This window comes from Myxococcus sp. RHSTA-1-4, from assembly GCF_020037125.1.
Taxonomy (GTDB): Bacteria; Myxococcota; Myxococcia; order Myxococcales; family Myxococcaceae; genus Myxococcus.
Window position 1 is genome coordinate 113,332 of record NZ_JAIQDG010000010.1, and the last position, 57,671, is coordinate 171,002.

A 57,671-nucleotide genomic window follows, 5' to 3' on the forward strand; every position below is an offset into this window, starting at 1 on the left:
CTGGAGCAGCCGGCGGCGGGCCTCACCGGAGCGCGCAAGACGCTCGCGGAAGGTGGCCCCGTCCGCGTACGCGAGCAGCCGGGCAATGGCGGCGGCGCGGGTGTAGCGCGAGAGGTGGAAGAAGATACGCTCGATTTCCTCGGGAGGCCGGCTGCCCTGTGACAGCTCCTCCTCCAGCAACGCGGCCTTGGCGCTCGCGGATGTCTCGAGCGCGCGCATGTTCGGGGCGTTCATCATTCACCTCCATCGAGCAGGGGCGGCATCTTCAATCGGTCCGGAACTCGGCCCCGTAGTCTTCGATGTTCTGGAAGATCATCCCGTCGCACCCAGCGCGCAGGATGTCCTTGCCGAGGTCTTCGCGGACGATGAAGAGGTTGCTCTTCTCCTTGAGCCGGAAGAGCCTGGCGTCGGGAGGAATCTTCGATTCGTCCAATACCAGATTGTGGAAGTGGAAGACCTGATCGGGGCGGATCTCCGAGCACCAGAACCTGGACTTCTCCCGAGCCACGCACTCCAGCGTGCCGACAGGGTTGACGATGAAATAGGGCTCTTGGACGAAACGGCCTCGCTGGTTGCGGATGCGTACAGGCAGGAATTCAATGGCCGCACCGGATTTCTCTTCCAGCACACCCTTGAGCTTTTCGGAAACGATGAGGAGATGCAGTGTGTTGGGAATGGAGTCTGTCAGCTTGATGCCGCGCGAGTCATCGAGCTGGAATACGGTGTCCGTCGGGAACCATGACTTCACCGATACACCTTCGTGCAGTAGATAGGATTCCATGCAGTGCATCAGGAAGTCCGAATCCTTCGTGATCCATGCGAATGAATCGTCCTCATCGTCGTTGACCCAGGGGTAGAATTTCACGCGCATTCCTCCTTGACGTTGAATTGCAGTTGAGGTGCGGCAGTTCAGAGGCTGAGTTTTCCTTTGGGGGGCTTGATTTTGATGAGTGCGTTGATGCTCGCTCCGGCATCCAGCGGTCGGCTCTCGCCGAACCTCACGACATACCCCCAATACACGTCCTGAAGCTTGAATAGCGTGCGAGGAATGGACTCCGGAGGCTTCCAGCCTTCGCATATCTTGCCGAGTTGGCCGCGCACCAGTCGCTTCACGTCCGCGCAGTCCGTCTTCACCTGAGCGGTGTAGTCCTGGTGGAAGTCGTAGTGGCAGGGCAGTCGGTGCACGTTGCAGTAGCGCAGGGCTTGATTCTGCCACGCCTCCTTGTGCTGCCGTCGTGCGTCCTCGCCCAGCCCCTTCCACACCTCGAAGCCGGACCTGTTGCCACGCTTGAGCAGGTACACCGCCACCACATGCGAGAAACCCGGCAGGAAGATGATGTTCTTGCCGTTGTTCACGTCGTAGAGCACGCGCTTGAGGATTTCCAACTCTTCGTCGGTGAACACCTCGCCTGGGATGAACACCTCGCACGGCAGCAGGTGGTGGCCGATGTTGGAGTAGGGCCTCAGCCCGTTGATGAAGTAGTCGAAGTGGTAGAGGGCTGCGTGCGCAGGGGAGTGCTTGGGCACGCCCTTGTCGCGTGGGGCCACGTCGTAGAACTTCAAGTATTCGAGAATCTTCGCGTCGTTGTCGTAGACGCGCTGGCGCCGCCCGGCGTTGGCCTTCAGCTCGGCCCGGCCGTTGTCCAGGTACGTGTTCGGGTTGCGCCCCAGCACCGCGATGACGGGCATGCTGTTGAGGATGTGGGAGTCGTCTGCCATGACATGAGCCTCCGGCACTTCACGCGTTGCCCAGGCGGATGGCGGCCGCCCGGCCCGATTCGGAAAGGGAGAGGACGAGCGCCTGTCCCTCGGGGTTGTGGCCCCAGACGAAGGCCCCCACCGCCACGCCCAGGGCCAGGGGAGCGCTCGCCGCGCCCGTCTCGCCCAGACACTCCGCGGGCAACGTGGCGCGGCAGCGCTCGAAGTCCACGTGCTCGCGCGTGAGGAACATCTGCGCGTGGCCCCACGCCTGGGCTCGCCATGCCTCGCCGTTGAGATCCAGGAGCACGTCCCCCACGAAGGGCCGCTGCTCCGGGAGCACACGACGGACGACCTCGGCCAGGGCGCGACCGAGCTCCTCGGGTGTTGATGGCGCCCCTTGCTCCCGCGACTCCGACAAGGCCACGGCGAGCACCCGGCCGCCTCGCGCCGCGCACCGGCCGCGCGCCACGGTGCCGGCTTCCACCAGCACGGCCGCGCCCGCTTCGCCTGGCATCGTGCCCATGGGGCCGAGCGCGCCCTTCAGCCGTCCCTGACCGCACAGCCACGAGAGGCTTTCCGCGTCCAGGTACGAGTCAGCGGCCAGCACCACCACCCGGTCTACCCGGCGCGCGGCCATATCTTCTCCAGCGCGCTGAACGGCTTCGGCCAGGGCGCAGTGCCCCAGCCCCAGCACCCGCATATGTCCCGGCGCCCACGGAATGCGCAGGGCCTCCACCACCGGCCGGGCGTACAGCCGTTCCCAGGCATCGGGCGCTTCGTCCAGCAACTCCGAGAAGCGCTCCGTGTCGGCGGCGGGGCCCAGCAGCGTCAGGCCCGTGCGGCGCCAGAAGTCCTCGTCCGTGGCGGGCGGCAGCTCCGCGCCGTGCACCAGGTCCGCGAAGGCGCCCAGCGCCAGCCGCACCCAGGCGCCCGGCCCGGTGAAGCCCTCCGCGAAGCCCGTCACGGGGTAGCCCACCACGGCCGCTTCTCCACCCTCGCCGTCCACCACGCGAAAGGTGGGGTGCGTGTGCGGACGGTCCATGTCCGCGCGCAGGGCGGCGAGGGTGCCCACCGCGCCATAACCCACCGCCGTCATCATTCCCAATCCCGTCACCGCGAGCATTCGCGAGTGCCTCCTACGGCTTCTTCCCGCAGCACAGGCACGTCACCTTGTCCGGGGGCACGCCCACGGCCACCAGGGGCGGCTGCACGAGGGGAAAGGGCGGCGTGTTCTTGTTGTTGTGGGTCATCAAGTCGAGGGCCCGCGCCACGCCCTTGCCCTCCACCTTCACGTCGAACGAGTAGGTGGCGAACTCGGCCTTGCCCTTCGTCTTTCCCGAGAAGACGCCTCCCCCTGCCGTGCCCGCCTCGTTTCCCGTGCTGGTGGAGAAGGTGGAGTCCTTCACGCAGAGGGGATTGCCCTCCACCTCCACCGTCTTCGCCGTTCCGGCCGCGTCCGAGGACTTCGCCACGTTCGGGTACGGAACGGGCACGGGCCCGGCGGGGCTCGGTGTCTTGCACACGTCAGGAAAGGCGACGGTGGTGCCACCCGAGTCCTTGTGCACCAGGCTGCGGCCATTGGCTCCAACGCTGTTGCTCATGCGCTGCTCCTTCCGGGGGCTGCCGGTGCTTCAACGATTCATTCAGGAGGCCAGGGCGTGCATCCGCATCCGGGCCTCCCACGCGCGCGCAGCCTGGAGTTGGACGTGCTGCACGGTGGCCCAGGTGCGCGTCTCCACGCCGAGCGCGCCCCCGGTTCGCAGCGTCAGTTCCAGGGCCAGCGGTCCCCGTCGGCGCATGGGGGCCGTTTCCAGCGCATCGAGCAGCCGCGCCGCCGTGTATGGATGGCCCCCGAGGTAGCGCTTGCTCGTATCGAAGTCCTCGCGGTTCTCGGCCCACCAGCGCTCCACTTCGGACGCCACCGGCACGGGCAGGTCGTTGTCGGGGCCCGGCCACTCCGGGGTGCGCTCGTCCGTGGGGAGTGCTTCGTCCTCCTCTCCGTCTTCCCGCTTGCGCACGGTGCGGCCCTCCAGCTTCAGCCCCGTCACGGATGAGAAGGCTTCGGCTGCCAGAGGCCCCAGGCTGGCGTCGTCCAGCCATGGCACGCAGGCCTCGACCGCCGACACTCGACCGGAGAAGCCCAGTGCCCAGAGTGTGTCCGCGCGCAGGGCTGGTTGGGCGAGCAGGGGCACCAGCCGCTCCACGTCGGTCGCCTCGCCTCCAAGCGCCACCAGGAGCCGTGCGGTGCGTCCAGCCACGTCCGGTGCCCTCGTCGCTTCGCGGCATGCGCGCCACATCGTGCGCGGGTTCTGTATGAGTCCCGCCACCAGCGCCGCCGCTCGCTGTTCCGGTGCCGCCGAGTCCAATCCGCGTGAAGCTCCCGCCGCGTTGGCCTCCTGGGGGAAGCGCCGCGCCGCGTGCAACGCCGCCATCCTCAACTCGGGCCTGGGGTGGGCCAGGGCGCGTACCAGGACCTCCGCGCCGGGCGATTCGCCGCGCACCGTCAGCGCGTGAAGCACGGCCGCCGCCACGTCCGGATTCACTTCGCGCCCCATCAGGGGCAGCAGGTGCGCGGCGAGCCCGGGCCGTTCGCTCAGCTCCAGCGCGCGGGCCACCGCCATGCGCTGCGACTCATCCCCGTGCTGAAGGACGTCCAGCACGGCCGCCACGTCGTCGTCCGTGCCCCGGGCCAGCAGCACCCACGCGGCCACCCACGACTTCTCCGCGTCCTCCTCCTCGATACTGGGGCGGGCCATGCGCGCGAGCACCTCGGGTCCGCCCGCTTCCAGCACGCCCAGGTACGCACGGAGCCGCTTCTCCGGCCCGTGCATCACCTCCGCCAGCGTGTAGCGGGGAGAGAAGAGGGCATGCTCCCATTGCGTCATCAGGAAGCAGGCGTCCGAGGATGCATCCTCCAGCACCTCGAGGTGCAGCCGCGCGTCCGGCCGGCACAGCAGCGGATTCAACCCGCGTGAGGTCATGGCTCCTCCGGCCTGGATGGGAGGAGCCCGCGTCCCATGAAGGCGTGACGGAGGAGCAAACGCGCCCGATGGCGGCGTGACCATGGGGCAAGGGGCTTGCCAGGGTGTTCATGGGATAACAGGACCGCGAGTCATGACGGAGCGCGCGTCCATCGTTCCAGCGCGGAGCCCCTGCCGCGCTACATCCAGATGCGCTTGGGAACCAGGGTCGACGGCGACCGGTGCGCCCGGGCAGGCGCCCTGCCTGGAGGGCTCGTCCGCAAGGCTGCTTCCGGGAATGCAACAGGGCGTCGCCCTTGACGGTGCGCGTTGTGGCGGCGTGGAAGGCGGGAGGAGTAGAAGCGGGGCCACCATGGACCTCTTCCTCATGTCGCCCCCGGGGCGCGGCTGGGCCCTGCGTGGTCGGAGCAACTTCCGCAGCCGCGAGGCCCCGCAGGTGGATGCGCGCCAGGCCCGGCGCGAGTGGCTGGCGCTGGCGCGGGAAATCGAAGCGCGCGGTGGCACGGTGGTGGCGCTGCCGTCCCCGTCGGAGCTGCTGACGGGCATGCCCTACGCCGCGGAATGCGGGCAGGTGATACCGCGCGAGGGCGCGCCGCCGCTGTTCCTGCTGCCCCGGATGATGAGCGCGCACCGGCAGGCCGAGCGCGAGTACTGGGCACCCCTGGCCCGGAGCCTGGGCATGGAGGTGGTGGACCCGGGCGTGGGCATATGGGAGGCGCATGGCGACGTGGCCACCTTCGACGGCGCCACGCTGCTGTTCTGGGGCGGGCGCACCACGCTCGACGGCCTGGAGGCCGCGGCGCGGTACTTCCCCGGTGAGGTGGTCCGCGTGCAGGTCCGCGAGCCCGCCTTCCACGGCAACATGGCGGTGCTCCCGCTTCCCGCGGTGGACCGGATGCTGGTGTGCCCGGAGGTCATCGCCCCGGACTCGTACGCGCGCCTGCGCGAGCGGTTCGGCGAGCACCGGCTGCTCGTGGTGACGGAGGACGAAATCAAGCGCTACGCCACCAACGGGCTGCCGGTGGGGCGCGACCTGCTGGCGCCCTCGGTGGTGCCGGAGGCGGTGCGCGCGCGGGTGGAGGCGCTGGGCATGCGCGTGGTGCCGCTCACCATGCGCGAGCTGTGCGAGAAGGGCGGTGGCTCGTCGCGGTGCCTCGTGTCGCGCGCGGAGGTGGGCGCGGGGGCGGTGCGGATTCCGGACGCGTACCGGCTGGCGGCCGTGGCGAAGGACATCGAAGCCGATGCGTGACGGGGGCGCGCTGGCCCGGGGCGCGGAGGACTTCTTCGCGCGGCACCCGGGTATGTCGCTGGTGGCGCTGGGCTCGGGCGCACACGCGGACTCGCTGGACCTGGCGCCGCTGGGGCTGCCGGTGCGGTACCTGCCCGCGGAGCGGAACCTGGACCTGGCGGCGCAGTACCTCGTGTTGAACCAGCTCGCCTTCGGTGGCATCGGCGTGCCGCGCTGGGTGCTGTCGGATTTGTACCTGCTGCCGGGGGCCATCGGCCTCCTGCGGTGCCCGGCGCGCATGGTGAAGCCGGCGGTGCGCGAGCGGCTGGGGCTGGCCGACGAGGACCCGGCCATCGGCGCGGCGTACTACGCGGCGCCCTCGGTGACGCCGGGCCTGTTCATCGGCGTGTCGCTGCTGAGCTTCCTGCCGGGCACCGGGGCCGCGCCGTGGGTGAAGGCGCTCACGCTGGGCATGCTGCGCGCGCGCCGGCTGCGTGGCGTGGCCCAGTGGGACAACCCGAGCGTCCGCGTCCACGCGCGGCTGGGGCCGCTGCGCCTGGTGGGCCGGGTGCCCGGGGGGCACGAGTACGGTGAGCGCTCGTTCGTCTACGAGACGGACCTGTCGGACAGCGCGCGCGTGGCGGAGGCGATGGAGCGGCGGCTGTCCCTGGAGCCCACGCGGCGGGTGCCCGTCACGGACCTGTCCACGCTGAGCGGGCTGCTGGACCGCGCCGAAGCGGGGGAGGTGCTGCACCTCGTCCCGCCCGGGCAGGACGCGGGGCACGTGCTGGTGCGCGAAGGTGCCCTCGACGGCTCACGGTGAAGGCGCGGCGGGGGACTCCATGTCCTCCTCCAGCGCGCGCCGCAGCGCGGAGGCACCATCGTTGATGATGGGCGCGCCGTGCGAGAAGCACACCGTCTGCACCGGCAGGTGGTCCAGGATGCGCTGGATGCTGTGCCGTGTGCGGAGGGGTTCGTCCTGGTACTCGCTGGGGACGAACCGCGGCGTGCCTCGGCCCTCGTGCGTCAGCAGGTCCGAGATGAAGGCCACGGCGCGCGGGTGCTGCTGCATCCACAGCGTGTACATGGCCTCCGTGGGCCCGGGCGTGTGGAAGGAGACGAGCCCCGCCGGCAGCGTGGAGCCCGCCCCGTAGGAGAAGTCCGGCTCCTCCTCCAGCCCCTGTGCGCCCTCGGGCGCCCATACCGGAACGCCGAAGGCCTTGCGGAAGCGCCAGGCCGAGCGCTGGTGGTTGCCGGCCGTCAGGACGATGGCGGAGATGTTCCCCAGCCTGCGCAGCGCCGCCTCGTCCACGGGCAGCGGGTCGATGAGGACGACGGCACCGTCATCGTCCACCACCGCGTAGGCGTCACTGCGTCCGCCGCCGATGCGGTCGTCGGAGAGGGTCCAGTGGTGGATGCCGGGCACCACCTCGACCACCCGCTTTGCCTTCCCCTTGGGCTCGCTCATGCGGTGAAACGTAGGCACCGCGCGCCTGGGGCACGTGGCCCCGCGGGCTGGAAGTCTGGCTCGCTCGCCGGGCCTCTTGCTCCACGAGCGGCCGGCCGGGAGGAGTCCGGGCGGCCATGGCCCGGTGGCGCGCACACCCTTCCTCCATGGTGGAGAGACTCAGGTTCGGGGTGGCGCAACGGCCGCTCGTGCTCTTCGACGGGGACTGTGGCTTCTGCCGCCGGTGGGTGGCGCGCTGGCGGCTGAGCACGGAGGGGCGCGTCCGCTTCGTGCCGGGCCGCTGGTGGCACCGCTGGCTGCTCGGCATCCGCGAGGCGGACATGCGGCGGGCCATGCAGTTGGTGGAGCCTTCCGGGCGTGTGTCGCGGGGCGCGGAGGCGGTCTTCCGGGCGCTCGCCTGGTCGCCCCGGAGGGGCACGCGCATGGCGGCGCGTCTGGGGCTGCTGCCCGGCGTGCTGCACGTGGCCCGGGGCGTCTACGCGGTGATTGCCCACAACCGGCGCGGGGCGTCGCGCGTGGACCGGTGGCTCTTCGGCCGCGCCGTGGTGCCACATGAGTACCGGCTGGTGCGCTGGGCCTTCCTCCGGCTGATGGGCGGCACGTTCCTCGTCGCCTTCACCTCGCTGGGGCGTCAGGTGCTCGGGCTCTACGGGAAGCGCGGCATCCGTCCGGTGCACGAGCGGCTGGAGGCGCACAAGGCGGTGGAGCCGGGCTGGGAGCGCGTCTGGACGACGCCCACGGTGTTCTGGCTGGGCGCGTCCGATGCCGCGCTGGTGCGCGGGTGCCGGGCGGGGCAGCTCCTGTCGCTGGCGCTGCTCTTCAACGTCGCGCCCCGGCTGAGTGTGTCGCTGCTGTGGGGGCTGTACCTCTCCTATGTGTCGGTGGGCCGCGAGTTCCTCTCCTTCCAGTGGGACGTGCTGCTGCTGGAGATGGGGCTGCTGTCGGCGCTCACCGCGCCCGGAGGACCGAGGCCGGGCCTGGGCCGTGACGCGCCCTCCGCGCTGGACGTGTTCCTCTTCCGGCTGCTCGTGTTCCGGCTCTACTTCGGCTCCGGCGTCAGCAAGCTCCAGTCGGGGGACGAGACGTGGCGCGAGCTGAGGGCGATGGACCACTACTACGAGACGGCGCCGCTGCCCACGCGCGGGGGCTGGCACGCGCACCACCTGCCCCCGTGGTTCCAGCGCGCCTCCACCGCGGCGACGCTCGGGCTGGAGGCGGGAGGGGCCTTCCTCACCTTCGCGCCCCGGCGGGTGCGGCAGCTCGCCTTCTGGGCCCTCGCGGGGCTGCAAGGCACCATCGGCGCCACGGGCAACTACGGCTTCTTCAACCTCCAGTCGCTGGTGCTGGGGCTGTGGCTGCTGGACGACGCGGCGTTGCGGCGCGTGCTTCCGCTGGAGGCGGAGCAACCCGCCCGTCCGCGTCCGTGGTGGCGCACGGCGGTGTCCGCGGTGACGGCCGCGCCGCTGGTGGTGCTCGGCGCGTCCGAGGTGCTCCGGCGCTTCGACTGGTGGCCGCGGAAGCCGGAGCGCCTCATGGGCATGCTGGGGTGGCTGGACTCACGCGCGCGCCCGCTGCGCTCGGTGAATCCCTACGGCTTGTTCTCGGTGATGACGGTGGAGCGGCCGGAAATCCTCGTGGAGGGCTCCGACGACGGCGAGCACTGGAAGGAATATTCGTTCCGCTACAAGGTGGGCGACCCGAAGCGCCCCCCGAGGCAGGTGGCGCCGCACCAGCCTCGGCTGGACTGGCAGATGTGGTTCGCCGCGCTCGGCTCGCCGCCGAACTGGTTCATCGTCTTCCTGGCCCGGTTGCTGGAGGGCTCGCCCGAGGTGCTGAAGCTGCTCGAGCGCAATCCGTTCCCGGACAAGCCGCCGCGCATGGTCCGCGCCGTGCTCTACGACTACCGGATGTCGAGCCCGGAGGAGCGGCGGCGCACCGGCGACTGGTGGCGGCGGGAGTGGCTGGGGCTCTACGTGCCGCCGCTGGCCCTGGCGCCCGAGCCCCGGCCGGAGGGGCAGGGCCCCGAGCTGCACTGGGAGTCCCAGCCGTAGCCGGGGGGAGGCGGTTTGGGTTCCCGCCTGTCTGTCTGTCGGACCGGCGGGCAGCGGCGGGGCGCCCAGGGGGGACGGTGCACGGAGCGGCAGGCGTGCGGTCGTGGACGGCTGCGGGCCCTTTTCGCTCCGGGGCGGTCGCGCGGCGTTGGTATGGTTGCCGCTCTCCCCCTGGTCCGCCGTGAAGACGCGCCTTCCTTCCCGTTCCGTCCTTGTCCTCGTCCTCGGGCTGCTGAGTGCCTGCGGGCCTACTCCGACCTCGATGACCATCGAGCCGCTGGAGACGAAGTACCTGCGGACTCCGGGGCAGAACATCAAGCTGCGGTACGAGGTCCTCGATGACGAGGGCAAGCGGATGTCCGAGCCGAAGCTGCGGTGGACGAGCTCCGCGACGGACGTGGCGCTCGTGCAGGACGGCGTGGTGACGGTGCGCAAGTCCGGGAAGACCACCATCGGCGTGACGGGCGGCAAGGTGCGCACGGCGATTCCGCTGGACCTCACCATCCTCAACACGCTCGACGTGAGGGCGCCGGGCGCGGACTTCATGGAGGTGGGCCGCGTCATCAAGCTGCGCGTGGTGGCGCGCAACGAGCAGGGCGAGTCCATTCCCGACGCGGCGCCCGCGTTCCGTACCTCGGACGAGACGGTGGTGCGGGTGGAGGACGGTCAGCTCGTGGCCGGGCATCCCGGTGTGGCCACCGTCACCGCCACCCTGGGGCACCTCAGCCGCGCCATCGCCGTGCAGGTGGTGCCGGCGGACTTCGTGCGCCTGGGACTCAACCTCACGCACCATGTCTTCCAGCGCCCGGGCCAGTCGGTGCAGCTCCAGGCCCGTGCCTTCAACCGCAATGGCGCGGTGCTGGAGAGCGTGCCGCTGGAGTGGTTCACCTCGGACGCCTCCGTGGTGACCGTGTCGCCCGAGGGCCGCGTGACGGCGGTGGGCACCGGCCGCGCCGTGGTGTCCGTCGTCGCCGGGCGGCGGCGCACGGCCGCGGAGTTCGTCGTTCCGTAGCGGAGGCCCTCAATACTCTTTCCGCAGGTGCGGGGCATGGCCGCGCGGCAGAAGGGGCTGAGGAAGGAAGGGCGGGCTGGTGACGGCGGGGGTGAAGCCCGGCCGCGCGATATGCTCGAGCATCGCGCACAACGTATCCGCCAGGGCAAAGCGCTCCGAGGGGTCTTCCGAGAGGCAGCACCCGATGACCATCGCGAACCTGGGGTCGATTCCCGGGACGAGGTCCGAAATCAGCGCCCCCATGCCGACCCCATCATCGAGGCTGATGGCCACGGGGGAGGGCACCCATCCGGTACAAAGTTCGAACAGCAGGAGCCCGAGCGCATAGAGGTCGCTCTGCGCGGTCGCTGGTGCGCCAAGCCGAATCTCAGGGGCCATGTAGCGCGGAGTCCCGACGACGCCAGGCACCGCCAATGGGGGGGCGCGCTCCGGGCCCACGAACGAGGCGAGGCCGAAGTCGAGCAGTTTGACCGTGCCGTCGGGCTCCAGGATGGCGTTGCCCGGCTTGAGGTCGCGGTGGAGCACACCGCACTGATGCGCGGCATGCAGGCCACGAGAGAGCCCCACGGCGATGTCGAGCACGCGCTGCCAGGGGAGCGGAGGCCGCAGCTCCGCGAGGCTCTTCCCGTCGACATACTCGTACACGAGATAGGGCCGCCCATCGACCTCGCCACTCCGGAACATGGTCACCACGTTCGGGTGCTTGATGCGAGCGATGGCGCACGCCTCGATGGCGAAGCTCGCAAGCGTCCCCACATCGGGTTGGAGCGCGACGCAGAGTTTCAGTGCCACCCAGCGGTCCAGCGAGGTGTCGCGCGCGAGGTAGACGGCCCCCATGCCGCCCCGCCCCAACAGCCTCACCAATCTGAACTCGTCCAGCTCCAGGGGCGGCTTCCAGGTGGCGAATGGCCGTGCCGCCGTCCATTCCGAATTCGACGCGCGCCCCGCCTGCATGGTGGCCACTGACGAGGCACGTCCTTGACGCGCATCGCTGCGCACGGCCGCGACCAGGAGTTCACGGCACGCGGAGCACTCGGCGGCATGGCGATGGACGACGGAATTCGCCGCCGTCTCCAACCGGCCCTCGAGCAGCGCGACCACGTCTTCATCGCACAGGCAGCTTGATGGCAATTTCGTGCCCCCCTCGGAACACCCTGAGTGAAGACTCTCACAAAACGCGAGCCATACGGAGAGAACTGGATGCCGCCGCGGCGTGGCCACCACCTTGTGTCAGACCTCTGTGCGATTAAGCTGTAAAAATCGGCTTCTTGGATAATATGGGGTACTCAGAGGGAGGGGGGCTTGGCATTCGCACCGACATTCCTCGCACACACGGGCTGGCACGTCGAAGGGGCCGCGGACCTCGAATGCCTCGAGCGCCTGCTCCTGCGCTTCTGGCGGGAGGGCCGTGACCAATGGCCAGATATCCCCCTCTCGTCCGACGCGTTCGTTTGTCATCTCGCCGCACATTCCCCGAGGCTGGAGCCAGGGGACGACTTCGAGCGCCTCCTTGCCCAGCTCGTCCCGGGAGACCTCTACCTCGCCTGCGCTTGCGCCAGGGGCATTCCCGCCGCGCTCTCCGCCTTCGAGCGGCACCACATCGCGGACGTCCCGGCAACGCTCGCGCACATGAAGCTCCCCGAGGCAGTGGTCGATGACATCCGTCAGCAGGTGCGCGAGCGGCTGCTGGTGCGCACCGACGAGGCGCCGAAGATAGAGGAGTACTCGGGCCGTGGTCCTCTCAGCAACTGGGTGCGGGTCGTGTCGCTGCGCACGGCCCTGAGCCTGCTGCGTACGACGCGCGAGGAGGGCTCGGTGAGCGACGCCATCCTGGACCTGCTGCCCGACCCCGACGGGAATCCCGAAACAGAGGCCATCCAGCGGCGCTACCAGGACGAGTTCCGTCAGGCGATGGAAGATGCCTTCGCGGCGCTGCCCAGCAGGCAGAAGTACCTGCTCCGCCTCCACTTCGTGGATCGCCTGTCGACCACGAGGATTGGCGCCCTCTTCAACGTCAACCAATCCACCGCATCCAGGTGGCTGCGGACCGCGCAGCAGGAAGTTCACGACGCGACCCGGCGCATTCTCAAGGAGCGCCTGGACCTCTCCTCCCGGGAGTTCACGAGCGTCCTCCGCGCCGTCGAGAGCCAGCTCGACCTCAGCATCAGCCGCATCCTCGCCGAGGGTTGACACTGGCGTTCGCCACGAAAGCCTGTCACAGCGTCAGGGAAAGTATTCACTCCTGGTGAATGTTGAAAATCTCTGCATAGCTTGACCGCGCCGAGCGTCTTTAGCCTGCGAGCATCCACCGGGAACCGGCACCTCGAAGTTGCTGTCTCGTGGAAACCCCTGTGTGCGCCCAGGGCCACACTGAATCACCTTGCACACCCCCCTCGACTACAGCCTCGGCGCCGGAGTCCGGCGGCCGCAATGGCACACGCCCACCCATGGGGTGCTCGCACACCCCGAGGGAATCCCTTACCTGCAAGCAAAAGGAACGCATATGCCGACAAGACAGACACGTGATGGCCGCGCCCCGGTGGCGAGGAGCCAGGTCCTGCCGCTGATGGGCATGCTCGCGCTGACCCTGGGCGGCTGTGCGGAGCAGGGCCTCCAGGACACGAGCACGCCTCCGGAAAGGCTGGTCAGCCGCGTCGCGCCGCTGAACAAGGCTCCGGCGGGGCTGAGCGTTCCCGGAGAGTACCTCGTGGTCTTCGAGGCGGAGGTCGGCACGTCGGCAATCGACACCGCGGCGGCCGAAGTCGCCCAGGCCGGCGGGGACAACGCGCTGATGTACCAGTACTCCATCATCCCGGGGTTCGCCGCGACGCTGGATGCGACGGAGCTCGACAAGCTCCTCAACAACCCGAGCGTGGCCTACATCGAGGAGAACGCGGTCGTCGGCCTCGGCACCACCTCTCCCAGTCCGGCTGACGGCATCGACCGCACGGACCAGCGTCTGGGGCGCGACGGGAGCTACGATGACCACGGCCGCAACGGCGCCGGGGTCCACCTCTACGTCCTCGACACCGGCATCAACACCCGGCACTCCGAGTTCACCGGCCGCATCGGCAATGGCTTCACCGCCGTCAACGACGGCCGCGGCGTCGAGGACTGCCATGGCCACGGCACGCACGTGAGCAGCACGGCCGCGGGCACCCTCTACGGCATGGCCAAGCAGGCCCGAATCCATCCCGTGCGGGTGCTGGGCTGTGGTGGCTCGGGAAGCTGGGCCGGCGTCATCGCGGGCCTGGATTTCGCCCGTACCGACTGCCGGAACCAGAACGGGCCCTGCGTGGCCAACCTGAGCCTGAGTGGCGGACAGACTCCAACCGCCAACGCCGCGGTCGCCAATGCCGTGAACGCGGGGGTGACCGTCGTGGTCGCCGCGGGCAATGACAACGTGGACGCCTGCACCCGCTCGCCCGCGAGCGAGCCCTCGGCCATCACCGTGGCCGCCACCGACGACGCCGACCGGCGCGCGTGGTTCTCCAACTGGGGCAACTGCGTGGACATCTTCGCCCCTGGCGTGAGCATCCTCGGCGCCTGGGTTGGCGGCACCACGGCCACCGCCTCCATCGACGGCACGTCCATGGCCAGCCCCCACGTCGCGGGCGCCGCGGCCCAGTACCTGACCGACCATCGCGATGCCCGGCCCAACCAGGTCGAAGCCAACGTCGAGGGCTCCGCGAGCCTCAACTGCGTCTCGGATGTCCGGGGCTCGCCCAACTCCTTCCTCTTCAATGACCTGAACCAGGGCAACTACTACTGCAACAACACAACCGCGAGCTGCAAGGGCCTGTGTGGCGGCCCCGGGTACGGCTGCTTCTGCGAGGAGAGCTGCGTGCTCTACAACGACTGCTGCCCTGACTACGCCGAGGTCTGCAAGTGATGTGAAGCCGTTTCCGCGTCCCCATCCAATTGTCTGAGTAGAGGAGGTGCAACATGATGCGAATGCGCCGTTATCTGGTCGTGGGCAGCGCCATCGCCGGTACCTGTCTGAGCCTGCTGTCTGGCTGCACGTCGAACCCACAGGAGTCGATGCCGGAGTTCCACGGCCGCAACCAGCAGGGGGTTGGAGAGCCGGGCCGCCTGTCCAAGGCCGAGTGGGCCACCTACATCGCTGACCAGCAGTACCTGCACGGCATCGCCAAACCGAACGTCCGCATCCGCCTGAACATGGCGGATGAGGCCCAGTACCGGTTCGCCATGGCGCGGCTCAAGCTCGCGGGCAAGACGCCGGAGAACTCGCCCTACCTGTTCAAGGTCCTGGCGCAGCGGCGCCAGGACCACCTGGCCCAGGGCTACAAGCCGGGGCTCCTGCCCATGGCGGCGAACACCCTCGAGGGCACGGCCGAAATCCAGGAGATGCACGTCATCGAGCAGGCCAGCACCGGTGAGACGACCTCGGCCGCCAATGACGGCCTGGGCACCGCGACCTCCACCTTCCCCGGCGGCGCCGTCTACACCTACGTCGACACCAGCTACACCGACTCGAGTGGCTTCGCGCTGGGAGACCTGGCCTGGAGCGAGGAGTTCGACGGTGGCTACAACGTCACCGTGAATGCCACGGGCAACCTGGCCCTGACGACCCTCAAGCGGTACCGGGTCTCGTCCTACAAGGTCGAGGAGGATCAAGCCGGGAATGTCAATGATTCCTATCTCTTCACCGACGTCGGCCTCGAAAGCGGGCCCGTCGTCAATGAGGCGCCCCGCCTGAGCGCGCTCACGGTCCTCGCCCCGCTCGACGTCGCGTTCAACGACAACCTCATCTCGGTGTGTCTGAACCGGACCTGGACGCAGGACTGCGACTATGACCTGACGGGCAACGCGACCTCTGTCAAGCTGCCGCTGAAGGGCTCCATCGCCGTCACCAGCAGTCACGTCTTCGACGACGCGGCCATCAACCAGCTCAAGACGGACCTGAACCTGGGGCTGGCGCGTCCCGACGCCGGGCACCTCAAGCTGATTCTCACCAACGTGGGCGGAGGCTGTGACGTCACCGACGGCAACACGCTCGTGTCGAAGATGAGCCAGTTCTGGAACCGCGTCACCCTGAGCGCGGACAAGAAGACCTTCTCCTGGGACCTGACCGGCACCAACGCCGCGTTCTTCGACGATGGCTGCCGTCAGGTGCAGGACTCGGCCAAGCTGACCGCGTTCATCACGCTGCCCCTCATCTCGGCCGGCACGAAGTACCGCTCCTCCATCACCCTGAGCAACGACCCGGCGGCCGTCCGGCCGGACTACGTCTTCAAGAAGATCACCATCACCAACAGCTGCCTGGCGGAGGGCACCGAAATCGAGATGGCGGAGGGCAAGGCGACCACCATCGAGTCCGTGAAGGCGGGCGACTCCGTGTCCAATCCCTACAACCCGTCCCTGACGGTCATGGACACGGCCGTGGGCATCGAGACGACGCCGATGGTGCGCATCCGCAACGAGGCTGGCCGCACCCTGCTGATGACCGAGATGCACCCCATCCAGGTCGTGGCGCGCGGCATGGTCCAGGCCCGCGAGCTGAAGAAGGGTGACCTGGTCATGACCAGGGCGGGGCCCAGCAAGCTCACCGAGGTGAGCCGCGAGGCCTTCAGCGGCAAGGTCTACAACCTCAAGGTCGGCTCGGTGGCGGAGAAGTCCACCCTCGGCGAGGACCAGACCGTGGTGTACGCCAACGGCTTCATGGTGGGCGACGGTCAAATCCAGAAGAAGTACGAGTCCATCGCCATGACCCGGAAGAGCGGTGACATGCTGGCCCGGCTGCCGAGCCGGTGGCACCGCGACTACCTGCTGTCGCTCCAGCGCAAGTAACGGGTCTCCTCATCCGCGGGAGCCCGCACCGGCGAGCCTCGTGCCGTGCTTCAGGTTCGCCCCAGGTATCGACCGGCCACCCTTCAGGAAACCGAGGGGTGGCCGCGCCCTTTGTCATCCGCGCCGTATGACTCACCAGCCCAACGCCACGGAGTGAACCTGATGCAGATGCGCACCGTCTTCCTGCTCCCGTTCCTCGTCGCACTCGCAGCCGCGTGTGGGGACGCCGCTACCCAGCCCGCGGCCGCCGCCGCCCCACAGGTCAGGGCGCTCAGTGCGGAGGCCCTGGCCGAGCGCCAGCGCATCGCGAGTCAGCACCTGGCGAAGCCCGCCGCGGCCGTGGCCTCGCTCGCCACGGCGGCGGAGATTGTCACCGCCCTGGACCTTCCTCCCGGCATGGTGACCAGCTCCACCCTCACCGCCGCGAACCCCCAGGCGGCCATGGTGGCCCCCGAGTTCGGCAACATCAAGCCACGCAAGGGCAACTCGCTGCTCATCATGAGCACGGGCAACATCAACGTCGCCAACCTCCCGGAGCCGGGAACGGACTATCCGCCCGCGGGAGAGGATGGGGACTCCGTCGTCTTCCGGGTCTCACTCAACGTGCCCCGCGGCAGCAACCGCCTGTCTTTCGACTTCAGGTTCCTGAGCGCCGAGTCGCCTGAGTTCGTCGGCACTTCCTTCAACGACACGTTCACGGTGCGCGTCATCGACGGCTTCGGGACGCGTGAAGCTGGCATGGCGTCGGTGAACAGCTCCATCTTCTATGACGTGTCATCCACGCGTGCGGCGGGCACCGGGTTCGACACGTTGTTCGCCGATGACCCATGGGGCGTCGACTTCTTCCCGGCTTCCTACCCACCTGAAGTCCTGTTGTTCCCGGACGCGGGAATCACCGACTTCCGGACCGTCAACGTGGAGGTGTCCAGCGGAGGGACGGTTACGCTCGAGTTCGAGATTCGCGACCTGGGGGACGGAGTCCTCGACTCCACGGTGGTCGTCGACAACATCTCCTTCACGGGCATGGAGGTGGTCGACCCGAACCCGAAGCTCATCCACGAGTTCCTGGGCACCGTCGTGACGGACCCCGGACAGCTCAGTGGCACCGAGGGAATTCCACCCGTTCAGTACGTGGCGGCTGACGGTGTCACGCAGGTCCTGGTCCGCGCCAAGGTCCCCGGCCCCGGCCAGATGACGTTCTCCCTGGTGGGCGGCACCAGCCCCACGAGCGGCGGGCTCGGTGCGGTGGGAACCTCCACCCGCGCCAGCACGGTCACCGTGGACACCGTCCTTGCCGGACCCGGAACGCACTACGCCTTCGCGCTGTACACGAGTCCCCCGGACTTCGATATCGGCGGCTTCGCGAACGTCTCGAGCCGCCCCATCAGCATCTCCGGACAGTACACTCCCACCACCGGCACCGGCTTCACGAGCCAGGTGGGGCTCACCATCGTCCGCCCGCCGCTGGTGCTCGTTCACGACATCTGGTCCAGCTGCGCCGCCTGGAGTGGAACCAACGGAATCGCCGCGAGCAGCCTCTTCGAGGTGACCTGCGCCGACTACTCCGCGACGAGCGCGGCCAGTCTCGACTCCGAGTCCAACCGGCTCGCGCTCCCGGACGCCATCAAGGAGGCCCTCCTGGAGATGCGCCTGCGGCAGACCGCTGTCACCCAGGTGGACGTCATCGGCCATGGCATGGGTGGGCTCCTGGCTCGCAAGTACGTGGATTGGCCCAACTATCGCAGCTTCACCAACTTCGACTCGGGCTCCATCAACCGGCTCATCACCATGAATACCCCCCATGTCGGCACACGCATGGCGGACGAAATCGTGAAGATGCGCGAATTCCTCAAGGTGGACCATCCGGAGGTCTGGAACGGGCTCCGCGACCTGCTCGCCGTCAACGGGACTCCCGTCGAAGTCGCCGGGGGGACGGCCCTCGACGAGCTCCTCACGACGCCCGCATCACCCATCAACAACATCAAGCAGACCGCTGTGCCAACGCATGTCATGGTCAGCAATGGCGCACAGACCATCGCTCGCACGCAGACCATGGCGTTGTTCCCGGCCAGGTTCAGGATTCTGTATGACAATATCGAACGGCACCATGAATTGACGTTCGGGGCCACCGCTATGGTCCGGCAGAAGCTCATTCTCGGTGTGGACAGCATGTTGTTCTGTGGAGACCCGCATGACGGCCTGGTGGCCGATGCGGATCAACGGGGCGGTGTGACAGTCGACGCTGTCTCTTCCTTCGCGGTGAGTCAGTCGAATATCGACAGTGATCACTTCGAGCTCACGAACGACCTCCTGCATCGCAACAGGCTCACCGAATTGCTCAACAGCCCTGTTGGCGGCACGTCCTTCGTGCAGGCCCTTCCCAGCCCGTCCACGCTCCCCCGTGTGAACGGCTGCGGCGCCCTCACCGTGGGGGCAGCGGGCTCCGCTGACCTCGCGAAGGTGGAGCCCCGCTACGAGGACGGTGTGGACTGGTCCAGTGGCGTCCCCTCGCTCGCGGGCAACCTGGTCATCACCTCGCCGGCCCCCGGCACCCAGGTCACCCCGGGCGGCACGGTGACGGTGTCGGTCGCTGGCACGGCGGGATTCCAGCCGGCGACGGTGTTCATCCTGGGGGGAGGCAACGCGGTCATCATCGAGGCGGCTCCGTTCTCGGCGCAGTTCCAGGTTCCGCAGCAGGCCATCGGCTCGCTCGAGCTCGCTGCCTTCGGCATCGACGCCCAGGGAATGATTCAGTCCTCTCCGCGCGTCGTCCTGCCCGTGGTTTCGTCGGCCCAGTTGAGCTCCATCCAGGTCCTCAACGGGGATGCCACCCTTGGCGGCCCGGGCTCGAAGCGGAAGCTCGTGGTGAGTGGCAGGTACACCGACGGCGTGACGCGAGACATCACCTCGCCGGCCCTGGGAACCGTGTACTCGACCTCGAACCCCAGCATCGCCACCATCACCCCGGATGGAACCCTGACGGGCATCAGCGCGGGAATCGCCACCATCACCGTGCGCAACGGGGCGGTCTTCACCAGCATCACCGTCACGGTCGGCACCGAGAGCACCGCTCAATGCCTCGAAGTCCGCCTTGGCGAGTACAACCTCTTCGTCCTCGAGGACTACCTGCAAGGGAATGAAGTCCGGGGCAAGGTGGCCGCTGGCCGCAACATCTCCCTGGAGAACTTCTCCGTCGGCGCGATGCTCGCCGAGGGCGACACCTCCAACGTGCTGGTGGCGGGTGGGAACCTCTATCTCCACAACGGCAGCGTCTGGGGTGACACCCGGTACGGAGGGGCGCTCACGACCGGCACGAACGTCACCTATCCTCGCGGCACGGTGGCACGCGGAACCCCCATCAGCTTCGCCTCGCGCGCCAGCTCGCTGCAGACGCTCTCCTCCGAGCTCGCCGTCCTTCCCGCCAATGGCACCACCACGCTGGAGTCGTGGGGAGGCATCACGCTCAAGGGCACCGACCCCAAGGTGAATGTCTTCAACGTGAATGCCAGCGCCTTCACGGGGGCCGTCCTGCTCTCCATCGAGGCCCCCGCGGACTCCCTGGCCGTCATCAACGTCCGAGGCACCTCGGCGCTGTTCACCAACTTTGGCCATGTCTTCAGCGGCGGCATCGATGAGCGCGGCGTCCTCTTCAATTTCCCAGACGCCACCACCCTCACTGCCTATGGGTATGGTTTCTACGGTACGGTTCTTGCTCCCAAGGCCAATGTCACCTTCAATGACGGGAGCTGGGTGGGGGGGATGTACGCGCGCTCACTGAAGGGCAACGCAGTCGGGCACATCGCCCGTCTGCGGGATACAGACATCTGCAAGTGATGGCGGGCCTCGGAATTCCGAGGCTGGATTGCGACAGTGGGGGCCCGGATGCTCAAAAATCTGAGGAGCCGCGTGTCCATCGTGATGGTGACGGTGGCATTTTGCACGGGATGTGCGGTGGAGCCCTCCACTGATGCTTCCCCCGGCCTGGGCGTGCGGGCCGGGGGCCTCGCGGATGTCCCGGGGGACGTGGCCGTCGTCTCCCGGGATGCGGCGCGCAACGTGCCGACGATGGTGTGGGCGGGGCAGGGGCATGGGCGCCCCGCGCTCACGCGGCACACGCCCGAGGCGGCGGCGCGCCTGTATCTGGAGCGGCATGCGGCGCTGTACCGGCTCTCGCCCGTGGCCCTGGAGGCCGCCTATGTGCATCGGGTCCATGACACCGGCGAGGGCGGCATCATCGTGTTCTTCAGGCAGCGCGTGGCCGGCATCGAGGTGGTGCGCAATGAGCTGAAGGTGCTCATGACGCGCGACCTCGAGCTGGTCGCCATGACGGGAAACCTGCACGACGGAGTGGACCAGGCGCTGGCCGAGGTGGAGAGTCAGGGGGACCGGAGCGCCTTCCAGGCCTCCCCCGCCCAGGCGGTCCTGGATGCGCTGGGGGACCTGTACGGGCTCTCGCTGGCCAGTGACGTCGCGGTCCAGGAGGTGGGGATGGCCGGGGCGGACCGCCAGCTCTTCGACCTTGCTCCCACCAGCGCGGGGAAGAGCTCCGGTATCTCGCTGGTGACCCCCGCTCAGGTCATGCCGGTGTACTTCCCCAGGGCCGACCGCCTGGTTCCCGCCTACTCGGTGGAGCTCCTCGCGCAACGCCGTGGACGGGAGTCCCGCCGCGGCTACGAGTATGTGATGGCCGCGGACGATGGCGCCACGCTTCTCCGCCGAGACCGGATCTCCAGCGACGTGTATTCGTATCGAGTCTGGGCGGACCCGGATGGAACCCCTCGTGATGGGCCCCAGGAGGACTACACGCCCCACCCCACGGGAGAGCCAGACGGCTACGAGCCGGCCTTCGTGGCCCCCACGGACGTCTTCGTGGACGGATTGGTGCACCCGGACGGAGGGGTGGATTCCTGGCTTCCCGCGGGCGCGGACCACACCTCGGGCAACAATGTGTTTGCCTATGCGGACCACTACAACCCGGATGGCTACACCGACGGCGGCGTGGACGTACGGGCCTTCGTGATTCCGAATACCCGCAACTTCCATTTCGACTACGAACACTCCCTGGGGCCGATGGAGCGCGAAAGCCAGACGCATGCCGCGATTGCCCGGCTCTTCTATACGACCAATTGGTTGCACGACTATTTCTACGTCTCCGGCTTCAATGAGTCCGCGGGCAACGCCCAGAATGACAACCGGGGGCGCGGAGGGCAGGGCGGTGACGCCCTGCTCGCCGAGGCCCAGAACCTCGGAACCAATCCCCTGATGCGCAACAATGCCTCCATCTACGTGCCGCGTGACGGCCGGGTTCCCCGGATGGAGGCGTACCTCTGGCAGATGCCAGAAGAGCGCCACTTCCGGGGCTCGGGCGTCGAGTACACCACCGGCAGGGCGGCGTTTGGCCCGCAGCGGTTCAACCTCGACTCGCTCCGTCTCGTCCTGGCCAGCAGCGGCACGTCTTCCGCCACTGATGCTTGTCAGCCCCCGAGCAACGACGTCACGGGCGCCATCGTCCTGGCTGACCGCGGCAACTGCATCTATGAGCTCAAGGCGGTGAACGCGGAGCGCGCGGGCGCGGCCGGGTTGATTGTCATGAATCACATTCCGGGGGGGGCGCCACCCGAAATGGCTGACGTGGACCCGACACTCAGCACCCAGCTCCCCACTCTCTCCATCACCTACGAGGCCGGTCAGACACTCAAGGCCCTGCTCGCCGGTGGCTCCGTCAATGGGAGCATGGCGCGCATCCCCAGCGCCGAGCGGGACGGCGCTCTCGACAACACGGTCGTTGCCCACGAATGGGGGCATCTGCTCCACCTCCGCCTCGTCGACTGCACTGAGCCCCAATGCAAGGCGCAGAGCGAGGGGTGGGGCGACTTCATCGCCCTCCACATGATGGTCCGGGAGAATGATGGGTTTGACGGGACGTACGCAATCGGGGGGTATGCGTCATACATCCTCGGCCAGAGCCCCTACTATGGCATCCGCCGGGCGCCCTACTCGCGCAACCCACTGAAGAACGCGCTTCGGTTCCGCCATGTCTCCGATTCGGAGCCGCTCCCCGATGCGCACCCCCTCCGTGACAACGGTGAGGTGAACTCGCAGGTGCACAACGCGGGGGAGGTCTGGGCGTCCATGCTCTTCGACGGCTACCTCGCCCTGGTTGATGAGGCCCTGCGGTCCGGCCCCCGTCACGAGGCCTTTGTCGCGGCCAGGCGGCGAATGGCGGATTATGTCGTCGCGGGCATGGCGCTGGCTCCCGTGGACCCGACCTTCACGGAGCAGCGGGACGCGCTGCTCATGGCCGTCCAGGCCAGGGACTCCCGAGACATGCTGCTCCTGGCCGAGGCCTTCTCCCGGCGTGGCGCCGGCACCTGCGCGGAGTCTCCGCCGCGAAGGTCCCTCGACTTCACCGAGGTCAAGGAGAGCACCGGGGTTCGGGCGGACCTGCGGTTCGAGTTCGTGCGGGTGGACGACGGGGTTCGCGCCTGTGACGCCCGGGCCGACGGCATTCTCGACGCCGACGAGGCAGGAACGCTCCACCTCAAGGTCTCCAATCCGGGCCCCGTGGCCTCCACATCTGGGACTACTGTGACGGTCCAGGCCAACAGGTCGATGGTGTCGTTGCCCCAGGGGGGAATCCCCCTCCCCACGGTGCCCCCCTTTGGCTCCATCTCGCTGGAGGTCCCCATCCAGCTGACAGCGCCCCTGGAGGGGCCGCGAGACGTGGAGTTCACCATCACGCTCATCGCCCCCAACTCCTGTCAGGAGCGCACGGAGCAGAAGCACATCGTCAAGCTCGACCATGACCTGGCCCCTTCGGCGGGCGATGCGTTCGAGGGCAACACGACATCCTGGCTGACCCAGGTCCTGAGGGGCGGCGAGGACCAGCGCTGGCGGCGGATGCTTGCCCCGTCGAGCACCCCTGGCGAGGTCAATCACCTCTGGTTCGCGAAGGATGGATATGACGCCGCGGATACCCTGCTGGTGACTCCTCCGGTGAAGGTGGCGGCCGATGCTCCCTTCCAGATGACCTTCGACCACCGGTATCATTTCGCGTTCACACACGACTCCGAGACGGGCCAGACGTCCTACTGGAATGGAGGGGTCATCGAGGTCACCCAGGATGACGGGGCGACCTGGGAGGACGTGAGCGTCTACGTCCAGCCGGGATACGGAGGGACGCTCGACACCACCGTGAGCAACACCCTGGCCGGTCGACAGGCGTATGTCGCGCAGAACGCGGCGTGGCCCGGGATGAATGTGAACACCACCCTGGATTTCGGCACGAAGCTGAGCGGGAAGACCGTGCGGCTGAGGTTCCGCTTTGGCTCGGCCTGGGTCGTCCAGGCCCATGGGTGGGAGATTGACAATGTCTCCCTGACGGGAGTCACCGAGGGGCCATTCGAGGGCATCTTCGCGGACGCCGGTATCTGCCGTCCTCCTACCGCCAATGCCGGCGCCGACCAGACCGCTCTCTTCGGCGCGGAGGTGACGCTCGATGGCTCGGGGAGCTCAGGCCCGAATCCCGGGGTGTTGCAGTATTCGTGGGAGCAGCTTCAGGGGCCCCCGGTGGAGTTGCAGGCGAGGGACTCCGTCAGGCCGCGCTTCACCGTGCCCACCATCGAGGATGCAGAGCAGCGGACCCTGCGCTTCCAGTTGAGCGTCAGCGACGGCGCCTTCACCGCCACCGACACCGTGACGGTCCAGGCGGAGCCGCCCAAGGTCGTTGACCCGCCGCCGGACCCGCCAGACCCGCCTGAGCCGCCGAAGTTCATCACGGGGGGGGGAGGTGGTTGCACCATCGGCGCGACAGGGCAGGAGCCGCCTTCCTCCTGGCCCTTCTGGCTGCTCGGGACGATGGCGTTGCTGGCCAGGTCGCGGCGCCGGCCATGGGGCGCGATGGGCGCACGGCCCGCCGCGGGGAACGGCGACAGGGCCCTGAGGTGAGGGCTCCTTGGCCCGGGGCAATGCTTCGGGGAGACTTTCTCTCCCTGGAGCGCTCGCCAGGGAGTGCTGGCAGGCCTGAGCGATTGGCGCACAGCCTCCCGTGAGCCGGTGGGCACCGGCCGCGCCGTGGTGTCCGTCGTCGCCGGGCGCGGCGGCGCACCGCCGCGGAGTTCGTGGTTCCGTAGCGCTGCCGCGGATTCCGAGGCTCGTGGGGGAGCAAGCCTCGGAGGGTGAGAGTCATTCGGCGACCGTGCACACGAATCCAAGCTGCTCAGCCGCCTCGGAGCACCGCTGGGCCTGTTGACGTTCGCTGACCTCAATGGACGTTGGGGCCGGCAGCGTCAGACGTTCCGCGATTCGGGCCGCCTCATCAGGTGCGAATCCACCGTGCGAGCTCAGGAAGAGAGCAAGCGCCCCCCTGTCTTCGGCGGGCCGACACCCGGTGACATAGAGCCGCTTTCCACGAGGCTCCGCATAGAGCCCGATGTCGATGCCGCGCTCGGACAAGCTCCTGGCTGCGGTCTCGTTCGGCATTTCAACGACCTCGACCGGCCGCGCAACGATGGAGTCCACCAGCTGCTTGGCCTTTCCGAGTGACAGGTTCAGGTCTCGCCGAAGGAGATGGACGAGGTCCACGGACCGGGGATTCGCCTTCCATCCAGAGAAGAGCAGTCGCATGGCGTTTACTTGACCATCTTCTTCAGTGACCTCGGTGATCTTGTTGGGGCGCGTCTCTTCTGCCTCGGGCTGCTGAGTGCCTGCGGGCCTACTCCGACCTCGATGACCATCGAGCCGCTGGAGACGAAGTGCCTGCGGACTCCGGGGCAGAACATCAAGCTGCGGTGGACGAGCTCCGTGACGGACGTGGCGCTCGTGCAGGACGGCGTGGTGACGGGTGCGCAAGTCCGGGAAGACCACCCTCGGTGTGACGGGCGGCAAGGTGCGCACGGCGATTCCGCTGGACCTCATCATCCTCAACACGCTCGACGTGAGGGCACCGGCCGCGCCGTGGTGTCCGTCGTCGCCGGCCGGCGGCGCACCGCCGCGGAGTACGTGGTTCCGTAGGGGCCGCTCCCTTCAGGCCCCAGGGACCGTCCTCTGGCAAAGAGGGACCGCGGACATCCTGTACAGGTCCACGAAGTCCACGACATCGAGCTCAACGCTTTCGAGGCGCCCCTGCTCAACGCCGCGCCGGTACTCGCCCAGGTACTCCTCACACTCGGCGCGAGATGAGAACAATCCGTTGCAGTTGAGCCTGTGCCCCCACTTCGGGTCGAAGAAATCCGAGCCAAAGATTCCTTCCCTCAAGAGCGACCCTCCGCCGTACAACACGACGTCCAGGCCCATCCAGTCCCCCGGATTCGCGACCGGCACCCATCCCTTTACCTTCGCCAGTTCGTTGGAGTGGATGGCGATTACCTCGTTCGCGGCCGCCATCCCCCCGATGAGCTGGAGGCAGTTCGTGATATCAGACAATTCACCCAGCAGCTCGACTCCGAGCGCGTCCCGGTTGCGCTGGGTGAGTCTGTTCCTGAGGGCAACGACGCTCTCAGCAGGATTCGAGTCGTAGTACAGCTCGTCCAGGTCAAACCACGGCATTCTATCCACCCCGCCGTAGTAGGTGCTTCCGACCCTGTCGGGGCGAGACGGGAAGACGCCTCGCCCGGCCAGGTCGTAGTTCTCGTGCGGCCTCCGGACGACCATGAAGCCGCAGACCCGCGTTGGTTCTACTTCCAAAGGTCCTGCCTCCTCACCTGGTGTCACCGAACACCTTGGGGGCCCCTTGCAGGAGTGCTTTCAGAGCCTCGGCCCGCCGACGGTTTCGGACTGCATCGCCAGGCCACTTCTTCCGTCAGGGGGCTTCAAAGCCATTCTGGGTCCCAAAGGCATGCGCCTCTCCTCCACGGTGAGAGGAGAGGCGCGTCACGGGGCTACTGCTTTGGAGCGGGGGCCTTGGGCTTGCCCAGTGAGGGCAGCTTCGGGAAGCGCTTGGACTTCTTGTTCAGGCCCTCCTCCGGGCACGGCGGGCGGGGCCCGTCGCTCGGCGGCTGGATGGTGAACTCGACGCGGCGGTTGAGCGCCATGCCCTCTTCCGTCTCGTTGTCGGCCAGCGGCTTGCCGCGGCCGAATCCCTGAGAGCACAGCCGCTCCGCCGCCACGCCGCTCTCGATGAGGAAGCGCACCACGCTGGCCGCGCGCCGGCGCGACAGGTCCAGGTTGTACGCGTCGCTCGCGCGCGAGTCGGTGTGGCCCTCCACCAGGACGCGGTCGACCTCCGGGTTCTCGTTCATCACCCGGGCCACCTCCTCCAGGATGGGGAAGGACTCGGAGAGGATGACGTCCTGGTCCGTGGCGAAGTTCAGCTGCTCCAGGATGACAATCTTGTTCCCGGCCCGCCGCGCCAGCGGGCACCCGTCGCGGCCACGGCTGCCGGCCGGCTCGTCCGGGCACTTGTCGAGCCGGTCCACCACGGCGTCGCCGTCGCGGTCCGTGTCCGGGCAGCCCGCGTTGCCCACGGGGCCGGCCACGTCCGGGCACAAATCGCCCTCGCCAATCACCGAGTCCCCATCCGGGTCCACCGGCGGCGGAGGCGGCGGCGCGGGCTCGGGCGGGTCCTTGAAGCGCTCCAGCGCCTCCCACTCGCGCGTCTTCGCCGGAATCCAGATGATGGAGGTGAAGAAGCTCAGCGTCGGTGACGCGAGCGAGCATCCGCAGCCCGCGCCACCGCCAAACGTGAAGGTGAGGCCGGTGGAGCTGTACCAGCGCAGGCCCAGGAGCAGCTCCGCGGGCACCTGCCGGGGCTCGTCGGGCAGCTTCTCCAGTCCCACCGCGCCGTGCACCAGGCCCACGGCGGTGATTCCGCTGCCGCGGAGGATGGGCACCTCGGTGCCCACGCCGAAGGGCATCATGTCGCCCACCGACGCGCCGCTGAAGACGTGGTCCGGCCGCTTCCAGAAGCCGCCGTTGAGCGCCAGGAGGATACCGTTGCCGAAGCGGTAGTCCAGCACGAGGCCCGGCGCCCACGTCATCTCCCCGTCACCGGCGAAGGCCTCCTGCGCGCCGGTGGGGAAGCTCACGTTCAGCGTCAGCGCCGCGCCGAAGCCCTTGCCCTCGGCGGGGCGGCGCAGGCCGGGGATGGCCAGCTTGCCGGTGAGCCGGAGGTCGCCGAGGACGAAGCTCTCCACGCTGCCTTCGGTGCCGATGACCTCCAGGTTCTGACCGCCCTGCGCGAGGATGAGCGGCATGTCCACGCCCACCTCGGCCCAGTCGAAGAGGCCCACGCTGGCCATGGCGTCGAGCTGGAGGCGGTTGCCGACGAGGGAAATCTTCCCCACGTCTCCGCCCTCGGGCACCAGCGTCAGCGGGTTGAGCGAGTAGCTGAAGTACGGGCCACCCGCCACGGACAGGTGAGACAGCGGGCGTGACTGCGTCACGACCACCAGGTCCTGGGGCGTGCCGGACGGGCGGAACAACTGCACGTTGAAGCGCGTGTCCGGCTGGGCGGTGGCGGCGGTGGACAGCCCGAGCGCCAGGAAGAGGAGCGGCAGGTGCGAGGGCTTCATCGGGCGCGGCGCTGGTTGCGAAGGAGCATGAGGCCCGCGGCGAGCAGCACCAGGATGGTGGTGCTTCCGGCAGGGGTGGCATCAGCGGTGGTGCCACAGCAGAAGGCGCCGCCCTGTGGCTCGGTGCCGGGCTTGCGGCGGCCCCGCTCGCAAGCCTGCGTGGCGGCCGAGCAGTGCTGCACGCCGAGGCAGTCCCCGCTGTCGTCACAGGAGGTGGTGCAGGTGTTGGTCGAGGTGTCGCAGGTGCCACCGCAGGGGCAGTGCGCGTCGGCGAAGCACTCGACGCAGGAGACACCGTCGCAGACGAGTCCCTGCTCGCAGGTCACCGCGCACGCTCCGGCGTTCTCACAGGTGCGGGTCTCCGGGTTGCACTGACCGCTGCCGCAGTCTTCGTCGTTGCGGCAGCCGACGCAGGCGCTGCCCCGCACGGAGCCGTCGGAGAGGCAGAAGGGGGTGTCGCCCTCGCAGGCGCCGCAGCGCTCGCCGCAGTGCCGGGCGGTGGTGCAGGAGGAGCACTCGCCGCTGAGGCAGAACTGGCCGTCGCCGCACTCCAGGTCGTTGCGGCACTGGACGCAGACCTCGCCGTCCAGACAGAAGGGGCGGTCGCCGGGGCACTTCGCGCAGCTGGGGCCGCAGGCGTCGGAGGTGTTGCACTCGGGGACTTCGTCCACGCAGCGGCCGTTGAGCGGATCGCACTTCTGGCCGGGGGCGCACTGGCTGTCGGTGGTGCACTCGACGCAGGACGGGGACGCGCCGGGCGTCGGCGCCGCGCACTGGGTGCCGTTGGGGCAGCAGTTGCAGGAGTTGCCCGCGCACGCGTCGTCGGTGGCGCAGGGGGTGCACTGGTTGTCGGCGCAGATTTCTCCGCGCGGGCACTGCGAGTCGTCATTGCACTCGCGGCACTCGTGGATGGAGGTGACGCAGACCTGGTTGTCGGGGCAGTGCTCGTCCTCGGTGCACTGCACGCAGGTGGCGTTGGGCTCGTCGCAGGCGCCGCCGGGGCAGTCGCTGTCGTCGTTGCAGCCGGTGCACTGGTTGGTCGCCGTGTCGCAGCGGCCGTTGTCGGGGCAGTCCGCGTCGTCGTTGCAGCCGCGGCACGTGTTGTCCGTCAGGTCGCAGCGGCCGTTCGGGCACTGGCTGTCTTCGGTGCACTGCACGCACTGGGTGCGGCCGTTGAGGTTGGCGCAGTGGGGCGTGGACTGACCGCACGGGGAGCAGGTCTCGCCACAGAAGAGGGACGAGTCGCAGGGAGCACAGAGCGCGGCAGCGTTGCAGTAGTAGAACGAGCCACAGCCGCCGTTGCCGGGGAGATTGGCGAACTGGCGGTTGCACTGCTCACAGCGGTTGAGGTCGTCCGGGAAGGATGGGCGGCCATTGTCCGAGTGGAAGAAGAGGGTCGGGGGCGCCAGGATGAAGCCTGCGCCGCTCAGCTTGACCACTGGATTGGTGCTGGCACCCCGCTCGAAGTCCGTGAAGGCTCCCACGAAGGTGGAGAGCTCCAGCGCGGCATGCTCACTCACCTGCGCATAGAGGATTTCGACCGGATAGAGGCCAGGGTTGTTGAAGGTGACGGTGTTGGTCGTGCGCCACGTCGGCAGTCCCAGTCGGGGAGGGCGGTTGATGACCTGATACGCCGTCTGGTTCCGGTCGTAGATCGCGAAGGAGACCGCGTCATCCGCGTAGAAGCCGAAGTGGAGCGGCACGTTCACCCACTGCGGGGTGATGTTGATGTAGCCGCGATACCGCGCGCCAAAGCCAGCGAACGTCGGGTGCGGAAACGCACAGCCGCCTGTTCCACAACCCTGCACCGAGTTCACGAAGTCGCCGTAGCTCGGCTGCTGGATGGTCGGGTCGGTCGGGTCACCCAGCGTGATGTTGTTCGACTGGTCGAGCACCGTGCGCAACACGGAGGTAACCCGTCGGGCTCGGGTGTTCTCCATGAAGGCATTCATGCCTCCGACGAAGTTGCTCTCCTCCTGAGGGAACTCCGCACCAGGGTTGTCCGGATCGCTCACGACGCTCGACGCCATACACAGGCCGGTGCCAACTTCGCCCGGGGATGGCGCCACGGGAGGGCCGGAGACGACGACTTCCGGCAACTTGGCCGCCCCCGCGACACCAGCGAGGCACACCGAGAGCACTGTGAGCGCGGTACGCGCGATGCGAAACAAGGGGGGATTCAAGGGGCGAACAGCATGGAACAACCCCCCGACGGACGCAAATGTTGCGACGCTGAGCGTACTGCGTCACCAACCTGACGTGTCAGGTTCTCCGACTCCCGCGTGACGCCTGGGACACACCGCTGCCCCTTCTACCCAGAAAACTGAGAGAAATCGGGCACTCTCACGCCCTCCGGCAGCTCACGTCCCCGTCCTGGGAGCGGATGAACGCGGCGGTGAGTTCCGTGCCCAGGGCCGCGCACAGCACCTCGAAGGTCCTCCGCCGCGCCCCACCCACGACGGAGGGCTGGCTCGCGAGTGTCTCAGGGTGTCTCACGAAGATGTTGTAGCCCACGATGCATCCATCCGCGCGGAGCACCGTGATTCCATCCGTGGCCATCATCCCCCGGAGGAGCTGCGCGGCGGCGCGCACGGCCGTGGAGGAGGCGTCGCTCGGGTCCGCGTGGTAGCGCTCCAGCATCGCCACCACGTCCAGCGGACGCGGCAGGATGACGCCGTCCACGAACAGCATGGAGCCGGCGCGCTCCCGGGGCAGCACCGCCACCAGCGCGCCATGCGAGCCCTGCATCACCTCGAAGAGGACGCGCTTGAAGAAGCCCCGTGCCCGCTCGCGGCTGGTGGTGGCCACGCCGTCGGTGACGGCATCGGCCAGCTCTTCCAGCACCGCCGGAGGCGAGGACGCGTCCACGCGCGCGCCGGACAGGTACACATGCCGGCACAGTCCGCCGCTCCCGCGCAGCTCCAGCACGTTGTCCGCGAGCTGGAGCACGCCCACCACGCCCGCGCCACCACCCTCCGCCCGGCGCAGGCGCTCCAGCGGCGTCTCCGCGAGGGGGAACGGGTCCGTCCGGAAGACGCCGTACGCGAACCCCTCCGGCACCCGCAGCAGGTACAACGCCCACCAGCGGCCCTGTCCCAGGGACGCGCACTGCTTCAGTGCCCGTTGAATCGTCGCCCGCGAGCGCGGGCCGATGCCGATGGCGATGGGGTCGTGCCCGCCGAGCTGCGCCAGCATCTGCCCCAGGTCGTCACACACGAACGCCATGGGGAACAGCGGGGCGCCTTCCTCGCGGTAGCGCGACAGGGTGACGATGAGCTCGCCAATGGCGTCCGCGGTCAGCGCGCACGTCATGCGGGCTTCATCGAGGAACGTGCCGACGGCCTCGGTCAGCAGGTGGCGGAACGACAGGACGGGAGGTGGCGAGCCCGGGGCGCCCGGGTCCGAGCCAATCATGACGCCCCCAGCATGGCGCATTGCCGCCGGACGCGCACGGACGGAGTGCGGCCAGGCGTGCCTGCCTGCCCCTTGCCACCCCGGAAGCTCAGCGAGCCTGCCGCTTGAGCGTCACCAGGAACTTGCGCAGGGCCCGCCACTCCTCCGGGTCGAAGCCCTGGAGGGTGCGGATGAGGCGGCGCAGCTCGGGAGGGTGCTCGGCGTAGGGGGGCGGAGGCTCGGCCACCTGCCAGGGGCCTGGAGGCATGGTGCCGGCGGGCAGGCCCAGCATCCGGTCCGCGGACTCGTGCAGCACGTGGCACAGGCGCCAGAAGGTGGGGATGCTGGGGAAGGCCCGGCCCCGCTCGATGCGGCCGTACACCTCGGTGGCCAGGTCGATGCGCTCGGCGACATCCGCCTGGGTCAGCTCCTGGCGCACGCGCGCCGCCTGCGCGTTCCTGCCCAGCGTCTTCTTCAGTGACGACTTCTCGCGCTCGCCGAGCATTGCCCCTGGCCCATCCTGAAAAGTCCTGGGCGGTTGATACGACTTGATGGATTGGAAGCACAGGACACGCGGAGTGGGGCTGTCCGCCAGACCCGGCAGGTTGCTGTCGCGACCCGATTTCTCCCGTCGGGAGGCCCGCGTCAGGACAGCCCGGTCCGTGCCTCGTCCAGCCGTGCCGCCGTGCGCGTCCAGTCGTCGGCCAGCCCGTCCAGGTGGCCCAGCACGTCGGAGAAGAAGCGCGTCTCCAGTGCACGCGCCAGGGTGGCCCCGTGCGCGTCCGCCCACTTCCGGGTGACGCGGGCTCGTACCTGCGCGCCCAGCAAATCCACGAAGCGCTCCATCAGCGGTGTGGACAGGAGCGTGCCTGCCCACACCACCGCGTCGTGGCCGAAGCCACCCGTGGCCACCGTCACCGCCGCCGCCGCGCCCGACGGCACCGAGTACACCAGCGTCGTCAGCGCCTGGAGCAGCTCCTCGCGCATGCCCCCTTGCAGCTCCGCGGCCACCAGCTCGCGGCAGAAGGAGTACAGCGTGGCCCGGTCCGCCGCGTGCGCGTGCAGCGGCTCGAAGCCCAGCGGCTCCTCCAGCTTCGCCAGCGTCACCGGGCCGAAGGCCTCCGCGAGCCTCGCCCGCGTCTCCGCGTCTCCCCGCCACGCGGCCACCTCGGGAGCGAAGGCGTCCACCAGCTTCCGCACGCCGTCCTTCATCGACTCGTCCACCGCGAGCGTGGGGGTCTCCGCCCCTTGCGGCTCCGGCCCGGTGAAGGACTGGCGCACCTTGCGGCTCACGAAGGTGAGCGCCGTGGCCAGCCCGCGGAAGGGCAGCCGCACCCACTTGTGGAAGTGGCTGCGCGCGTCCAGTTCGTCGCGGAAGGCGTCGATGAGGATGTCCGCCGGCACCGCCTTCAGCGCCGCGTGCGCGCCCACGCCATTCAGCTCGTGACGCAGCCGCTGCCGCAGCCGTTCCGGCTCCTGTGCCGCCCGCGAGGCCGCTCGCGCCACCGCCTCCAATTCCGCGCGCGCGTCCGCCAGCGAGGCCTCCAGCGCCCGGGCCTTCAGCTCCCGTGCGTGCTCGGCCTGTCCCAGCAGCGCGGAGAGCGGGGGCCGTCCGTCCAGTGGCTCCGTGGCCAGCGGCTTCAGCCCCGCTTCCACCTCCGGCTGGTGCGGCGCCAGGTAGCGCGCCATGGGCGGGTGGCCCACGTCGGAGGCCAGCTTGTCCATGTGCCCGCGCGCCACCTCTTCGCGCGTGGCCTCGTTGTAGACGAGGAGGTACGGCCGCCCGTGCCCCACCGCCGAGCGGAGGAAGTCCACCAGCGCGGCGTTCTGGTACGTCTGCCGGCTCACCACGAACACCAGCACGTCCACGGTGACGAGCAGCGCCTCCGCGCGCTCGCGGTTGTCGCGGTACACGCTGTCGAAGTCCGGCGTGTCCATGACGAGCAGCCCGCGTGGCACCGCGTCCGCCAGCACCAGGTAGAGCCGCCCCGCCGGGCCCGGCTGGTCCACCGGCGCCGCGTCGCCGGAGGGCACCGGCACCGTGTCATAGCGCCGCGTGAGGAAGTCCTTCAGCGTCCCCGTCCACGTCTCCGGGTGCGCCGCCGCGAGGCACTGCTTGGTGAGGCCGCCCTCGGGACGCGCGGGGGAGAGCGCCGCCCCCACCAGCGCGTTGAAGAGGGTGGACTTGCCCACGTTGTTGGGGCCGGCGATGGCCACCAGCAGCAGGGGCGCGTCGGTGGAGCCCAGGCGGGGGAGCAGGTCTCTCCGCAGGCGCTCGGCCAGGCGGCGCGCGGCGTCCGCGTCCGGGGCCTCCGGGAAGCGCTCGGGGGCGGGCAGGGCGTCCAGCGCGGACGCGAGGGAGGTGCGCAGGGTGTACGGGTCTCTCATCACCGGATGTCCGCGCGCACCACATCACGCGCGGAGGCCCGTGCCCAGGAGACTTCCACTCCGGTGTCGGTCGAGGACAGAGACGGGCGGGGCGCGGGAAGTTGGACCGCGCGAGATGCGCACGCGAGGTGAGGCGTGGGGGGCAAGGCCGACTCGGGCGCGGTCCCCCTTTTTCCAGCCACGCCTTCTCGCCAGCTCCCGAGCCTGCGCTCCCTCGGCCTTTCCGACTGCTGGAACACTGTCATGGACATCACACTCGCTTCTCTACGTTCCCAGGTATTGCGTGCCACGTGAACAGTACGGCGGTCACACCCCTCGTGCTCTGCTCGAAGCCTGAGCGAAATCCTGCTTGCCGGGAGCTGGACCCGGCGTCTGCCATTGAAACAGGGAATGGCTTGCCTGCCAGGGGGGGCGGATGCCAGGGCACATGGAGAACAGGAGTCGCTTCGCTTCGGAAGACTTCCTGTCATGGGACAAGGAGGGGCGCGAGGTGCTGGTGGTATGCGTGGCGGGGCGCTTCGAGCTGCCTTCCGCCGGGCGCCCCACGACGCAGCCGCTGCGAGTCAGCGAGGCGCAGCGACCGCCGCCTCCGGCCGATGCGTACTGGGGCGAGCCGGAGCATTCGAGCCCGCGCGTGGAGGGCCAGCGCGTGTACACGCGGCCCGGCACGGACGTGTACGTGAGCGGGCACGCGTGGGCGCCCGGGGGAAGGCCGACACGAGAGGCAGCGGTGGGCGTGAGGGTGGGCGCGTGCCGGCAGGTGGCGCGAGTCTGGGGCCCGCGAGTGTGGCAGCGAGGTGTGCTGGGTTTGAAGCCCTCCACGCCGCGAGCCTTCGAGAAGGTGCCGTTGCACTGGGAACTGAGCGCGGGCGGAGCGGGCGCGCCGGACAACCCGGTGGGGTGCGGCGTGTACGCCTCGGTGAGCGCGGCGGTGGACAGGCCCTTGCCGCAACTGGAGGACCCGGAGCGGCCGTTGGAGAGCCCCACGCAACGGGTAACGCCGGTGGGCTTCGGGCCGGTGGCGCGGCACTGGCCGTCTCGACGCGCTCTCGCGGGCACATATGACGAGCGGTGGGTGCGGACGCGGGCGCCGCTGTGGCCCGAGGACTTCGACGAGCGCTTCTTCCAGGCGGCGGCACCGGGGCTGAATGCGGCGGGTGGGCTGCGGGGCGGCGAGGAGGTGGTGCTGGCGGGAATGCACCCGGACGGGAAGGTGGAGTTTCACCTGCCTCGCGTCCACCTCCAGGTGGAGAGCCGCTTCCGGCGGCGGAAGGAGACGCGGGCGCTGGTGCTGGACGGCGTGCACCTCGAGGTGGACGAGGGCGCGGTGACGCTGCTGTGGCGCGCGGCGGTGCCGGTGCGCCGGGACCTGGCGGAGTACGAGGGCAGCGTGGTGCGCGAGGAGGAGGGGCGGCCATGAGCACGGGCACGCGAGAGGTGGCCGTGGTGGCGGTGGGGGCCTGCACGCCGGTGGGGCTGACGGCGGCGGTGACACGGGCGGAGCGGGCGGCGGGGACGCCGGGCTTCACCCGGACGGAGGTGCGGGGCGAGGACGGGGAGTCGGTGCGGGCCGCGCGGCTGAGGTTGCTGGAGGCCTGGCTGTCGCGCACTCAGCGCATGGCGGCGCTGGGGGCGACGGCGCTGGAGGACTGCCTGGCGGCGGTGAAGGGGCGGTGGGCGGACAGCCGGCTGCCGTTGGTGCTGGTGCTGCCGGAGGACGGGCTGGGCGCCCCGTGGGAGGAGACGGCGCTGAGGGAGGCGCTGGAGGCGGAGGCCCGGCCGGCGCGGCTGGAGTGGGAGGAGGGCCCCTGGAGGGCGGGCCGCGCGGGCCTCTTCGCGGCGCTGGCGCATGCGCGGCGGGTGCTGCGCGAGGGCCGGGCGCCGTGGGTGCTGGTGGGCGGAGTGGACTCGCTGGGTGACGGGCTGTCTCTGCGGCGGCTGGTGGAGACGGGCCGGTGCCTCAGCGGTGGGCGCGGGGAGGGGCTGATTCCGGGCGAGGGCGCGGGCTTCCTGCTGCTGGCGCGGGCGGAGGAGGCGCGGCGCGCGAGGCTGGAGGTGGCCGGGTGGGTGCTGGCGGAGGCGCACGGCCAGGAGGCGCGGCACTTCCGGCAGGAGGCGCCCGGCCGGGCCGAGGCGCTGACGGAGGTCTTTCGCCAGTTGCGGTGGCACCCGGGCGTGGAGGGACGGCGGGTGGACGTGGTGCTGTCCTGCCAGACGGGGGAAGGGTACTGGGCGCGGGAGTTCGGCCAGGCGTACCTGCGCAACGCGGAGCTGTTTCCGGAGCCGCTGGTGGTGCGTGAGGTGGCCGAGGGCCTGGGCGACGTGGGCGCGGCGGCGGGCGCGCTGCAGGTGGCCCAGGGGCTGTACCTGCTGCGCAAGCAGGGCGGAGGGCGAGGGCTGGTGTACGGCGACGCGGACGGGGGCGTGGTGGGGGCCTGTGTCCTGGAGGTGGCGTCATGACGACGACGTATGCGAATGGCCGCTCCGTGCTGCACGCGGGGGACGGGAATACCCAGACGGCGGCGGCGCCGGACGTGTGCAAGACGCCCTCTCCCGGCGGCCCGGTGCCGGTGCCCTACGGGAATGTGGCCAGGGACAGCGATTTGGCCGAGGGCAGCACCTCCGTGGAGATTGACGGCCACCCGGTGGCACTCAAGGGCAGCTACTTGAGCACCAGTACCGGGGACGAGGCGGGGACGGCGGGTGGAGGACTCGTTTCGTCGAAGATTCAGGGACGGGTGGTGTTCCTCACCGCGAGCCTGGACGTGTTGGTGGAGGGCCAGGGCGTGGTGCGGTTCCTGGATACCTTCCTGGCCAACGCCAATACCGGCAACACCCTGGGGTTGGTGTACGGCGACCCGCTGGTGGTGCCGAAGGGGAGGGATGGGGAGGAGCCCACATGCGACGCCTGCGGGAAGCCCTTCTCCGAGCACCCACCGGGCCTGGAGTCCTCCGAGGAGGTGCGCAAGGAGATGCGGCTGCTCGTCCGCGGGCACCAGGCTTCCTTCAAGCAGGCGGTGGTGGAGAGAGAGAACAAGGGCTTCATGCTGGGGGTGCTCAAGTGCCGGACGCGGGATGGGCGGACCGTCCACCTCCGGGCCATGTCGGGCATGTTCGATAAAGAACTCGGCATCGCTCTCGACCCTACCTTTGAGGTGGGACCGAAGATTGATGGGGCGAAGCTCAACAAGGCGATGAAGATTCAGGAGCAGCGGCTCGCCGAAAGACCCAGGCATGGCTTCCGCATGAAGAGCTTGAAGGGCGAGAACCCGAACGCCAACCCGCCGGGCAACTGCGCGGCACCGAGGCTGCTGTTGTACGCGATGGACCGGGGGTGGGAGCCGGTGGAGATGGTGGAGCAGTGGTTTGGCCCCGCCACGGAAGCGAAGGAGCACGGGCAGGAGTACCCGCCGTGCGAGACGTGCAGGAGGCTGGTGCCGGTGCTGCTGTGCGAGGCGCGGGAGCGGGCCAGGAACGAACCCACCCACGAGGAAGGGCAGGTGTGAGGGTGAAGAGCAAGATTGAGCGCGTCATGGACTTCATGGAGGAGAACTGGCCGGCGCACCGGGCGCCGCTGAAAGGCGCCTCCGCCGAGGACATCGCCGAACTGGCCGCAGAATGGCAGCGCCCCCTGCCCGAGGACTATGTGGCCTTCCTCCAGCGGATGGGGCATCGCACCGAGGGGCTCAAGTGGTCGGAGCACATCGACTTCCGGTTGGGCACCATGCTCCGAAGCCTTCGGTTCCCCCGGGAGAAGCGCATTCTCCCCAAGCGCTACCTCCTCATCGGAGACGACCTCACGGAGGCGGACCTCCGCTATGCGTTGGACCAGGAGAACCGCTCGGAGGACGGGACTGCGGTGGTCCGCGCCGTGTACAGGATGACAAGTGAATTGGGGCCCGAGCACACGATTCCGGAGGCCACCAGCCTTGCCGAGCTGCTCTTCAACAACACCTTCCTGTACGAGCGCATCGAGTCACTGCCGCATCGTTCGGGGCACCGCGGGCTTCGGTTCGTGGGCAGGCCCGAGGAGAAGCAGCCCTTCGAGTCCGTCCTGGAGGAGTTGGGGCTCGCCCGCCACCCGCTCTCCGGCCCTTTCTTCCAGGCCTACGAGTGTGACGAGGGAAGGGTCGCGGTGCGCTGGAACGAGGGCCAGTACGGCCAAATCATCAGCGCTTCGGAGTCGATCGACTGGCTGAGCATGGTGGGCAAGACGCTCCGTGGCCGCCTGCCCGTCTGGTTGTGACAATCCCCGCACAAGAGGAATCCATGGGCTCCCTGTCCAGACACCCCGGAGCGGAGGACTTCCTGCGCGAGCTGGGTGAGGTCCACCTGTCGGAACTGGAGTTCCTGCTCGCTCAGCGCCTGCGCCACCTGCGCAACCCCGAGGTACCCTGGCCCAGGGTGGGACTGCTGGAGGCGCGGGCCCTGGCCCACGCCGAGGCGCTGCACGCGGGAGGCGCGGGAAGTCTCGTGCTGGCCCGCGCGGCCCTCGCCGAGGAGGACGCGGACCGGGTGCGTGCTGGCGCCTACGCGCTGGCCCTGCACGGGCCCGTGGGACTGGAAGAAGCGGTCCACTCCCTGTCCCAAGCCCCCGAGGAGTGGCTTCCCGCCCACTTTGAAGCCCTGGCCCTGGTGCCCCCTCCCCGCGTCGCTCCCGCCCTCATGGCCCTCCTCGACTCGCCGCGTCCCGTCGTTCGCGCCTCCGCGGCCCAGGCGCTGGGCTGGAGTCGGGAAGGAGAAGCCACGCGCCTGCTGCCCCTGCTGAACGATGCAATGGTCCCGGTGCGTGAGGCGGCCGCGCTCGCCCTCGCGCGCCTCCGGTACACCCCCGCGCTGCCGCTCCTGGAGAGTCTGTCCCTCCGCGTTCCTCCGGACGAGGCCGCCGGGTTGCTGCGCGCCGCCCTCCTGCTGGGCTCCTCCAGTGCGCTCGAGTGGGCACGGCACCTGTGCGCCACCTCGTGCCCACCCCCCTCGTCGCTGGTGGAGCTGCTGGCCCTCGCTGGAGACGAGCGGGACGTGACACGGCTTCAACGGTGGTTGGTGTCGCCCACGCTCACGGCTCCCGCCCTGCGCGCCCTGGGCATTCTCGGCGTCCCCTCCACCGTGCCGCTGCTGCTCGAATACCTGGAGTCTGCGGACGCGGCGCCGGCCGCGGCCCAGGCGCTGGCCCTCATGACGGGCGCTCCCCTGCTGCGCGAGGAACGCCTGCGCGGCGAGCTCGACGAAGAAGGGGAGGAGCCCTCGGGCCCCCGGGTGACGTTGCCCCTGACCGACCCCGAGCCGTGGCGGCAGTGGTGGAAGGAGCACCAGGTCCGCTTCCGTCAGGCCATTCGCTGGCGGCACGGTCAGCCCTTCAGCACGGCCCTCTGCCTCGCGGAGCTGAAGGATTCGCGCAGCCCGCTGGACGTGCGGACCCGCGCCGCCTCGGAGCTGGCCCTGCACTCCCGCCGCTCCTTCGGCTTCGAGCCGGATTGGCCCGTGGCTCGCCAGAAGCAGGCCCTGCTCAGCGCCCATCCCGAGCTCATGGGGTGATGTGTGCCTGCCCGGCCAGGGGGCACCTCCTTCCAAGCACCCACAGCCAGTATCCCTCACTTGCCTCCCGGCCCATACGCTGGGCAACCTCGTACCCCGCATCTCACCCAGTTCAACGAGGGTAGCCCCATGCGCATCCCCGCCTCCTGCCTGCTCCTGCTGGGGCTCGTCGCCTGCACCGCCGCCAACACGAACGTGCCCGTGGACGCGGCCCACGCCGGCTCTCCGCTGCCGTTCATCGAGGACGACTACAGCCGCGCGCTCGCCGAGGCGAAGGCGAAGGGGCTGCCCCTCTTCGTCGACGTCTGGGCGCCGTGGTGCCACACCTGCCGCTCCATGAAGGCGTACGTCCTGTCGGACAAGGCGCTGGCCCGCCACTCCGGCCGCTTCGTCTGGCTGGAGGTGAACACCGACCTGACGCGGAACGCCGCCTTCCAGGAGAAGTACCCGGTGGAGTTCTGGCCCACGCTGTATGTCATCGACCCGCGCCACGAGAAGGCCCTGCTGCGCTTCGCCGGCAGCGCCACCGTGGCCCAGCTGGAGCGGCTCTTCGAGGACGGCGAGCGCGCATACAAGGGAGGCGTCACCGGCGCCGAGGCGCTGCTGGCGCGCGGCGACGCGCTGTACGGCGAGGGCCGCTCCGCCGAGGCCGCCGAGACGCTGACGGAGGCCCTGGCCGAGGCGCCCGCCGACTGGTCCCGCCGGGGCCGCGCGGTGGAGTCGCTGCTGACGGCCCTGTACGGCGCGAAGCAGTACGAGCCGTGCGCGCGCAAGGCGCTGGAGGAGCTGCCGAGGACGCCGCGCTCGCTGTCCTGGGCCAACGGCGCGTTGATGGGGCTGACGTGCGCGCTGGCGCTGCCGGCGGACCATGCGGCGGCGAAGGAGCTGCGCGGCGCCACCGAGGCGAAGGTGGCCGAGGCCCTGGCGCCGCCGGCCATAGAGATGGCGGCGGATGACCGCTCCGGCCTGTACGAGGTGCGCGTGGAGGCGCGCGAGGCGGAAGATGATGAGGCCGGCGCGAAGGCCCTCGCCGGGGAGTGGCTGACGTACCTGGAGGGCGAGGCCGCGAAGGCGCCCAACCCGGACGCGCGCTCCGTCTTCGACTCCCACCGCATGGTGGCGGCGATGAAGCTGGGCGCGCCCGAGCGCGTGATTCCGGCGATTGAACAGAGCGAGAAGGACCTGCCCCAGGACTACAACCCGCCCGCGCGGCTGGCCACGCTGTACCGGCTGCAGGGGCGGCTGGCCGACGCGCTCGCCGCGAGCGACCGCGCGTTGGCCCGGGTGCAGGGGGCCCGCCGCCTCACGGTGCTCTCCGGCCGCGCGGACATCCACCTGGCGCGGAAGGATTCCGCCGCCGCGGCGAAGACGCTGGAGGAGGCCATCGCCTTCGCGAAGACGCTGCCCTCCTCGCAGGTGTCGCCGCGCGCGGTGGCAGGGCTGGAGAAGAAGCTCGCGGGCATCCAGGCCGAGGCGGCGCAGCCCCAATCCTCGGCCGCGCCGAAGTAGCCCCGGCCTTCAGCCCGCGGCGCGAGCGGCGGCGCGGGCGTCCAGGTCGAACAGCTCGAAGTCCTCGGGCGGGCACTCGCGCATGCCCCCGTCGGTGAAGACGAGCACCGCCTCGTCCGGCCCCGCCGGCGGGGGCGCGCCGTGCGCGTAGCCCACGCGCACCCCATCCGTGACGAGGTACCGCACCACGCCGTCGCGCGCGCCCGACGGGCCCAGGCCCAGCAGCTCCCGGATGCGCTTGTCGCGCGAGTGTCCCACCACCTGCGTCAGTCCCTCGGGCAGCCGCCGGGGGTCGAAGCGCCGGCGGGGCGTCTCCCGCACGCGCCCGGCGTCCCCCGGCTTCAGGCTGGGGCGCTGGTAGAAGATGCCCACGCCCTCACCGCTGGCCGCGTCGCCCGGGCGGTGCAGCCCCGGAATCACGAGGGGACCCTCCCTCCACGCCGCCACCGCCGAGTCCACCGCCGCGTTCAGCGCCTCGGCCACCGCGCCCGCGTCCGCACGGCGCGCATGCGGCAGGCCCGTCACGTCCAGGTCCTCGTGGGTGACGCCCGCGTGCAGCACCAGCAGCCCGGGGCCCGCCGCGTGCGCCGTGCGGAAGCGCTTCACGCGCAGCAGGTGCTCCACCCAGGCGCGCTGGGCCTCGCGGAAGTTGCCGAAGTCGCGCGCCACCAGCTCGGCGGTGGGGACCGCGGGCCAGCGCGCGAGGAAGGCACGCTCCGCGGCCTCGTCCGTGTCTCCGCCCTGGTACGCCCGGTCCGCCTCCGCCTGCGCGGCGGCGAAGGTGGCGTCGGTGAAGCCGGCCAGCTCGCCCACGCGGCCCAGGTCGTGGTTGCCCAGCAGCATCACCGCCTGGTCCGCCGGGTGCGCGGCCAGCCACGCCACCAGCGCCAGCCCGCTGGCCGCCACCGGCTCCCGCTCGTGCGGCCTGCCCCAGTCGAAGTGGTCGCCCACCGAGACGAGCTGGACCTCGGGCCGCAGCCAGCCGTCGTCACCCAGCAGCCCGTGGTGCGCGAGGATGGCCAGCACGCGGTCCAGGTCCGCCTGCGGGTCGCCCATGGCGAGCCGCCGTGTGCGGGGACGGCCGTCGGCGGGCGTGGAGTGGGGGCCCTTCGCCACGGCCTCGGCGGCGCGGGCGAGGGCGGCCTGGATTCGGGCGTCGTTCACGAGGTCTGGAAGAAGCGGGCGATGAGCGCCGAGCGGCTCTCCACCTGGGCCTTGCTCAGCAGGTGGGTGACGTGGACCTCCACCGTGCGCTCGGCGCAGCCCAGCCGCGCGGCGATGGCCTTGTTCGTCTCACCCTGGACGATGTGGGTGAGCACCTCGGACTCGCGCTGCGTGAGAGACCAGCGCGCCGACAGCGCATGCACGCGCGCGGCGGCGCTGGACGCGGTGCCCGAGTCGATGGCCAGGTAGTGCGCGGGCAGTCCCGGGGTGCGCAGCGGGGTGAGCGTCAGCGGGCCCGAGCAGGGAATGCCCTGGGCGCCGCGCTTGAGCTGCTCCATCAACTCCGGCTCGCCGCGCTCCAGCCGCACCCGTCCAGCGCTGTTGGCGTGCACCACGCGGCCGCTCGCGCTGACCACCCAGGCCGCGCGGCCCAGCGCCTCCATCGCCACCTCCAGCGCGGTGGTCATCAGCCCCGACTCGCGCAGCCGCGTCTCCATGGTCAGCCGCCGCTGCAGGGCCGGGGTCAGCGCCTGGAGCAGCCGCTGCTCGCGCTCGTTGAAGGGCTCCTCGCGGCCGATACCCACCCAGCCCAGCAGGGCGGGGCCCTCGCACACCAGCGTGCGCAGCCAGGCCATGTTCTCCACGCCGAGCTGCCGGAACACCGCGCCGGAGCGGGCGCTCACCCGCTCGCGGATGGCGTCCAGCTCGTTCTCGCTCATCCCCAGCCGCCGCCCCACCTCGATGGCGGGCAGGTCCGGCAGCGGCATGTGCCGCGCCTCCGTCTCCGCCAGCGAGCGGAAGTGGAGCGCCCTGTTGCGCTGCGCCGGCTCGGGCCGTGCCGGATCGAACCAACCCCACGGGTCACCCAGCGCCGACATGGAGCCGTCCAGCACCCCGTGCACCGTCGCGCTCGGCAGCGGGAACCCCGAGAAGTGGGAGTAGCTGGCGTGGTAGCGCTCGGGTCCTACATCCACCCCGTACGCCAGGGCGCGTTCGGCCTTCATGGCCTCACGCAACGCGCCCAGCACGGTCGGGAGCGACTCCGCGCTGGGCTCGGCCTCCATCAGCAGGACCTCCAGGTCCGCCAGCAGGCCTTGCTCCTCGGAATTCAAACGAATCAAGATTGGCGGAGTATATCCCCAGGGCCAGGGCTGTCGTCACGGGAGACCCGGGCCGCGGACGGTTTGGATCGGCCGGTGCCCCGGGTGGAAGCCGACCCGACGGGTTTCCCTGATGGAAATGCGGCCCCGCAAGCAGGGACACTTGGAAATGTCGGCTCCCGGGGGGGAGGGCCGCATCCGCGGTGCGTTGTGAGCGCGCGCCGGGTGCCCGGCCTTCGGGCACCCGGCGCGCAGCTCCTTCCGCCAGCACTCCCGTGGCGTCACGCCGGGCGCAGGAAGCGGGGGAGTCGCTCTGCCGGCACCACCCGCTGGAGGAAGTGCAGCGCGCCGAGCCCCAGGTACGCCAGGCCGAACGCGAGTGTCGCCCAGCCAATCCACGCGCTGAGGTCGCTGTCGCCCAGGCCGACCAGTCCCCAGATGGTCAGCGCCACGCCGACGGCCCAGGGCATGCCGGTGCGGAAGTGGGGGCCGCTGAAGGCGGCGCCGAGCGCGAAGAGGCCCGCCGCGAGGACGCCGAAGCCGAACCACGAGGGCTCGCCGGTGGGGAAGAGCTCCGCGAGGGCCAGCAGCACGGTGAAGAGTCCGAGGATGGAGAGTCCCAGGGTCATCGGGCGTGCTCCTCACACCTCACGCACGGGGCCGGTGGGCGGGCTCGCTCGCACCTCCGCCTCTTCGCGAGTCACTGTCTCCGTCATCACGGAGGGACGGGCCGGAGGAACGCCGCCGGGCACGGGGGCTCGAGATGCGCTGACGGCCGCGGGCACGCTGTAGGGGAACTCGCCCGTGAAGAGCGGACGGCTGACCGCGCCGGCCACCGCGCCGATGAAGGTGCCGATGACGTGGAGCACGGTCCAGCCCCAGAAGCCCAGTCCATAGAAGAGGTACGAGGAGTTGTTCCGGGTGATGATGGTCATCAAGAAGATGATGGCGGGCACCGCGATGGAGGTCACCACGGCCGCGCCGAGCGCGCGCTTCATCCGGCCCGCGTGGTAGCCGCCGAAGGTGCCGCCCAGCAGGCCGTTGAAGAGGGGAAGCCAGAAGGTGACGAGGCTGGTGATGACCATCGTCAGGATGCTGCCGACGAGGATGCTGCGCTTGAGGACGAAGCCCTCGGGCTTCATGCCCACGTCCGAGGGCAGCTTGGCGTGGAACCACTCGCTTGGGGACTCCACGGCGGCGGGGGGGATGGGGGTGTTTTCGACCATGGCTCGTTGCTCCCGTGGGGGTGGCTGAAGAAGCGCGCTGGATGTCGATGCCCATGAAGTTGGGACGGCGGCGGGAACGCGGAAGGGCCGCCAGCCGCATCGGGGGGCGGGCCACCCCGCGGGCCCTGGGGCGCTCGCCCGGGAATCCGGCACCGTGTGGGGCGGAGAGAAGATGCGCACCAGACCTGGCGGGCGGAGGACCCGCGGCTATGCTGCCGCGCCCGGTTGCCCCCTCTCACCCCGCCCGGAAGAACGCCCATGAACCTCCGCCGCACGCTGCTGTCCGCCGTCCTGGCCTCCACCGCCCTGCTGTCCGCCTGCTCGCTGAGGCCCCACTACAGGGACGTGGTGCGGCCCGGCCCCTCCGAGAGCGCGGCGGGACAGACGGTGGCCCTGCGCGTGGTGGACGCGAAGACGAACCGGCCGGTGCCGGGCGCCCGGGTGCTCGCCGGCGAGACCCGCTCGCGCCTGTCCGCCACCAGTGACGCGGACGGACTGGTGACGCTCCAGGTGTCCAACGAGCTGCTGCGGGAGAATCCGCTGGTGGAGGTGGTGCTGCCCGCGGGCGTGCGCTCCTACCGGCTGGAGCTCGTGCCGTCGGGACAGGCGCCCGCGCCGGAGGCCACGCCCGAAGCGCCGGCCACGTCCGAAGCGCCGGCCACGCCCGAGGCCCCCGCCGTGCCCGCGGCTCCGGAGACGCCGGCCGGCACGGCGCCGGTGGCCCCTGCCTCGCCCGACGCCGGCACCTGAGCCGGCGCCGTCAGGGCCGCGCGGGGCTCAGCCGAGCTTCGCGCGGAGGAAGTCCACGGTGCGCTGCCACGCCTTCTCGGCGTTGTCGCGCGAGTAGACCTCCGGGCGCGTGTCGTTGAAGAAGGCGTGGCTGGCGTCGTAGCGGTGAAGCTCCGCCGGGATGTTGGCGCCCTTCAGCTTCTTCTCCAGCACGTCCACGCGGTCCGGCGTGCACCAGTCATCGTTCCGCGCGAAGTGGCCGAGCACCGGCGCGCGGATGCGGGTGACGTCCACGCCGCTCTCGGGGGGAATGCCGTAGAAGGGCACGGCCGCGTCCAGTTGTGGGTCGTTCGCCGCCGCCAGCAGCGTCAGGGCGCCGCCCATGCAGAAGCCCATGATGGCCACCTTCGTGCCCGGAGCGCGCTGGCGCAGCGCCTCGGTGGCGGCGCGCAGCTCCGCGGCGGCCCTGCCCCAGTCCAGCGCGCCCAGCAGCTTGTCGGCTTCCTTCGGGTCCTTCGTCACGCGGCCGCCGTAGAGGTCCGTCGCGAAGACGGTGAAGCCCTCGCGCGCCAGCCGGTCCGCGATGCCACGGATGTGGTCATTGAGTCCCCACCACTCGTGGACGAGCACCACCGCGCCGCGAGCCGGGCCGCCGGAGGCCTCGCTGAGATAGCCCGTCACTTCCTGGCCCTGCTTGCCGGTCAGCTTCGTCTGTCCCGCCATGCGTGCACCCCTTGGTGGAAAGAGAGGGGCGCAGCTTAGACGCGCGCTGGCGGCGCGAGGGCGGGAATGACGGCTCAGGTGAACCAGCGCACCAGCCGCTTGCCCTGCATCTTCCGGTACGCCTCCAGGCGGAGGCGGAAGTCCTGGGTGACGTTCGTGAAGCGCACGCCGTAGCGGCCGCGCACGCGCTCACCGGCCGCCCGCTGCGTCCACACGATTTCGCCCTGGAACGGCAACTCCTCTTCGCCCACGGCGATGGAGCCCTCCACGGCCGTGCCCGGCTTCAGCGGCTGGAGCATGTCCGCGCAGAAACCTCCCTCGGACACGTCGTGCGTGTAGACAGGCAGCATCCCGCGCAGCCGGACCGTGAGCCGGTGCGCGAAGCGGGGCTGGGTGCGTGGCAGGTGCATATCCGTGATTCTGCCATTTTCCAGGCGTGTTGGAAAAGAGGGCGCCTCGCCGGGCGGGCAGGGAGGCGGGCCCGGGGCTACAAATCCACGGAAGGACTGAGAAATCTCCCGGAGGTGGAGGCGGGCATGTCGAAGGCGTTCACGAAGGAGGACTCGGGCGGGGAAGAGGTACTCCCCGTGCGGCCGCGTCCGGCGTCGGGTGAGAAGCGCTACATCACTCCGGAGGGCTACCGGGCGCTGCAGGAGGAGTTGCTGGCCTCGCAGGGGCCGGACACCGGGGCGGAGGGGCTGACGCCGCTGGAGGCGGGAGTGCGCCGCAAGGAGCGCGAGCGGCGGGCGCAGCAGCTCGCGGCGGTGCTGGAGGAGGTGCGGGTGGTGGAGCCGGACGCGGCGCAGGCCGGTCGCGTCTTCTTCGGCGCGTGGGTGGAGCTGGAGGACGAGGACGGGGGCCGGGTTCGCTACCGCATCGTCGGCCCGGATGAGGCGGACGTGAAGGCGGGGCGGCTGAGCGTGGAGTCCCCGCTGGCGCGTGCGCTGCTGGGCAAGGAAGTCGGAGAGGCCGTGCAGGTGGAGCGGCCCCGGGGCGCGGTGGAGTACACCGTGACGCGGGTGGACTACGCGGCGCATTGAGGGTTGGCGCGCGGGCTCACAAAAGCAGGCTGGCGGGCCTGCGCGCGGTTATGTTGCGCGCCCGTCACTCCTCCTCCTGGAGCCCTGAACATGAGAAGCCTCCTGGCCGTGCTGGTGGCAGTCCCCTCGGTGGCGCTGGCGCAGCTTCCAGACCCCGCGAAGGCGCAGGTGACGAGCAGCCCCGTCGCCGGCAACGTGCACATGCTGATGGGCGCGGGCGGCAACATCGGCGTGTCGGTGGGGCCGGACGGCCTGCTCATCGTCGACGACCAGTTCGAGGTGCTGGCGCCGAAAATCAACAAGGCCTTGGACAAGCTGAGCAAGGCGAAGATTTCCTACGTGCTGAACACGCACTGGCACTTCGACCACACCGGCGGCAACGGGGTGTTCGGGCGCGAGGGCCGCATCGTGGCGCACCGCGAGGTGCGCACGCGCCTGCTGGTGGGCGCGGACATGGGCGCGTTCGGCGTGATTCCTCCCGCGAAGAAGGAGGCGCTGCCGGTCATCACCTACGACACGGGCATGTCGCTCTACTTCAACGGCGAGGAGATTCGCCTGACGCACCTGCCGGCGGGCCACACGGACGGTGACACGCTGGTGCACTTCACGGGCTCGAACGTGGTGCACATGGGCGACCACTTCTTCGTGGATTCGTTCCCCTTCATCGACCTGAAGAGCGGCGGCTCGGTGGAAGGCTACCTGCGCAACATCGAGCAGGTGCTGAAGACGCTTCCGGCGGGAGCGAAAATCATCCCGGGCCACGGGCCGCTGGCGGGGCGCGAGGAACTGGAGCGCTTCGTGGCGACGATTCGTGAGTCGGTGACGCTGGTGCGCGCGAAGCGCGAGGCCGGCAAGACGCTGGCGCAGGTGAAGGCGGAGGGGATGCCGGAGAAGTTCAAGCCCTGGGGCGCCGGCTTCATCAATCAGGACATGTGGCTGGAGACGGTGTTCACCAGCCTCGAGCAGAGCGCCGCCGCCGCGAAGGCCCGGGCGGTGGATACCAAGTAGTCCGAGCGAGTCCCCGGGGCCTGACCGCGACGCGGCGGGCCCCGCGGGCCGCCACGCTCACCCGCGCGTGGCGATGACGGTGCTGAGCGGCGTGAAGGGCTCGGGGAGGATGCCGTCGCGCACCTCGACGGTGAAGCCCTCCGCTTCGAGCAGCGCGCGGGCGCGAGGCACCAGGAACGTCAGGTAGTACATGACGAACGGCGGCTTCCAGAGGGCGTTGCGCACGCGCATGGCCGCGTTGAAGCCCTTGGCCAGCCAGAAGCCCGGGTGCAGCTTCGACGGCGGGTGCGACGTGACGAAGACGAAGCGGCCCCCGGGGCGCAGCGCGCGGGCGATGCCACGCACGAGCCGGGGCTCGTCCTCCTCGAGGATGTGACCGAAGGCGCCGAAGCTGGTGACCAGGTCGAACTCGCCGTCGAAGGGCAGCTCGCGCGCGTCACCGCGGACGAACTCGAAGCGCGCGGAGCCGGGGGCCCCGGAGAGACGGCGCGAGGCCTCCTCCAGCATGCCCTGGCTGAGGTCGAAGCCGACGACGCGCTCCCGCGCGAGCGGCCGGAGGAAGCGCATGGCGGCGCCGGTTCCGCAGCACACGTCGAGCGCGCTGCCGATGGACCCGGGCGGCCCCACCTGTTCGATGGCGGCCTTGAGCACCGGGTCCGGCGTGCGGAAGGGCGTGTAGTCGAACTTGGGAGCGAGCAGGTCATACCCGTGCTCGACGGAGGAGAGGGCCTGGACGGCCAGCTCCCGGAGGGTGGGCCCTTGGCGGTGGAACATGGTGCCTCCCATGTACCGCATCCCTGGCGGGCGCAGGTGGCGCGGTGGGAGGCAATGCCGGGCACTGGAAGTTGGAGGCCGCGAGCCGGCGCCGCGAGCCGGGGAGGATGGGCTAGGCTGCACGCTCCATGCGCCGTGCCGCCGCCGTCGCCTTCCTGGCGCTTCTCCCCCTGTCCTGCCGTGAAGAGCGGCTCGTCCCGTCCCTGCCTCCGGGCTTCCACGTGGACACGTATGCCCAGCGCTCCGCCTCGGCGGTGGACGTGCTGTGGGTGGTGGACGATTCGGGCTCCATGGCGCCGCGGCAGGAGGCGCTCGCGCGCAACTTCCAGGCGTTCATCTCGCTGTTCCGCGAGGGGCGCATCGACTTCCGGATGGGCGTGGCGACGACGGACATCTTCACGCGTCCGGGGGAGCTGGTGGGCGAGCCGCGAATCCTGACGCCCGGCACGCCGGACCTGGAGCGGGCGTTCGGGAACAGCGTGAGGGTGGGCACGCAGGGCAGCGCGTACGAAGCGGGGCTGGAGGCTGCGAGCCGGGTGCTGGAGCGCCAGGCTCGGGAGAACGCGCCGGTGCTGGAGGCGCGGGCGGCGTGCGAGTCCGGCTGCTCCACGGAGGCGTGCCGTCAGGACTGCGCGGCGGCGCACCCGGTGGCCTTCCTGCGCCCCGAGGCGTGGCTGTATCTGGCCTTCGTGACGGACGAGGATGACCGCTCTCCGTACGAGGTGCGCACGTACTGGCGCGCGTTCGAGCAGGTGAAGGGGATTGGAAATGATGGGACGGTGGTGGCGTCGGCCATCATCGGGGACGTGCCGGCGAACGGCTGTGGCGCGGAGCCGGGGACGCGGTATGCGGAGCTCGTGACGCTCACGGGCGGTGAGCTGGGGAGCATCTGCGACGCGGACTTCGCGGACACGCTGCGCACGCTGGCGACGAGCGCGGTGGGACTGCGGCGCACGTTCGCGCTGGAGCAGCCGCCCAGGCCGGACTCGCTCCGGGTGCGCGTGCGCTATCCCTGCGGCACGGCCGAGGAGTCAATGCGCGGCTGCGAAGCCGTGGACCGCACGGCCTGCGAGGGCCAGCCGGCGGAGGCGCTGGACGTGGTGTGCACGCCGGTGCGGGGAGGGCCCGATGGGTGGACCTATGAGCCGGCGCGGCGCGGGGTCTACTTCGCGGGTGACTCCGTCCCCGGGCTCGGCGCGCGGGTGGAGCTGGAGTACGTGGAGGAGGGCGCGTCGTGAGTCGTCGTGTCACGTCTTCCCGCGCGCCCGTGCGTCCCGGTGTCCTCCTTCTCTCGCTCCTCTGTCTCATCGGTGCCGCCTGTGGTGGTGACGGGCCTCCGCGCCCGGTGCTTCCCCGCTGGGTCGTTCCGGAGCCGGCGCTCGACTTCGGACCGGTGCCCGCGCTCAACGAGCGCACGGTGTCACTGCTGCTGGTGAACGCGGGGCGCGCGCCACTGCGGGTCCTCGGAGTCGCCGTGCGCGGAATGGAAGTTCCATTCCGCGTGGTCGCCGCGCCGGACGAGGTCGCCGCGCAGAGTGAGGCCCCCGTGAGGCTGGCCTTCGTCCCACCACGAGAGGCGGCCTACACGGCGACGCTGGAGCTGCACACGGATGACCCGGAGCACGGCACGGTGGAGGTGTCCCTCCGGGGAGAAGGGCGCACGGCGGCGGTCATCGAGGTGGAGCCCGAGCAGCTCGACTTCGGCCGGGTGGCGGAGGGGAGCGCGGCGGTGCGGACCTTCACCGTGCGCTCGCGAGGCAGCGCGCCCCTGGTGCTGGAGGAGCTCGGCCTCGCGAGCGGGACGCCCGCCACCTTCGAGCTGGTGGGCTCCACGCGAACGCCCGCGGTGCTGGACGTAGGAGGTGAGGTCCAGCTCACGGTGCGTTATTCGGCCCCCCTGGGAGCGCCGCCGGAGGCCGCGAGCGGCACCCTTCGCCTGCGGACCACGGACCCCGGGCACCGCGAGGCCACGGTTGCCCTGCGTGCGTGGGGGAACCGCGCGCCCATGTCCATCGTGACGGCACCTGGGGAGAGCGTGCCGGGAGCCGAGGTGGTGCTCGACGGAGCCGGCTCGGTGGACCCGGATGGGGATACGCCGCTCACGTACCAGTGGGTGCTGCGCGAGCGGCCCGTGGGAGCACAGGCGAGCCTCTCCCAGCCGGGAGCAGCGAGCACGATGCTGCGCCTGGACCCGGTGGTGCCGGGGGCGTACGAGGTGGAGCTGCACGTGACGGATGCGGCGGGGGCTCGGAGTCTCCAGCCCGCTCGCGCGCGCGTGGTGGCGGTGCCCGCGCAGCGGTTGCTGGTGGAGGTGTCGTGGAACAACGCGGTGACGGACCTGGACCTGCACGTGCTGCGCGGCACGGACGTGGTGCCAGGCTCCGTGCCGGAGGACTGCCACTACGCGAACCCGCGTCCGGACTGGGGCGCTCCCGGCCCGGAGGAAGACCCGGAGCTGTTGCGAGACCGGCTGACGGGATACGGGCCGGAGGTGTTCGGCTACGAGAGCCCCGCGCCGGGGACGTACCGGGTGGCGGTGGTGCTGGCCCGGGAGAATGGGGCGGTGGACCCGCGCAGCGAGGCCACGGTGCGCGTGTACGACCGGGGCGTGTTGAAGGGCGAGTACCGCCGCACACTGGCGAAGCAGGGCGACGTATGGGCGGTGGCGGACGTGCAGTGGCCGGCGGGCATCGTCACGGAGGTGCCGTGATGCCGCCCACCTCCTGCCTCGCCCGAGGCCTGCGCGTCCTGCTCGTGACGGCTCTCCTTGCCGCCTGCTCATCGGAGCCCGCGAAGCCCGTGCCCGACGCGGGGCCCAGGGCGACCGCCTGCGAGCACCGCGAGGACTGCGAGGGAGGCCAGGTCTGCGGCGCGGAGGGCTTCTGCGGCCCCTGCGAGTCCAGCGGCCAGTGCCGGCTCAAGGAACACTGTGAGGTGGAGTCGCGCGTCTGCACCCTGCGCGACGGATGGGGCGCCGACTGCACGGCCAGCACGGACTGCGCGCTGGGCATGTGGTGCCGCCAGGGACTCTGCCGGGCCCGGCCGGACGTGGTCCTCTGCCCTTCGGGGACGCGGGCCGAATGTCCCTCGGGCCAGCGTTGCAACGGGGTGAGCCTCGTGTGCGAGGAGGACCTGGGCTGCGCCGAGGACGCGGACTGTGGCGCGGAGGAGCGCTGCAACACCGGGCTCCACGCCTGCGTCCCCCGCTGCACCGAAGCCACGGCCTCCCGGGTCTGCGCGTCCGGCGAGCGCTGCGCGGACGGCCGGTGCGTTCAGTGCGAGGCGGATGCGGAGTGCGGCCCGGGGCTCCTCTGTGACGCCGCGGGGCGCTGCGCGGCGACACCGCGTTGCTACTCGGACCGGGACTGCGCGGTGCCCCTGCTGTGCCACGTGCCGAGCGGAGCGTGCCTGCCGCGGCCTCCGCCGTGTACCTCGGATGATGGCTGTGCCGCGGACCAGCGATGTGACGTGGGCACCGGGACGTGTGTGCCGAGGGCCTGTCAGCCGGACACGCTGGAGCCCAACGACACGGCCGCCACCGCGTATGCGGTGAGCGCGAGCCGCTATCCGGGGCTCACCCTCTGCCCGGACGACGCGGACCACTTCTCCATCTCACTGGAGCGCGGCGACCAGCTCGGGGTGAACGTGGAAGCGGACGCCTTCGCGGAGCCCGCGTTCTCCACCTCGATTCAGGACGCGAGCGGCAGGGTGCTCGCATCGGGACGCTTCCTGGCAACCCATGTCGCCGCGGTGCCCGGCACCTATACCGTGCGCATCGCCGCGCGAGGGAGCGAGCCTCGCGCCTACGACGTCGGCTTCTTCCTCTCGCGGGGAACGCCTTGTGACGACGACCTCCACGAGCCCAACGACACCCCGGGCACGGCGAAGGCGCTGTCGGAGGGCACTCCCGTGGAGGGGATGCTCTGCCCACGGGACCAGGACTACTTCCGGCTCACGGTGCCGGAGGGGAGGGGTGTGCGCGTATCGCTGTCGCATTACATCGCCGCGAATGGCCTGCTGCGCCTGTGTCTGCTCGGCGCGGATGCAAGCTCGGAGCTGGGATGCTCCACCGAGCCCACGGGGGCGGTGGTCTCACTTCCCGCATCTGTCGCTGGGGGACGGGCGCTCACCGTGCGAGTCACCGGAGATGATGCCCGAGCGGTGAATGGCTACACGCTCCAGGGGGAGTTGCTGCCATGAGTCGCCTGGCCTCGGCCGTTCATCCTTCCGAAGGGCCATGCACTCCCGGCGGGACGGATGCCATGAATCACGGGCACCCGCTTCCGCGGCTGGCCACGGCCGTCCATCCTTCCGAAGGGCTGCGCGCTCCGAGCGGAGTCGCCGCCATGTGCCCGGAGCGTCTGTCTTCTCGCCGCGGCGGCGTCCGGCCGTGCGCGTGGCCCCTCCTCCTCGTGTTGCTCGCCGTCCTACCCACGCTCATCGCCTGCGGAAACACCCCGCGTCCGCCAGGAGCTCCGTCCGACGCCGGCCTCACCGACGCGGGGACAGGAGAGGACGCGGGCACGAACCCGGACGCGGGCACCCTCGGAGACGCCGGCTCACTCCAGCCTCCGGCCCTCCTTTCAGCCCTCCCGTCGAGAGGTGAGAGCGGAGGCGGAACCTGGGTGAGGCTGAAGGGCAGCGGCTTCCTCCAGGGCGTGGCCACGACGGCCACGGAGGCCGCCAGGCGCACGGTGCTGAAGGTGGGGGGACGTGACGTGCGGGACGTCCAGATCATCGGCGACACCGAGCTGGACCTGCGCACTCCACCGGGAACGGCGGGGCCCGCGAGCATCACCCTGGAGAACCCGCGAGGCCTGGCCACCTGCGAGGACTGCTTCACGTACGTCGACACCTTCGACCTGCTCGGCCTCTCGCCGGCAACGGGAGCCCTCTCCGGCGGCAACACGGTGACGTTGGTGGGCACGGGCTTTCCATCCGCCCCCGGCCTCCAGGTCCTCTTCGGGAGCACGGCGAGCCCCGCCGTCACACGTATCTCCTCCACCGAGCTTCGCGCCGTGGTGCCCCGGGGACGCAGCGCGGAGCCCGTGGACGTGAGGGTCCACGGGCAGGGGAGTGGAGGCGTGCTCCGGCGCGCATACCGCTACATCGAGGACACGCGAGTCGCGGACCTCACTCCGCTCACGGGGCCTCAATCCGGAGGCACGCAGGTGGTGCTCACCGGTCAAGGCTTCGAGGGCACGGCCTCGGTCCTCTTCGGAGGCACGCCCGCGCCCATGTTCCAGGTGGACGCCCCCTCACGAATCACGGTGACGGCGCCACCCGGCCCGGGCCCGGGTGCCGTGGACGTACGAGTCATCACCCCGCGAGGTACGTGGACGGTCCGCAACGGCTTCACCTACGAGGATGCGCAGGGTGGCCCCTTCACGCTGCACGGCGTCTTCCCGCACGTGGGCGCGAGGGAGGACGGAACGGTGACCCTCACGGGCAGCGGTCTGGATGCTCCCGGGCTCGTGGTCTCCTTCGGAGGCACTCCGGCCTCGCTCCTCGCCGCCACACCCACCACCGCCACCGTCACCGTGCCCGCGCGAGGCAACCTGCCACGCACTGTCCCCGTGAGCGCCACGGCCGGCACCGCGAGCGCGAGCCTCCCGGAGGGCTACACCTTCCGCCTCACGCTCTCCCGGCTCACGCCTGAGGCGGGCCCCTCCACCGGAGGCACTCCGGCCGTGCTCGAGGGAGAGTCCCTGCCGCCAGACGCGGTGGTGCGAGTGGGCGCGCTCGAAGCCACGGTGACGGCGGCGCCCACGGAATCGCGGCTCCACTTCACCACGCCACCAGGAGGCGCGGGCCCGCACTCCCTCCACGTTGCCTCCGCGAGCGACCCGGAGGACGAGGTGCTCCTCCCTGAGGCCTTCACCTACGAGGCTCCGCTCATGCTCGCCCAGGTGGAGCCCGCACGAGGGGCCATCGCGGGAGGCACGCGGGTGACGGTACGAGGCGCCGGCTTCGTCGAAGGCACCACCGTCACATTCGGAGGTGAGCCCGCGACGGACGTGCAGGTGCTGGACGCCCACACCCTGGCCTGCCGTACGCCCGCTTCCCGCACGCAAGGCCCGGTGGACGCCGCCGTCGCACTCGGAGCCACCACCGCCACGCTCCCCGAACTCTTCACGTACTTCGACCCTCGGGGCCCGGGAGGACTCTCCGGCGCACCGCTCACGGGGACGCTGAACGTGACGGTGCTCGACACCTCGTCCGGGGCGTACGGGCAGCCGGTGCCGGGCGCGAGGGTGATGCTCGGCACGGACCCGGCGACGCCGCTCCAGGGGCTCACGGACGAGCGAGGCCAGCTCACGCTCTCGGACGCGCGGATGGTGGGGGCGCAGGTGGCCACGGCCTTCAAGGAGGGCTACGACGCGGTGACGGTGGCGGGCATCCGCGCGGAGAACCTGACGGTGTACCTGCGCAAGCTCGGCAGCGACGGAGACCCGGGCAACCCGCCCGAGCCTCCACGCGCCGCCATCTCCGGACGCGTGCGGGGCTTCAAGCCCCCGCGTCCCCTCGGCCCGGGAGAGGTGCTGGAGGCGCGAGTCTTCGTGGCACAGCCGAGTCCGGCCTCGGGTCCTCCCTTCGCCGGCCCCGGTGACAGGCGGGCGGACACGTGGCGGGTGCGCGAGGAAGGCGGCACATACCGCGTCCACACCCAACCCGGAGTCCGCGCGGTGTACGCGGTGCTGGGCGTGCTGAAGGACGAGACGGACTTCGCGCCCTACCTGCTCGGCATCCGCCGTGGCATCGCGGCCTCGTCCACGCGCGTCGCGGAGGGACAGGACGTGGTGCTCGACATGCATCTGGACGTCACCGCGCCACTCTCCGTGGAGGGCCCCATCACCGTGGGGGGACAGCCCGCGCTGCACCAGGTGTACGCCTGGCTGGACCTGGGCGCGGAGGGGCTGGTGCCACACCCGCACAACTGGGGCACGGGCACGCGCTTCTTCTCCACCATCGAAGGCCCGGGGCCGAGCCTCACCTTCCCCGGCCTGCCACGGGTGGACGGCGCGAGCCTCCTGTTCCTCGACCTGCTGCGAGGCACCACCACGTATCCGCAGGGCCTGCTCTACCATCGCCAGCCCGGGGACCTCGGGGCGGGCCTGACGCTCGGGCCCATGCTGCCGCTGCCCGTCTTCACCGAGCCCGCCTCAGGGAGCCGCTTCGCCGGAGTGGTGGCCTGGAACCCGGGAGCCTCCATCGCCGTGCCGGACGTGCAGCAGCTCACGCTGGTGGCGCTGGGCGAAGCCCCCGGCATCCGTTGGACGGCCATCCTGCCCGGAGGAGAAACGCGGGTGACGCTGCCGGCGCCCGCGCTGGAGGTGCTGCGCGCCGGGCTGCCCGAGGGCACGCGCCTGCGAGCCGACCTCTCCACGGCGCGGGTGCCCCGCTTCGATTACGCGCAGTGGGCGTACGACACGCTGTCGCCCGCGGCGTGGACGGCCTACGTGCTGGGCCGCTCGGAGGTCTTCGACCCGTGAACCGCCACTGTCGCCATTCGTGGCTCCTCCCGCTGCTGCTCGTCCTCGCCGCCTGCCGGGAGGACCCGCCCGCGGGGACCACGGCCTGTGGCGCGGACTCGGACTGTGGCGCGCCGGCGGAGGCCTACCGCTGCGACACGGAGACGCGCGCGTGCCGCTGCCGCACGGACACGGCCTGCGGCCCGAGCGAGCTGTGCAACGCCGCGGGCTTCTGCCAGGACCGCGCGGGCTGTGAGTCGAACGCGGACTGTGGTGACGCCTCCCTCTTCTGCGACACGAGCACCGGCACCTGCCTGACACGAGGCCGCTGCACCACGGACCTGCACTGCCCGCTGGGCGAGGTATGCGACGTCTCGCGCACCACCTGTGTGTCCGGCTGCCGGAGCGAGGGCGACTGCCCGGGCACGGCCTGCCGCTGCGCGGACGCGCCCTGTCTCTGTGACGCCACCACCCCCGAGGGCCGCGCCGCCTGCGCGTTGGGCGTCTGTGACGCGTCCTTCTGCGCGGACGAACAGGACTGCGCCTTCGGCGAGCGCTGTGGCGCACCCACCACCGGCGCCCCACGGAGTTGCTACAGCGACTTCGACCCGGTGCGCCGCCCCTACTGCGCGAGCTGTACGTACGGCGGGGGCCTCCAGGTCTGCGGGCGAGGCGCGAACTTCTGCCTGCGTGAGAGCGCGAGCCCGGGCAGCGCGTACTGCGGCGTGGACTGCTCGGAGGGGCAGGGTTGCCCGAATGGCTACCAGTGCGCGGACGTGGTGGTGGCCTCGAGCCGTGCGCGCTGCCGCTCGGATGCGGAGTGCGCGCCGGTGCCCTCGTTGTCCTGCCGCGAGGACGCGGACTGCGGGCGCGGTGGGCGCTGCGTGAAGGAGCCGGGACAGGAGTCCGGCGCGTGCGCGGGCCGCTGCGCGGTGGAAGAGGGAGACGTGGAGGGCTTCTGCACCTGCCAGCAGGACATGGACTGTGTGCAGGACGCGTGCAGTCAGGGCACGTGCACGGTGAGCCGCCGCGCCTGCGTGGGGGATGCGGACTGCCGGCCCATCCGCTGCGTGGACTCCGGAGGGGTCCGCGGCTGCCTCGTGGGACAGAACTGCGCCCCCGGAGAGGGGCTGACCTGTGCGGAAGTCGTACCTCGCTAAACCCGCCTGTTTCCGGGCCTTTTTGCCCATGGCGCCGGATGTCCTACCCGGCGAGGGGAGGCCGGACGGCGCGCATTGAATGTTCGGAGGGGAGCCCCGTCAGAAGGTGCAAGCAGGACGATGGAGGTTGAACGACATGGCTCTCAAGACCGGTATCGCGTCCCTGGTTCTCGGCTCCCTTCTCTTCTCCACGGCGGCTCTGGCGGATGACAACAAGAGCGTGCGCGACTGGGCGGGCGAGGAGGCCGAGCGCCGGCAGAACGGCGGCAACTACCGGGATGACCGGTACGACGACCGCGACGACGACCGCGACTACCGCGACAACCACAACCACCGGGGTGGAGGCCGCGTCGAGGTCCATGTCCATGGTGACTCGTGCCGCCATGGTCCCGCCCCGCTGCCCCCTCCGCGGGCCCGTGGCCGCTACGAGCTGCAGACGGTGAGCCGCTACGTCGAGGGCCGCTACGAGCAGGTGTGGGTCCCCGAGGTCTGCAAGGAGCGTCAGCGCCGGCACTCGCGCGTCACCAAGTGCCGCGGCGGCTACTACGAGCAGCAGTGGGTGCCCGGCCGCTACGAGCAGGTGCAGGAGTGGGTCTGGGTGTCCTACGGGAATGACAGCGGCTGGCGCAACCGCGCGCACGCCGCCAGCTACTACCCGTAGCGAAGACGGTTTCTGAATCGGGGGAAG

Annotated in this window: 47 protein-coding genes (1 of these 47 running past the window's edge); 25 read left to right on the forward strand and 22 right to left on the reverse strand. The window is 70.3% G+C overall.

Annotated features, from left to right (window positions below; translation table 11 throughout):
- The 6 genes in view from K8638_RS15900 to K8638_RS15925 are tightly spaced (at most 44 nt apart) and all read right to left on the reverse strand, a layout consistent with a single transcriptional unit that may run on beyond the window.
- Window positions 1-237: the 5' portion of an Imm49 family immunity protein gene (locus K8638_RS15900; RefSeq protein ID WP_223755376.1), read on the reverse strand. 525 nt of this gene lie to the left of the window's left edge; 237 of the gene's 762 nt are visible here — the first part of the coding sequence; it begins with the start codon at window positions 235-237; its stop codon lies beyond the left edge, outside the window.
- A 28-nt stretch (window positions 238-265) separates the two neighbouring features.
- Window positions 266-865: an imm11 family protein gene (locus K8638_RS15905; RefSeq protein ID WP_223755377.1), complete on the reverse strand. Its 600-nt coding sequence runs from the start codon at window positions 863-865 to the stop codon at window positions 266-268.
- A 44-nt stretch (window positions 866-909) separates the two neighbouring features.
- A complete protein-coding gene (locus tag K8638_RS15910; RefSeq protein ID WP_223755378.1) occupies window positions 910-1,719 on the reverse strand; it encodes an AHH domain-containing protein in 810 nt (269 codons plus the stop codon).
- A 19-nt stretch (window positions 1,720-1,738) separates the two neighbouring features.
- Window positions 1,739-2,824, reverse strand: a complete 1,086-nt coding sequence (locus K8638_RS15915; RefSeq protein ID WP_223755379.1) for a hypothetical protein — start codon at window positions 2,822-2,824, stop codon at window positions 1,739-1,741.
- 13 nt (window positions 2,825-2,837) lie between these two features.
- Window positions 2,838-3,302, reverse strand: coding sequence for a DUF4150 domain-containing protein (locus tag K8638_RS15920; RefSeq protein ID WP_223755380.1), 465 nt, complete (start codon window positions 3,300-3,302; stop codon window positions 2,838-2,840).
- A gap of 42 nt (window positions 3,303-3,344) precedes the next feature.
- Window positions 3,345-4,682 (reverse strand): TIGR02270 family protein, encoded by a 1,338-nt coding sequence (locus tag K8638_RS15925; protein ID WP_223755381.1) that lies wholly within the window; start codon window positions 4,680-4,682, stop codon window positions 3,345-3,347.
- A 352-nt stretch (window positions 4,683-5,034) separates the two neighbouring features.
- On the opposite strand from K8638_RS15925, the gene K8638_RS15930 reads away from it, so the two are divergent.
- Together K8638_RS15930 and K8638_RS15935 are read left to right on the forward strand one after the other, a co-directional pair.
- Entirely contained in the window at window positions 5,035-5,931 is an 897-nt protein-coding gene (locus K8638_RS15930) for a dimethylarginine dimethylaminohydrolase family protein (protein WP_223755382.1), read from the forward strand.
- The gene (locus tag K8638_RS15935; protein WP_223755383.1) at window positions 5,924-6,733 is read left to right on the forward strand and encodes a hypothetical protein; all 810 of its coding nucleotides are present in this window, start codon (window positions 5,924-5,926) and stop codon (window positions 6,731-6,733) included. Before K8638_RS15930 ends, K8638_RS15935 begins: the two co-directional genes overlap by 8 nt.
- Here the strand turns inward: K8638_RS15935 and K8638_RS15940 are convergent.
- Window positions 6,725-7,378 carry an MBL fold metallo-hydrolase gene (locus tag K8638_RS15940; RefSeq protein WP_223755384.1) on the reverse strand — a complete coding sequence of 218 codons (654 nt, stop codon included), beginning with the start codon at window positions 7,376-7,378 and terminating at the stop codon, window positions 6,725-6,727. The genes K8638_RS15935 and K8638_RS15940 overlap by 9 nt on opposite strands.
- Before the next feature lie 116 nt (window positions 7,379-7,494).
- Here K8638_RS15940 and K8638_RS15945 point away from each other — a divergent pair, with 116 nt between their 5' ends.
- Together K8638_RS15945 and K8638_RS15950 are read left to right on the forward strand one after the other, a co-directional pair.
- Window positions 7,495-9,429 (forward strand): lipase maturation factor family protein, encoded by a 1,935-nt coding sequence (locus tag K8638_RS15945; RefSeq protein WP_370643996.1) that lies wholly within the window; start codon window positions 7,495-7,497, stop codon window positions 9,427-9,429.
- 262 nt (window positions 9,430-9,691) lie between these two features.
- Complete coding sequence (locus tag K8638_RS15950; protein WP_223755385.1) at window positions 9,692-10,441, forward strand: Ig-like domain-containing protein; 750 nt, start codon at window positions 9,692-9,694, stop codon at window positions 10,439-10,441.
- A 9-nt stretch (window positions 10,442-10,450) separates the two neighbouring features.
- Here the strand turns inward: K8638_RS15950 and K8638_RS15955 are convergent, their stop codons facing one another.
- Window positions 10,451-11,542: a serine/threonine-protein kinase gene (locus tag K8638_RS15955; RefSeq protein WP_223755386.1), complete on the reverse strand. Its 1,092-nt coding sequence runs from the start codon at window positions 11,540-11,542 to the stop codon at window positions 10,451-10,453.
- Between the two features lie 201 nt (window positions 11,543-11,743).
- On the opposite strand from K8638_RS15955, the gene K8638_RS15960 reads away from it, so the two are divergent.
- The 5 genes from K8638_RS15960 (at window position 11,744) to K8638_RS15980 (ending at window position 24,199) form a co-directional block, all read left to right on the forward strand.
- Window positions 11,744-12,631, forward strand: a complete 888-nt coding sequence (locus K8638_RS15960; protein WP_223755387.1) for a sigma-70 family RNA polymerase sigma factor — start codon at window positions 11,744-11,746, stop codon at window positions 12,629-12,631.
- A gap of 313 nt (window positions 12,632-12,944) precedes the next feature.
- Window positions 12,945-14,333: a S8 family serine peptidase gene (locus tag K8638_RS15965; RefSeq protein ID WP_223755388.1), complete on the forward strand. Its 1,389-nt coding sequence runs from the start codon at window positions 12,945-12,947 to the stop codon at window positions 14,331-14,333.
- Window positions 14,334-14,386: 53 nt separating this feature from the next.
- Window positions 14,387-16,252 (forward strand): Hint domain-containing protein, encoded by a 1,866-nt coding sequence (locus tag K8638_RS15970; RefSeq protein WP_223755389.1) that lies wholly within the window; start codon window positions 14,387-14,389, stop codon window positions 16,250-16,252.
- 162 nt (window positions 16,253-16,414) lie between these two features.
- Window positions 16,415-20,086 (forward strand): choice-of-anchor A family protein, encoded by a 3,672-nt coding sequence (locus K8638_RS15975; protein ID WP_223755390.1) that lies wholly within the window; start codon window positions 16,415-16,417, stop codon window positions 20,084-20,086.
- Between the two features lie 117 nt (window positions 20,087-20,203).
- On the forward strand, window positions 20,204-24,199 hold the full coding sequence (locus K8638_RS15980) for a M36 family metallopeptidase (RefSeq protein WP_223755391.1): 3,996 nt from the start codon (window positions 20,204-20,206) through the stop codon (window positions 24,197-24,199).
- Window positions 24,200-24,436: 237 nt separating this feature from the next.
- Here K8638_RS15980 and K8638_RS15985 read toward each other — a convergent pair whose 3' ends face one another.
- Window positions 24,437-24,877, reverse strand: coding sequence for a hypothetical protein (locus K8638_RS15985; RefSeq protein WP_223755392.1), 441 nt, complete (start codon window positions 24,875-24,877; stop codon window positions 24,437-24,439).
- 102 nt (window positions 24,878-24,979) lie between these two features.
- On the opposite strand from K8638_RS15985, the gene K8638_RS15990 reads away from it, so the two are divergent.
- Window positions 24,980-25,264: a hypothetical protein gene (locus K8638_RS15990; protein ID WP_223755393.1), complete on the forward strand. Its 285-nt coding sequence runs from the start codon at window positions 24,980-24,982 to the stop codon at window positions 25,262-25,264.
- A 12-nt stretch (window positions 25,265-25,276) separates the two neighbouring features.
- Here K8638_RS15990 and K8638_RS15995 read toward each other — a convergent pair whose 3' ends face one another.
- From K8638_RS15995 to K8638_RS16020, 6 genes are all read right to left on the reverse strand, one after another.
- Window positions 25,277-25,798, reverse strand: coding sequence for a hypothetical protein (locus K8638_RS15995; protein ID WP_223755394.1), 522 nt, complete (start codon window positions 25,796-25,798; stop codon window positions 25,277-25,279).
- Between the two features lie 332 nt (window positions 25,799-26,130).
- The gene (gene traB, locus K8638_RS16000; protein WP_223755395.1) at window positions 26,131-27,762 is read right to left on the reverse strand and encodes an outer membrane exchange protein TraB; all 1,632 of its coding nucleotides are present in this window, start codon (window positions 27,760-27,762) and stop codon (window positions 26,131-26,133) included.
- Entirely contained in the window at window positions 27,759-29,903 is a 2,145-nt protein-coding gene (gene traA, locus K8638_RS16005) for an outer membrane exchange protein TraA family protein (protein ID WP_370644002.1), read from the reverse strand. Before traA ends, traB begins: the two co-directional genes overlap by 4 nt.
- 202 nt (window positions 29,904-30,105) lie before the next feature.
- Window positions 30,106-31,176, reverse strand: coding sequence for a hypothetical protein (locus tag K8638_RS16010; protein WP_223755397.1), 1,071 nt, complete (start codon window positions 31,174-31,176; stop codon window positions 30,106-30,108).
- Between the two features lie 88 nt (window positions 31,177-31,264).
- Complete coding sequence (locus tag K8638_RS16015) at window positions 31,265-31,660, reverse strand: helix-turn-helix transcriptional regulator (RefSeq protein ID WP_223755398.1); 396 nt, start codon at window positions 31,658-31,660, stop codon at window positions 31,265-31,267.
- A 140-nt stretch (window positions 31,661-31,800) separates the two neighbouring features.
- Window positions 31,801-33,543, reverse strand: coding sequence for a GTPase (locus K8638_RS16020; RefSeq protein WP_223755399.1), 1,743 nt, complete (start codon window positions 33,541-33,543; stop codon window positions 31,801-31,803).
- Window positions 33,544-33,970: 427 nt separating this feature from the next.
- Between K8638_RS16020 and K8638_RS16025 the strand changes: the two genes are divergently transcribed.
- The 6 genes from K8638_RS16025 (at window position 33,971) to K8638_RS16050 (ending at window position 40,587) form a co-directional block, all read left to right on the forward strand.
- The gene (locus tag K8638_RS16025) at window positions 33,971-34,963 is read left to right on the forward strand and encodes a DUF2169 domain-containing protein (RefSeq protein ID WP_223755400.1); all 993 of its coding nucleotides are present in this window, start codon (window positions 33,971-33,973) and stop codon (window positions 34,961-34,963) included.
- A complete protein-coding gene (locus K8638_RS16030; RefSeq protein ID WP_223755401.1) occupies window positions 34,960-36,003 on the forward strand; it encodes a beta-ketoacyl synthase N-terminal-like domain-containing protein in 1,044 nt (347 codons plus the stop codon). The genes K8638_RS16025 and K8638_RS16030 overlap by 4 nt, the downstream gene beginning before the upstream one ends.
- Window positions 36,000-37,049, forward strand: coding sequence for a DUF4150 domain-containing protein (locus tag K8638_RS16035; RefSeq protein WP_223755402.1), 1,050 nt, complete (start codon window positions 36,000-36,002; stop codon window positions 37,047-37,049). Before K8638_RS16030 ends, K8638_RS16035 begins: the two co-directional genes overlap by 4 nt.
- Window positions 37,046-37,789 (forward strand): SMI1/KNR4 family protein, encoded by a 744-nt coding sequence (locus K8638_RS16040; protein WP_223755403.1) that lies wholly within the window; start codon window positions 37,046-37,048, stop codon window positions 37,787-37,789. Before K8638_RS16035 ends, K8638_RS16040 begins: the two co-directional genes overlap by 4 nt.
- Window positions 37,790-37,812: 23 nt before the next feature.
- Window positions 37,813-39,078 (forward strand): HEAT repeat domain-containing protein, encoded by a 1,266-nt coding sequence (locus K8638_RS16045; protein WP_223755404.1) that lies wholly within the window; start codon window positions 37,813-37,815, stop codon window positions 39,076-39,078.
- A gap of 129 nt (window positions 39,079-39,207) precedes the next feature.
- Complete coding sequence (locus K8638_RS16050; protein ID WP_223755405.1) at window positions 39,208-40,587, forward strand: thioredoxin family protein; 1,380 nt, start codon at window positions 39,208-39,210, stop codon at window positions 40,585-40,587.
- A gap of 9 nt (window positions 40,588-40,596) precedes the next feature.
- On the opposite strand, the gene K8638_RS16055 is transcribed toward K8638_RS16050, so the two are convergent.
- The 4 genes from K8638_RS16055 to K8638_RS16070 form a co-directional block, all read right to left on the reverse strand.
- The gene (locus K8638_RS16055; protein ID WP_223755406.1) at window positions 40,597-41,751 is read right to left on the reverse strand and encodes a metallophosphoesterase; all 1,155 of its coding nucleotides are present in this window, start codon (window positions 41,749-41,751) and stop codon (window positions 40,597-40,599) included.
- Complete coding sequence (locus tag K8638_RS16060; RefSeq protein WP_223755407.1) at window positions 41,748-42,872, reverse strand: helix-turn-helix transcriptional regulator; 1,125 nt, start codon at window positions 42,870-42,872, stop codon at window positions 41,748-41,750. The genes K8638_RS16055 and K8638_RS16060 overlap by 4 nt, the downstream gene beginning before the upstream one ends.
- Window positions 42,873-43,132: 260 nt before the next feature.
- Complete coding sequence (locus tag K8638_RS16065; RefSeq protein ID WP_223755408.1) at window positions 43,133-43,480, reverse strand: hypothetical protein; 348 nt, start codon at window positions 43,478-43,480, stop codon at window positions 43,133-43,135.
- A gap of 12 nt (window positions 43,481-43,492) precedes the next feature.
- Window positions 43,493-44,077 carry a hypothetical protein gene (locus K8638_RS16070; RefSeq protein WP_223755409.1) on the reverse strand — a complete coding sequence of 195 codons (585 nt, stop codon included), beginning with the start codon at window positions 44,075-44,077 and terminating at the stop codon, window positions 43,493-43,495.
- Window positions 44,078-44,335: 258 nt separating this feature from the next.
- On the opposite strand from K8638_RS16070, the gene K8638_RS16075 reads away from it, so the two are divergent.
- Window positions 44,336-44,827: a hypothetical protein gene (locus tag K8638_RS16075; protein WP_223755410.1), complete on the forward strand. Its 492-nt coding sequence runs from the start codon at window positions 44,336-44,338 to the stop codon at window positions 44,825-44,827.
- A 27-nt stretch (window positions 44,828-44,854) separates the two neighbouring features.
- Here K8638_RS16075 and K8638_RS16080 read toward each other — a convergent pair whose 3' ends face one another.
- Both K8638_RS16080 and K8638_RS16085 read right to left on the reverse strand, forming a co-directional pair.
- Window positions 44,855-45,529, reverse strand: a complete 675-nt coding sequence (locus K8638_RS16080) for a dienelactone hydrolase family protein (RefSeq protein WP_223755411.1) — start codon at window positions 45,527-45,529, stop codon at window positions 44,855-44,857.
- Window positions 45,530-45,603: 74 nt separating this feature from the next.
- Entirely contained in the window at window positions 45,604-45,939 is a 336-nt protein-coding gene (locus K8638_RS16085; RefSeq protein ID WP_223755412.1) for a PilZ domain-containing protein, read from the reverse strand.
- 126 nt (window positions 45,940-46,065) lie between these two features.
- Between K8638_RS16085 and K8638_RS16090 the strand changes: the two genes are divergently transcribed.
- Together K8638_RS16090 and K8638_RS16095 are read left to right on the forward strand one after the other, a co-directional pair.
- On the forward strand, window positions 46,066-46,569 hold the full coding sequence (locus K8638_RS16090; RefSeq protein WP_223755413.1) for a GreA/GreB family elongation factor: 504 nt from the start codon (window positions 46,066-46,068) through the stop codon (window positions 46,567-46,569).
- Window positions 46,570-46,659: 90 nt separating this feature from the next.
- A complete protein-coding gene (locus K8638_RS16095; RefSeq protein ID WP_223755414.1) occupies window positions 46,660-47,577 on the forward strand; it encodes an MBL fold metallo-hydrolase in 918 nt (305 codons plus the stop codon).
- A 57-nt stretch (window positions 47,578-47,634) separates the two neighbouring features.
- On the opposite strand, the gene K8638_RS16100 is transcribed toward K8638_RS16095, so the two are convergent.
- On the reverse strand, window positions 47,635-48,351 hold the full coding sequence (locus K8638_RS16100; RefSeq protein WP_223755415.1) for a class I SAM-dependent methyltransferase: 717 nt from the start codon (window positions 48,349-48,351) through the stop codon (window positions 47,635-47,637).
- Between the two features lie 128 nt (window positions 48,352-48,479).
- On the opposite strand from K8638_RS16100, the gene K8638_RS16105 reads away from it, so the two are divergent.
- From K8638_RS16105 to K8638_RS16130, 6 genes are all read left to right on the forward strand, one after another.
- Window positions 48,480-49,589 (forward strand): vWA domain-containing protein, encoded by a 1,110-nt coding sequence (locus tag K8638_RS16105; protein WP_223755416.1) that lies wholly within the window; start codon window positions 48,480-48,482, stop codon window positions 49,587-49,589.
- The gene (locus tag K8638_RS16110) at window positions 49,586-51,061 is read left to right on the forward strand and encodes a choice-of-anchor D domain-containing protein (RefSeq protein ID WP_223755417.1); all 1,476 of its coding nucleotides are present in this window, start codon (window positions 49,586-49,588) and stop codon (window positions 51,059-51,061) included. The genes K8638_RS16105 and K8638_RS16110 overlap by 4 nt, the downstream gene beginning before the upstream one ends.
- Window positions 51,061-52,551 (forward strand): hypothetical protein, encoded by a 1,491-nt coding sequence (locus tag K8638_RS16115; protein WP_223755418.1) that lies wholly within the window; start codon window positions 51,061-51,063, stop codon window positions 52,549-52,551. The genes K8638_RS16110 and K8638_RS16115 overlap by 1 nt, the downstream gene beginning before the upstream one ends.
- A gap of 146 nt (window positions 52,552-52,697) precedes the next feature.
- On the forward strand, window positions 52,698-55,844 hold the full coding sequence (locus tag K8638_RS16120) for an IPT/TIG domain-containing protein (protein ID WP_370643999.1): 3,147 nt from the start codon (window positions 52,698-52,700) through the stop codon (window positions 55,842-55,844).
- Entirely contained in the window at window positions 55,841-56,983 is a 1,143-nt protein-coding gene (locus K8638_RS16125; RefSeq protein ID WP_223755420.1) for a hypothetical protein, read from the forward strand. Before K8638_RS16120 ends, K8638_RS16125 begins: the two co-directional genes overlap by 4 nt.
- 136 nt (window positions 56,984-57,119) lie before the next feature.
- On the forward strand, window positions 57,120-57,644 hold the full coding sequence (locus tag K8638_RS16130) for a hypothetical protein (RefSeq protein WP_223755421.1): 525 nt from the start codon (window positions 57,120-57,122) through the stop codon (window positions 57,642-57,644).
- Window positions 57,645-57,671 lie beyond the last annotated feature (27 nt).

Coding starts and splice junctions, on each gene's coding strand:
- K8638_RS15920 (WP_223755380.1), bottom strand. CDS start 3,302: ATGAGCAACAGCGTTGGAGCCAATGGCCGCAGCCTGGTGCACAAGGAC.
- K8638_RS16025 (WP_223755400.1), top strand. CDS start 33,971: ATGGAGAACAGGAGTCGCTTCGCTTCGGAAGACTTCCTGTCATGGGAC.
- K8638_RS16035 (WP_223755402.1), top strand. CDS start 36,000: ATGACGACGACGTATGCGAATGGCCGCTCCGTGCTGCACGCGGGGGAC.
- K8638_RS16090 (WP_223755413.1), top strand. CDS start 46,066: ATGTCGAAGGCGTTCACGAAGGAGGACTCGGGCGGGGAAGAGGTACTC.
- traB (WP_223755395.1), bottom strand. CDS start 27,762: ATGAAGCCCTCGCACCTGCCGCTCCTCTTCCTGGCGCTCGGGCTGTCC.
- K8638_RS15925 (WP_223755381.1), bottom strand. CDS start 4,682: ATGACCTCACGCGGGTTGAATCCGCTGCTGTGCCGGCCGGACGCGCGG.
- K8638_RS15930 (WP_223755382.1), top strand. CDS start 5,035: ATGGACCTCTTCCTCATGTCGCCCCCGGGGCGCGGCTGGGCCCTGCGT.
- K8638_RS16095 (WP_223755414.1), top strand. CDS start 46,660: ATGAGAAGCCTCCTGGCCGTGCTGGTGGCAGTCCCCTCGGTGGCGCTG.
- K8638_RS16100 (WP_223755415.1), bottom strand. CDS start 48,351: ATGTTCCACCGCCAAGGGCCCACCCTCCGGGAGCTGGCCGTCCAGGCC.
- K8638_RS16115 (WP_223755418.1), top strand. CDS start 51,061: ATGCCGCCCACCTCCTGCCTCGCCCGAGGCCTGCGCGTCCTGCTCGTG.
- K8638_RS15915 (WP_223755379.1), bottom strand. CDS start 2,824: ATGCTCGCGGTGACGGGATTGGGAATGATGACGGCGGTGGGTTATGGC.
- K8638_RS16075 (WP_223755410.1), top strand. CDS start 44,336: ATGAACCTCCGCCGCACGCTGCTGTCCGCCGTCCTGGCCTCCACCGCC.
- K8638_RS16070 (WP_223755409.1), bottom strand. CDS start 44,077: ATGGTCGAAAACACCCCCATCCCCCCCGCCGCCGTGGAGTCCCCAAGC.
- K8638_RS16065 (WP_223755408.1), bottom strand. CDS start 43,480: ATGACCCTGGGACTCTCCATCCTCGGACTCTTCACCGTGCTGCTGGCC.
- K8638_RS15950 (WP_223755385.1), top strand. CDS start 9,692: ATGACCATCGAGCCGCTGGAGACGAAGTACCTGCGGACTCCGGGGCAG.
- K8638_RS16080 (WP_223755411.1), bottom strand. CDS start 45,529: ATGGCGGGACAGACGAAGCTGACCGGCAAGCAGGGCCAGGAAGTGACG.
- K8638_RS15995 (WP_223755394.1), bottom strand. CDS start 25,798: ATGCCGTGGTTTGACCTGGACGAGCTGTACTACGACTCGAATCCTGCT.
- K8638_RS15940 (WP_223755384.1), bottom strand. CDS start 7,378: ATGAGCGAGCCCAAGGGGAAGGCAAAGCGGGTGGTCGAGGTGGTGCCC.
- K8638_RS15935 (WP_223755383.1), top strand. CDS start 5,924: ATGCGTGACGGGGGCGCGCTGGCCCGGGGCGCGGAGGACTTCTTCGCG.
- K8638_RS16130 (WP_223755421.1), top strand. CDS start 57,120: ATGGCTCTCAAGACCGGTATCGCGTCCCTGGTTCTCGGCTCCCTTCTC.
- K8638_RS15970 (WP_223755389.1), top strand. CDS start 14,387: ATGATGCGAATGCGCCGTTATCTGGTCGTGGGCAGCGCCATCGCCGGT.
- K8638_RS15985 (WP_223755392.1), bottom strand. CDS start 24,877: ATGCGACTGCTCTTCTCTGGATGGAAGGCGAATCCCCGGTCCGTGGAC.
- K8638_RS16085 (WP_223755412.1), bottom strand. CDS start 45,939: ATGCACCTGCCACGCACCCAGCCCCGCTTCGCGCACCGGCTCACGGTC.
- K8638_RS15945 (WP_370643996.1), top strand. CDS start 7,495: ATGGCCCGGTGGCGCGCACACCCTTCCTCCATGGTGGAGAGACTCAGG.
- K8638_RS15965 (WP_223755388.1), top strand. CDS start 12,945: ATGCCGACAAGACAGACACGTGATGGCCGCGCCCCGGTGGCGAGGAGC.
- K8638_RS16045 (WP_223755404.1), top strand. CDS start 37,813: ATGGGCTCCCTGTCCAGACACCCCGGAGCGGAGGACTTCCTGCGCGAG.
- K8638_RS16105 (WP_223755416.1), top strand. CDS start 48,480: ATGCGCCGTGCCGCCGCCGTCGCCTTCCTGGCGCTTCTCCCCCTGTCC.
- K8638_RS16030 (WP_223755401.1), top strand. CDS start 34,960: ATGAGCACGGGCACGCGAGAGGTGGCCGTGGTGGCGGTGGGGGCCTGC.
- K8638_RS16015 (WP_223755398.1), bottom strand. CDS start 31,660: ATGCTCGGCGAGCGCGAGAAGTCGTCACTGAAGAAGACGCTGGGCAGG.
- K8638_RS15975 (WP_223755390.1), top strand. CDS start 16,415: ATGCAGATGCGCACCGTCTTCCTGCTCCCGTTCCTCGTCGCACTCGCA.
- K8638_RS16010 (WP_223755397.1), bottom strand. CDS start 31,176: ATGATTGGCTCGGACCCGGGCGCCCCGGGCTCGCCACCTCCCGTCCTG.
- K8638_RS16020 (WP_223755399.1), bottom strand. CDS start 33,543: ATGAGAGACCCGTACACCCTGCGCACCTCCCTCGCGTCCGCGCTGGAC.
- K8638_RS15990 (WP_223755393.1), top strand. CDS start 24,980: ATGACCATCGAGCCGCTGGAGACGAAGTGCCTGCGGACTCCGGGGCAG.
- K8638_RS15910 (WP_223755378.1), bottom strand. CDS start 1,719: ATGGCAGACGACTCCCACATCCTCAACAGCATGCCCGTCATCGCGGTG.
- K8638_RS16050 (WP_223755405.1), top strand. CDS start 39,208: ATGCGCATCCCCGCCTCCTGCCTGCTCCTGCTGGGGCTCGTCGCCTGC.
- K8638_RS16120 (WP_370643999.1), top strand. CDS start 52,698: ATGTGCCCGGAGCGTCTGTCTTCTCGCCGCGGCGGCGTCCGGCCGTGC.